This is a genomic window from Sphingomonas sp. CFBP 13714 (assembly GCF_014842205.1).
Lineage (GTDB): Bacteria > Pseudomonadota > Alphaproteobacteria > Sphingomonadales > Sphingomonadaceae > Sphingomonas > Sphingomonas aerolata.
In genome coordinates this window covers 1-50,671 of sequence record NZ_JACYVG010000012.1, presented here as the reverse complement: position 1 = coordinate 50,671, position 50,671 = coordinate 1, and the positions used below count along the sequence as shown (strand labels likewise).

Here is a 50,671-nt window from a genome sequence, read left to right as displayed (position 1 = left end):
CGGGTTCGCTCGACGCCCCGGGGATTACCGTAATGCCATTCCTATTGTCTCGCCTCGCGGTGGCGGGGGCTTTGCTGTCACCTGTTTTCGCAGCACCGCTCAACGCTCAGTCTTTGCCTGTCTCGGACAATGAGGACATTCTGGTTGTCGGCCAGCAGGCGCGCGACACGCTCACCACGCCGAACGCGACCGGCAGCCGCCTGGGCCTCACGCCGCTCGAGACCCCCGCGACGATCTCGGTCATCGATGGCGCCACGATCCGCGCGCGCGGCGACCTGTCGGTGATCGACGCGACGAGCCGCGCACCGGGCATCAGCAACGCTGGAAACCCCGGCAATGGCGGCACCGCGCTCGCCGCGCGCGGCTTCAGCGGCCAGGGATCCGTGCTTCAGCTGATCGACGGTATAAGGCTGTTCCCGGCTGCCGGCACGATAACCTTTCCGACCGATCCGTGGATGGTCGAGCGGATCGACATCCTGAGCGGCCCAGCCTCGGTGCTCTACGGCCAGGGCGCGCTGGGCGGTGCGGTGAATGTCGTGATGCGCAAACCCGATACGCAGCGGACGCACGTGGAGGGCGAGATCGGCTACGGCTCGCAGGACAGCTTCCATGTCGCGGCGGGCGCAGGCGGGCCGATCACCGAGCGCCTCTCCTATCGCATCGACGGCAGCTATCGCCGATCGGACGGCTATGTCGATCGTGGCCAGTCGCGCAGCCATGCCGTCTCGGGCACGCTGCGCTGGGCACCGACCGACACGCTCGTCGTCACCGCACGGGACGATTACGGCGACCAGAAGCCGATGCGCTATTTCGGCACGCCGCTGATCGAAGGACGGCTCGACGACCGCATCGGGGAGCGAAACTACAACACACGCGATGGCTTTATCCGCTACCGCGACAACCGTACCAGCCTGCAGGTCGACTGGACGCCGAGCGATGCGGTCACCGTCAGCAACCAGGCCTATCGTCTCACCTCCAAACGCTCCTGGCTCAATCTCGAAACCTATTGCTGGATCGCCGCGGACGGCGTCTGCGCCAACGGCAGCGGCAACACCGGCACACCGGGGCGCATCCTGCGCACCGACATGACCGGCATCGTCCACGATCAGACGCAATGGGGCGATCAGGGCAGCGTGACGCTCAGGACAGGCATCGCCGATGGCGTCAGCAACGACTTTGTCGTGGGCTTTGACGTCAACCTCATCAAACTCACCTACTCCCACAACTTCGGTTCGGACCCCCAGGTTTCGGAGGTCGATCCTTTAGCGTTCGATCCAGGTCCGATCGTCGACACGCAGGGGATCGCACCGCGCTACCGTACGCGCACCACCGAATATGCGGTCTTTGCCGAGGACCGGCTGAAACTCGGCACGCATGTCTCGATCGTCGGTGGCGTGCGCTACGAGCACGACAAGATCCGCCGCTGGTCGATCGACTATCCAGGCGGCGTCAGCACCGAGACGTTCGCGCTCGACAAGCGGCTGCATAACGTGACCTGGCGGGTCGGTAGCGTCTATCAGCCGATCCCGACGGTGTCGCTCTATGCGCAGTATGCCACCGGCGTGGATCCTCTGGGGACGCTGACCACCTATTCGACCGGGCAGGTTCAGTTCAGCAACGCGGTCGGCGACCAAGTTGAGGTCGGCGCCAAGGCGGTGTTCCTCGACGGTCGCGGCACCGCCACCCTCGCCGCCTATCGCATAGTCAAGAAACGCCTGCTGGCACAGTTGACCCCGACGAGCCCGGTCGAGCAGGTCGGCCAGCGATCGGCCAGGGGGATCGAGGCCGCGGTATCGCTCGATCTGCCCTACGGCGTCGGGATCGATGCAAACGGCAGCGTGCTCAACGCGACGTTCGACGACTTCGTCTCCGGCGGCTCGAGCTTCGACGGCAACACCCCGCCAGACGTCCCCGAGACGCTTGCCAATCTCTGGCTGCGTTTGAACGCAACGCGCTCGCTCCAGGCGCGCGCCGGGCTGCGCTACGTCGGGCGTCGTTATTCGGACAACGCCAACAGCTTCCGCGTCCCCAGCTACACCACGGTCGATGCCACGCTTTCCTTTGCGGTGACACCACGCCTGGCGGTCAATATCCACGGCTACAACCTGTTTGACCGGGCCTACGCGCTAAACACGTACAACAATCAGCAGTGGGTCCTTGGCCGTCCCCGCTCGGTCGACGTTTCGCTTCGTGCCAGCTTTTAACGCCCTCAGGCGGCCGGCGCTTGGCAAGACTGCCCGGCGCTGGCTGTACCTCGTTCATCGCTGGATCGGCATCGCCAGCTGCCTGTTCTTCGCCATGTGGTTTCTGTCCGGGCTGGTGATGGTCTACGTGCCTTATCCCTCCCTCTCGCCAGCCGATAAGCTGGCTGGGAGCGAGGCGATCGACTGGGCAGCAGTGAACGTGCCGCCCCCGCTGGACGGCGGACGGCTATCGCAGGAGCTGTTCCTCGAGATGCGCGACGGCGCGCCTGTCTGGCGCGTGACCGGGTGGGATGGAACGCACACCACTCTCGCCGCCAGTCGCGGTACCGTCCTGCGGCCAGTCGATGCTCGTTACGCCGGTCGGGTCGCTGGCCGCTTTGCCAACGCACCGACGAGGCACGTAGAACGGCTGACCCGGGATCAGTGGACGGTTGCTGGCGGCTTCGATCGACACCGTCCACTTTGGAAGGTTGCGCTTGCCGACGCGTCCGGCACGGAGGCCTATGTGTCGTCGAATACGGGCGCCGTCTTTCAAGTGACCACCCGTCGCGAGCGGTTCTGGAATTGGCTCGGCTCGGTGCCGCACTGGCTCTATCCGACGGTTCTAAGACAGGATCAAACGGCTTGGCGTCAGGTCGTGCTATGGGTGTCTGGTCCCTGCATCGCCGCGGCGGTCGCGGGGATGTGGATCGGCATCCTGCGGACCCGCATTGGCGCACGGCGCTTCAAAGGCGGGCGAATGACGCCCTACGACGGCTGGATGCTGTGGCATCATGTCGCGGGGCTGGTGGGTGGTATCTTCCTGATCGCCTGGATCTTCAGCGGATGGCTGTCGGTCGATCCCGGCCATCTGTTTCGCGGGACGAAGCCAGACGATGCGGCTGTGCGGATCTATCAGGCATCTGATCCGATGCCGGACCTAGCACTCGACCGGCTCCGCATAGCAGGCGAGGGTGCGGTGATAGCGCAGTTGACTCACCATGCGGGAACCCCCCTCGTCCTGCTGTCCTATCACGACGGGCGGCGAGTAGTGTTGAATGCGGTCACACTCGCGCCATCCCAAGCTACAGAGGTGGCCATCGTGAGGGCCGTACGTCATCTGGAGAGCTCCGCGCCGCTACTCTCGGTCGATTGCCTGACGGCGCCCGATGCATACTGGTATGCGGTCGGGATGCTACCGCGTCTACCAGTGTTGCGGCTGCGTTTTGCCGATCCGGCGCAGACTTGGTTCTATGTCGATCCCGCTACCGGGGAAGTTCTCCGGACGGTCGATGAACGACAGAGGGCGTACCGCTGGGTATTCGACCTCCTCCACAGATGGGATCTGAACACGCTGACATTGCACCGGCCGGCCTGGGATGGACTGATCTGGCTGTTCTCGATCGCCGGTGTGGTGACATCAATAAGCGGTATCTGGCTTGGGTGGAAAAGACTTATCCGATGACTGGGCGGACCCACAAGCAGACGTTCAGGCCTCTTCCCTCACTTCCCAACTTCGGACGCTGGTTCATATTTGCACGAAAGGCGGCAGCGGTCCTCAAAACAAGATTACACCGACATTCGCGCGGTCTTTCCCGCTTTCCTGCGTTGGCCATTCGTTTATTTGGTTGGACGTCAACTCGCTCCGCTTTCTGTACGGTCCACATGGAAGACAAACAGCCATGGCAGTCGTGAAGTGACATATTTGGGAACGCCGATTGCCCGACCATCCGTGGGTTGTCGTCCGGTCTCGATTCCGCCGATAAATAGTGTCAAGATTGCGATCGAATTCACATACTACCAAGCCTCGCGCGGTAGGAAGATCATGCCCCAACGAGATCGAGCTACTACGCGCATTGATCGAGCGCGCCTTTGGTTTGGACCCGCACGGCCACGCAACCTACCAAGATCCTCGACATGGCTGCGACACGAGCGCGGACCAAACGATCGAGGGGATGCACGTTATGACGACCATGAGCCCGACTGAGATGGCGCAGCGCCTTGGCGGCGGATTACTGTCGTTTCCCGTCACGCATTTCGATGCCGACGGCGCGTTCGTCGAGGACGGGTATCGAAAGCATTGCGCCTGGATGCTCGAGCACGAACTGTCCGGCCTGTTCGCGGCGGGCGGCACGGGCGAGTTCTTTTCGCTGACGCCAGCCGAAGTCGCGCAGGTCGTCGGCGCCGCGGTGGCCGAAGCCGGCGGACGTCTGCCGGTGATCTCGGGCTGTGGCTACGGCACCTCGATCGCCACCGGGATCGCACGCGATGCGGAGAAGGCCGGCGCGGACGGCCTGTTGCTGCTGCCCCCCTATCTGGTCGGATCGAAGCAGGAGGGGCTTGCCGCGCATGTCGAGGCGGTCTGCAAGGCGACCGGGCTAGGCGTGATCGTCTACAACCGCGACAATGCGATCCTCGACGACGATACGCTGGCCGGGCTGTGCGACCGCAATCCCAACCTCGTCGGCTTCAAGGACGGCGTCGGCGACATCGAGCTGATGACGCGCGTCTATGCGCGAATGGGCGACCGGCTGACCTATATCGGCGGCCTGCCGACCGCCGAAACGTTCGCGACGCCGTATCTAACGATGGGCGTCACGACCTATTCGTCGGCGATCTTCAACTTCCTGCCCGAATGGGCGCTGGCGTTCTACAAGGCCGTGCGCGCCGACGACCGGGTCGAGGTGCTGAACCAGCTGCGCGATTTCGTGCTGCCCTACATCACGCTGCGCAACCAGGGCCGCGGTTATGCGGTGTCAATCGTCAAGGCGGGCATGCGTGTCGTCGGCCGCGATGCCGGGCCGGTGCGCTCGCCGCTGACCGATTTGTCCGCAGCCGAGGACGAGCGGCTCCGCGTGCTGATCGAGAAGGTCGCCCCCACCGCTCTTGCCAAGGCGGCGTGACAGCGGGCGAAAACCGACGGATAGTGCGGCGATGATGTTCGAACTCAGCCAGCTTCGCTGCTTCGTCGCCGCCGCCGAGGAACTCCATTTCGGGCGCGCGGCACAGCGCCTGAACATGACGCAATCGCCGCTCAGCCGACAAATCCAGCTGCTCGAGCGGATCCTCGACGTGACGCTGCTCGAACGCACCAGCCGGCAGGTGAGCCTGACGCCCGCCGGTCGCGTGTTCCTGATCGAGGCGCGGCGGATCGTCCGGCTGTCGGAGAGTGCGGCGCTGTCGGCGCGGCGCGTGGCGAAGGGCGATGCGGGACGCGTAGCGATCGGCTTCACCGCGGTGTCGGGGTATAATCTGGTGCCGCAGATCGTCGCGCAAGCGAGAGCGAGCCTGCCCAATATCGACCTCGAACTGCGCGAGATGGTGACGACCGACCAAGTCGATGCGCTGCTGACCGGGCTGATCGACATCGGCTTCGTGCGGCCGCCGCTCGATCGTCACGAGTTCGACACCGTCTGCGTACAGGTCGAGCCGCTCGTCGTCGCGCTACCCGCGGGGGATCCGCGACAGGCGAAGGCGGTGCTCGAACTGGGTGATTTCGATGGCCTGCCGCTGATCATGTATGCGCGGCAGGGCGCGGGGTATTTCCACCAGATGCTTATCGGGCTGTTCGACGCGGCCGGCGTGTCGCCGCACTATGTCCAGCACGTGACGCAGATCCATTCGATGCTGGGGCTCGTCCATGCCGGCCTCGCCGCGGCAATCGTGCCGGAATCCGCATCGGGGCTGCACATGAACGACGTGCAATTCCGCCGGCTTGCGACCGAGCCCGAGAAGCCGGTCGAGCTGCACATGGCGTGGCGGCGCGACAACGGTAACCCGGCGCTGGAGCCGATGCGGCGACTGTGCGCCGAAACCGCGGCGTGATCGACCGGCGCGCGGTGCTCGCCGGGCTCGTAGCGACACCGGCGCTGGTTGCTGCGCGTACACCGGCGAGCCCCGTCGCGACGACGCGATACGGGCGGGTGCGCGGGACGGTCGACCGGGACGTGCTGGTCTTTCGCGGGGTGCGCTACGGCGCGGATACGCGGGCGCGACGGTTTGCACATGCGGTGCCGCCGACGCCGTGGAACGACATTGCCGACGCGACGCGCTACGGCGCAGCCTCGCCACAGACCAAGGCCACCGAGGCGACCAGCGAGGATTGCCTGTTCCTCAACGTCTGGACGCCTGCGCTCGACGCGTCGCGCCGGCCGGTCATGGTCTATATCCACGGCGGCGCGCATGCGCACGGGTCCGGGTCCGATCCGCTGTATGATGGCGGCAATCTTGTGCGGCGCGGCGACGTGGTGGTCGTTACCTTGAACCACCGGCTGGCGGCGCTCGGCTACGCGTATCTCGCGCAGCTTGGCGGGCCGGCGGAGTCGGGGAACGTCGGCAATCTCGACATCGTCCTCGCGCTGCAATGGGTGCGCGACAACATCACGGCGTTCGGCGGCGATCCGGGGCGAGTGATGCTGTTTGGCCAATCGGGTGGTGGCGCCAAGATCGTCACGCTGATGGCGATGGCGGAGGCGCGCCCGCTGTTTCACGCCGCCGCGACGATGAGCGGCCAGCACGTTACGGCGGCCGGGCCGAACCACGCGACGATCCGGTCGCGGGCGTTCATGGCGAAGGCGGGCGCGAGCGACTTTCCGACGCTGAAGGTGCTGCCGATCAATCGGCTGGTCGAGGCGATGGCGACGACCGATCCGATCGAAGGCAAGGGTGAGATCAGCTTTACCTCAACGCTCGATCATCATGTGCTGACGCGTCATCCGTTCTTTCCCGACGCCCCGCGCGAGGCGGCGCATATCCCGCTGATCGTCGGCAATACGCATGACGAGACCGGGTTGTGGATTGGGGAAATCCTGAAGCGCGGCGACACGAGTTGGGAGAACCTACCCGCGCGGTTGGTGCGGGAGATGACCAAGGACCTCGCCCCCGATCACGTCATCGCGCGCTACCGCGACCTCTATCCCGATCGGACGCCGGGGCAGATCCTGCTGGCGGCATCGACCGCGGGTCGGTCCTGGCCCGGGCATCTGATCCAGGCCGAGGAACGCGCGAAGATCGGTGCGCCGACCTGGATGTATCAGCTCGACTTTCCTTCGCCGGAGGCGGGCGGCGTGCTCGGCGCGTTCCATACGCTCGATATCGGCCTAGTGTTCGACAATACGCAGCAGCCGAGCGCGCGGACGGGTGATGGGCCGGAGGCGAGACGGCTGGCCGGGCGGATGGCGGATGCGTTCATCGCGATGGCGCGGACCGGCGATCCGAACTGTGCGAGCGTGCCGATCTGGCGTCACTATGATCTGGTGCGACGCTCGACGATGATCTTCGATCGGGCAGTGCGGATGGAAGACGATCCCCGGCGCGAGGAACGCCTGCTGTTCGCGGTTGCGCCGTATATCAAGCCGGGCGGCTAGCGGTCCCACGGAAAGGCGAGCGTCGGGCGGTTGGCGTAGCGGCGCATGCGCAGGCTCAAGCGCGCACCGGCGCCGGGCTCGAGCCGGATCGTGACCGCGGCGCCGGCGACGTCGGTCGTGCGGCCGTCGATCGTCACAGCGTCTATCCGGTGCTCGGCATAGGCGCCGCCTTGCACCACCACCGTCCGCGGCTGGCTGTTGCTCAGGTTTACCAGCGTCACATCGGTCGTCGTGTCGCCCAGCGTATGCACGAGCGCAGTGACGTCCTCCGGCACGCCGGCGCGTTTGCGATCCGCGTCGAAATAGCGGAGCCGGCAGTGGAGCGGGACGCCGCCTTGCGATGGCGAAGTCTTCGACCAGGACGGGCGGGCAATGTGCAGGCCGCCGGTCATCAGCTGGACTAGGCTGGTGACGTTGGCCGGGTTAATGTCGATCGGCCAGTCTGCGAGCCGGGTTTCCGGCGTCGTCGGATCGGACACGCGCGCAGCGACACGGTCGGCGACGGCCTTCAGGTCCGCGCGCAACGCGGTTACGGCGTAGCTCGGGTTCTTGCCTTCGAGGAAGCTCACCCACGGATGATCGCCGGCAGCCGCGCGATCGGCGGGCGCCTGCGACATGTACCATATCTCGAAGCCGTTGGTCTTGAACGGACCAGGTTGCCAGCCATACCAGCCGTCCGCACCGTGCATCGTCGGCGTAGACAGCACACCGCCGATCGTCTTGGCCTGTGCATTGATCCGCGCGGTCTGGCGGCGCCAGACGTCGATATAGCGCTGATCGCCGGTCAGCAGCGTGCCGGTCATGAACGCGGTGATCGAACGGGGTATGCGGTTGCGGTTCTCGCGCTTGCCGGTCTGCGGCACGATCGGCGAGAAGCCCCAGCCATAGACGCCACTCCACCAGTCGCGCGGGACGATGCCATCCAGACCGACGCGGCTGGGGATGATGTCGCCGTTCGCTTTTGCCCGGCCAACCCACGCGTCGAGATAGTCGAGCGCCCAGGTCCGGTATCGATCCCCTGCCCCCAGCGCATACGCGTTGAGCCCTATCGTCGTCGCCTGAAGGTTGAGCGGATTGTCGCCGACGACGTCGCCATAGTCGGCATAATGCGCGAGCGTCTGCGCGTACGTCGTCTCGCCGTGTTCCATGTGGAAGCGTTCGCCGGCGGCGAACGGATCGCCCGCCCAGTCGAGCTCGGTCGCGCGGCGCAGCATCGGCCCCCGACTTCCGTTCATCAGGCTGCGCATGATCCGCAGCTTGGGGTCGTAGTTGCGTGTGGTCGGATCGCGGCCGGTGTAGAAGTCGGCGTAGCGACGCGTGCGCTCGATCAGCTTCAGGTCGCGCGGGCCGGACAGCCCCATCATGTTGAAGGTCGTCAGCCCTTCCGCATTGTGCTGCCAGTCCATCTGGACAGGAAACTCGCGAAAATACATCCCCTTGCGTGCGATCGGCACGTCGACCGTGCGCGCGGCGGTGAACTGCTTGAGGTGCCCCTCCCACGCCCGTGCGTACAGGTCGCGGATACGATCGGGACCGCCCAGCGCGTGCAGGATCGCCCAGTCGTTCGTTGCTTCCGCCGCATCGTCGGGACCATCGTTCGCACCCCAGCGCTCGAACACGCGCAGCCAGCCGCGACTGTCGATATACTTTGCGTAGAACGCTTCGCAGGCTTCGGCATTGGCAGTGAGCAAGCGGCGTTGCAGGACGGCCCATTCCGGCGCTGCCATAGGCGTTGTAACCCGCAACGTCGCTGGCGCCGCACGAACGGCGGCAGGCAATGTGGCGAGCGCGGCCGCGGCACCCCCGAGCAGCGTACGTCGATCGACGGTCATGCGGCCAGCTCGACACGGCGGATCGGACCGACGATCACCAGGAACGAGAAGATCGTGAGCAGGCAATGCGCGCCAACGAACACCAGCGCCCAATCGAACGAGCCCGTAGCGCCGACGATAAAGCCGATGACGATCGGCGTGACGATCCCGGCGACGTTGCCGAACATGTTGAACACCCCGCTGGTCAGCCCGGCGAGCTGCTTTGGCGCGACGTCCGACATCACTGCCCAACCGAGCGACGCGACGCCCTTGCCGAAGAACGCAACCGCCATCAGCGTGACGACCAGCCATTCCCCCTCGACGAACACGCAGGCGATGATCAGCGTCGCCAGCAGCATCCCGAACACCAGCGGCACTTTGCGCGCGATGTCGATCGAGCCGGTGCGCTTGAGCAGCAGGTCGGACGTGTAGCCACCGACGAGCCCGCCGACGAAGCCGCACAGCGCTGGTGCGGCGGCGGCGAAGCCGGCTTCCATGATGTTCAGCCCGCGTTCCTTGACCAGGTAGATCGGGAACCAGGTGACGAAGAAATAGGTCAGCACGTTGATGCAATACTGGCCGAGATAGATGCCGAGCAGCATCCGGTTCGCGAGCAGCTGGCGCAGGTTCGTCCACGAGAAGGCCTGCGGGCGATTGGCAGCATCCTCCATCCGGATCAGCCCGCCGCCCGCCTCGATATGCGCGAGTTCGGCGGCGTTGATCTTCGGATGGCGGACCGGGCTGTGGATGTAGCGGACGAACAGTGCCGTCGCAGCCAGGCCGATCGCGCCCATCACCCAGAACACCGCGCGCCAGCCATAGCTGTGCACCAGCCAGCCCATCAGCGGGGCGAAGGCGACGAGCGAGAAATACTGCGCCGAATTGAAGATCGCCGACGCGGTGCCACGCTCGGCACCGGGAAACCAGGCGGCGACGAGGCGGGCGTTGCCAGGAAACGACGGCGCCTCGGCAAGGCCGACGAGAAACCGCAGCACAAACAGCATGGCAACTGCGGACACGCCCGCGATCACCCCGGTCAGCCCCTGTGTGGCCGTGAACAGCGACCAAGCGAGGATTGCACCAGCATAGACGCGCTTCGTACCGAACTTGTCGAGCAGCAGCCCGCCGGGGATCTGCGCGAGGACATAGGCCCAGGCGAAGGCGGACAGGATAAAGCCGGTCTGTACCGACGACAGCCCGAGTTCGGTCGATGCAGCAGACCCCGCGATCGAGAAGGTCGCACGGTCGGCATAGTTGATCGACGTGATCAGGAAGATGAGCGCGATCACGCGGTATCGCACCGCGGTCGGACGCCCGGTCACGCCTCCTGTGACCGCATCTTCGGCGGGGGATGATGCGGCGATCGTCATGCTTCGCTCTCCAGTCCAGCACTCGATCTGCGCGAGTGTTCGAGTTCGGTGTATCGACCAGAATGGGGTCGGTCCAAGTCCTAAAACGGGTTGATCGAGCCAACCCATGACTTGATCCGAGAACGAAGCGTTATGCGGGTCTTCGATCAGTGCATCGTTCGCATCGATCGATGTCGGAATGAGATTGGCTTAGGCGACCGCACCCGGCCTAACACAGATTGCGACAGACCGGCTCCAACGAAGCCGGCAGCGGGCACATCGTGCCGGAGTTAGGGGAGTGAGTATGACTGGGATCCGCAGCTTCAAATCCGTGTTGGCCATGTCGAGCGCGATCGTCGCCTGCTCTCTGGCGACGATGGGCCACGCCCAGAGCGTGCCGGAAACGACCGCGCAGAAGGAAGCGCGCGCCGCTGGCAACACCACCGATACCGACACTCCCCCCGCTTCCCCTGCCCTGCCGCCCGAGCAGAACGTGACCGGTGCGCCGCTCGCTGCGGATGCGCCGGATATCGTCGTGACCGGGTTCCGCGCGAGCCTGAACAGCGCGATCAACATCAAGCGCACGCAGACCGCGACCGTCGACGTCATCAAGGCGGAAGACATCGCCGAGTTTCCCGACCTCAACCTGGCGGAATCGTTGCAGCGCATCCCCGGCGTCTCGATCAGCCGCGTCAACGGCGAAGGCCGCAACATCTCAGTGCGGGGCCTCGGCCCCGACTATACGCGTGTCCGGATCAACGGCATGGAGGCGATCGGCACCACCGGCGGTACCGATAATTCGGGCGGCGTGAACCGTGGCCGCGGGTTCGATTTCAACATCTTCTCGTCCGACCTGTTCAACAGCATCGCGGTCCGCAAGACCGCCACCGCCGACGTCGAGGAGGGTTCGCTCGGCGGCACCGTCGACCTGCAGTCGTCGCGCCCGTTCGACTACAAGAAGGCCACCGCGGTCATCTCGGCGAGCGCCAGCTACAACGACCTGCGCGAGAAGGTGACGCCAAAGATTTCGGGACTGATCACCAAGACGTCGGATGACGGCCGGTTCGGCGTCCTGCTGTCGGTCGCGTATGAAGAGCGTGCGATCAAGGAGGAAGGCGCGAACATCACGCGCTGGACGTATGGCGGGTTCAACGCCGGGTTCAACGCCGCGTCGCGGTTGCCGGGCAAGACGCTCGCACAGATCAACGATCCGAACCCCGTAACCGGGCTGTACCATCCGCGTATTCCCGGCCTCGTCAGCTACGACATCTTCCAGAAGCGGCTGGGTGCGGCAGGATCGGTCCAGTTCCAGCCTACCCCCAAGACGCTGATCTCGCTCGACGCGCTCTATTCGCGGCTCGACGGCACGCGCAAGGAATCGCAGCTGCAGGCGATCAGCTTCAGCCGGTCGGGCACTGGCAAGCCACAGACGGTCATCCGCGACGGCGTGGTGGACGGCGACAACAACATCATCAGCGGCACGTTCGACAACGTCGATCTGCGCACGCAGTCGCGCTACGACAAGCTGGTCACCGATTTTTACCAGGTCACCGGTACGCTCGACCAGAAGTTCGGCGAGAATTTCAAGATCGGTGCGGTCGTCGGCTATGCGGATTCGGCGTTCAGCAACCCGATCCAGTCGACCGTGACGATCGATGCGGCCAACACGCCCAATTTCTTCTACGATTTCCGCATGCGGTTTCCGACGATCAAGCCCGGCGTGGACCTGACCAACCCGAACAGCTTCGCCTTCGTCAACGGCACGTCGGAAGTCCGCATCCGTCCGCAGACCGTCAACAACAGCTTCACCAACGCCAAGACGTTTGCCGAGTGGACGGTCAATCCTTTGCTAAAGCTGAAGGTCGGCGTCGACTGGCGCCGGTTCGACTACAGCTCGACCGAGCAGCGGCGTCTGTCGGGCGAGTCGGTCGTGCAGACGCTGACGCCCGCACAGCTCGCCGCGGCGACGACGCTCTTCTCAGGCTTCGGCAAGGGGCTCGACACACCAGCCGGTACGCCGACGGCATGGGTCGTCCCCGATCTCGCCAAGTTCGCCGAGCTCTACGGGATCTACTCGAACCCACTCTACGCGACCGGTGGGGTGAACAATGCCAGCGCACGCGGATCGTTCATCACGGTGCGTGAGGACGATATCGGCGGCTGGGGCATGGCGGAGTTCAACTTCGCCGATCGCGGGCTGCCGATCCGCGGCGATGTCGGCGTGCGCTACGCCAACACCGACCAGCGCTCGACCGGCTACGCAGGACAGGGCGTCGCGACCAACCTCGTCGTCGCGGACCGGAGCTATCATCGCTGGTTGCCGTCAGGGAACCTGGTGATGGACGTCACCGATACGTTGCTGGTGCGCCTCGCAGCGGCAAAGACGCTCGCGCGCGCCGGAATCTCGGCGATCGCACCGGGTGGCAACCTCAGCGTTTCGGGCGGCAACCGTACGTTCAGCAGCGGCAACCCCGATTTGACGCCGACGGAATCGGACAATCTCGACGTTTCGGTCGAATGGTATCCGACGCGCGGCGCGATCTATGCGGTGTCGGCGTTCCAGAAGGACATCGGCACCTTCGTACAGTCGCTGAGCACCACCGTTCCGTTCAGCAGCCTGGGCCTGCCGGACTCGCTCCTGGCCGGTACGAGCGCATCACCGACCGATCTGTTTATCGTCAGCCAGCCGGTCAACTCGAGCGGTGGCCGGCTCAAGGGCTTCGAGGTCAACGTGCAACAGCCCTTCAGCTTCCTGCCGGGCTTCCTGTCCAACTTCGGCGTGCTGGCGAACTACACGCACGTGACGTCGAACATCCAATACCTGACGTCGGCGACCGGTGGTGCATCGGTGATCGCGCCGTTGATCGGGCTTTCGAGGCATGCCGCTAACGGCACGCTGTATTTCGAAACCGCAAAATTCCAGATCCGCGGCTCGATCGCCTATCGATCGCGCTATCTGACTGCGGTGCCTGGCACCGAGGGCAACGCGTATAACGGCACGAGCGGCACGACCAACGTCGACGCGCAAATGTCGTACAACCTGACCGACAACCTCAAGTTCAGCATCGAGGCGATCAACCTCACCGATCAGGTCAACGATCAGTTCGTCGACGAGACCAACCGCCTGAATGTGCTGACGCATAGCGGCCGTCAGTTCACGGCGGGAATGCGTTTCTCGTTCTGATGGTTCGGTGCTGTCCGGCTGGATGGTGACAACCATCGACCTGGGCAGCATCATGCTGGAACGACCGGTCTCGACATTCAGGTCACGACGCCAAATCAGAACAGGACGAGCGCATGACCTATAATCGCCGCGAGACGTTTGGACTGGCATTGGCGGGCGGTACGGCTGCGCTCGTTCCGACTACGCCCGCCGTTGCGGAACTGCCCAAGCAGGGCGCGTGCGTGTCGCGCTTCGACGACGGTTGGCGGCGCGGTTTCGAAGGCCAGCGCGTAGCCGACCTCGGGGATGGCCGCTTCCTCAATCCGTTGATCGCCGGCGACCATCCCGATCCCGCCATCCTGAAAGATGGCGCGGATTATTACATGACCTTCTCCAGCTTCGATTCCTATCCGGGGCTGACGATCTGGCACAGCCGCGACCTGGTGAACTGGCAACCGCGAAAGGCCGCGCTGACGAAGAACATCGGCTCGGTCTGGGCGGTCAGTCTCGAGAAGCATGACGGTCAGTATTTCCTGTATATCCCGGTCAAGGCCAAGCCGAACGCGATCCACGTCATCTGGGCCGATCATATCGACGGCCCCTGGTCCGACCCGATAGACCTCGGGCTGCCCGACCATATCGATCCCTGCCACGCGGTCGGCGAGGACGGATCGCGTTGGTTGTTCCTTTCCGGGGGCGACCGCATCCGGCTCGCCGACGACGGTCTGTCGACGGTCGGCAAGGTCGAGCATGTCTATGATCCGTGGCGGTATCCGGACACATGGGACGTCGAGGGCTTCAGTCCCGAGGGGCCGAAGATCGTCCGTCACGGCGGCTGGTTCTACATGATCACCGCGGTCGGCGGCACCGCCGGACCACCGACCGGGCACATGGTGATCGTCGCACGTTCGCGCTCGATTCACGGGCCCTGGACCAACGACCCCGCCAACCCGGTCGTGCGAACCGTCAGCACAGACGAGAAATGGTGGTCGCGCGGTCATGCCAGCCTCGTCGAGGCGCCCGACGGCAGCTGGTGGTCGATCTATCACGGTTTCGAAAACGGCTATTGGACGCTCGGCCGGCAGGCGCTGCTCGATCCGATCCGCTGGACCGCCAATGGCTGGTTCGCGATGACCGGCGGGGATCTGTCAAAGCCTCTGGCCAAGCCGAAGGGGGGCGCAGCGGTGCCCCACGGCCAACCGCTTTCGGACGATTTTCGCAGGCTGCAAGTCGGCAGTAAATGGAATTTCTTCCGGCCCGGCCCGGCCGAACGCAGTCGAGCCCGTGTCGAGGGCGGTGCGCTGATTCTCCAGGCCACCGGCACGGCGCCAGTCGATTCATCGCCTTTGATGCTGATCGCAGGAGATCAGGCGTATCGGTTCGAATGCGACGTCGAGACCGCGCCCGGTGGCACGGCGGGGCTCGTGCTGTTCTACGACGATAGGCTGTATTGCGGGCTTGGCTTCGACGAACGGCGGTTCGTCACGCATCAATATGGCAACGAGCGTGGGCGGCCAGCCAATCCGCACGGACGCCGCATGCGGATCCGCATCACGAATACTCGTCACATCGTCGCAATCCATACCAGCGGCGATGCGGGCAAGAGCTGGCACCGGTTCGATCGCGGCATGGAGGTGTCGGGTTATCACCATAATGTCCGTGGCGGGTTCCTGATGCTGCGCCCCGGGCTGTATTCGGCCGGCAGCGGCGAGGCGCGCTTTCGCGACTTCCGGTACGAGGCGCTCTGACCTCGGCGCGCTTCGCTCACCCAAGGCCTTGCGCGCGCGCCCATTCCTCGAACAGCGTCGGCCATAGCGCGACTGGCTTGCCGACCGCCCTGCTCAAGCCGAAGCCATGCCCCCCGGTCGCGAACAGGTGTGTTTCGACCGCCACGCCGGCCTTGATCGCAGCCGCTCGAAACGCCAACGTATTCTCGACCACGACACTCCGGTCGTCTTCGGCGTGGACTAGTAAGCAGGGCGGCGTCGCCGACGTCACGTTCGAGGCGGTCGAATGCGCGTTCTCCAGGGCCGGCGTGGGTGAGGCTCCGAGCAACAGCGCGCGCGATCCGGGATGCGCGAGCGGCAGCGTCATCGATTGCACCGCATACATGAGCGCCGCGACATCGGGCCGTGCGCTGCTTCGATCCGCAGCGTCGATGGGCGTGTAGGTTGGCTGCGCGAACCTCGTCGCCAAGTCACCGCAGACATGGCCTCCCGCCGAGAACCCCATCGCTGCGACACGATCTGATTTGATCCCGTATGTGCTGGCGCGTGCGCGGATCAGCCGCATCGCCCGTTGCGCATCGGACAAGGCAACGTCCGGCCCAGCCGCCCAGCCATCGCCGGGTAACCGATAGAACAGTACGAACACAGTCCAGCCACGATCCGCCAGCCGGCGTGCGATCTCGTATCCCTCGCGGTCGACGACGATCCGGACATAACCGCCGCCCGGCATCACCAGCACCGCCGATCCGTTCGGCTTGGCGGGCCGGAACACGACCATGCGCGGGCGGGCGATACCGTGGACGGCGCGATCGGTAGCCGCGGCACCGGTCGCCCGGTCCTCGACGATCTCGACCGGCAAGTTCCGCGGCGCACCCGGCGCTCCGGCTGGCCAGAGGTCGATCGTTTCTGTCGGGTCCGGCTGCCGCGGCCACCGGCCACCGACTTGGGCGGGCGGCGGAGTCTGCGCATCGCCGCTGGCCGACAGACCGACGGCCAGCGAACCCAGGATTGCACTCCGACGATCGATCATACGCTTCGGCCCATTAAAAAAGGGCGCACTCCGTGAGGAATGCGCCCGAGGAGAGAAGAGACCATGCCCGGCGCGGCTTACATTTTGAAGCGTGCGCCGACGAGGAAGGTACGGCCGAAGTGATTGTTCTCGTAATTCCGGTTTGCGTCGAGATCAGTATACCGGCTGCGAAAATTGTCGGTCAGGTTGGTGCCCTCGACCGACAGCTCCAACGCCGGGGTCAGCTTGTAGCGCATCGACGCATCGACGTTCAGCGACGAATTATACCCCTCGAACAGGTTCCCAGTCGCCGATGCCCCATCGATATATGGGCTACGATAGCTGATCGATCCGCGCGCGCTGAACTTGGCATCCTCGTAATACAGCGTGCCGTTATAGGCGCGCTTGGAAAGGCCATAGAGCGTCGCGGTGCGGGTCGTATTTGGCAATGAGCCGAGCGCGCCGCCCGGCTGCGTGATCGTCGTCGCCGGACCGCCCTGGGAGTAGCTGGCACTCGAATCCACGAACGTCGCATTCGCCAGCACGCCGAAATTCTTTAGGAACCCGGGCAGGAAGCGGAACGTCGACTGAAGGGCAATCTCCATGCCCTTGAGCGATGCGCCCGTGCCGTTGACGGGCGAGTTGATCTGCCATTCCTGGAATTCGGGCTGCTGCGCGGCTGGCGAGCTTGCCGGGATCACCGAAAGCGGCAGGCCCGTCGACGCGAACGTCCCGCTCCGCGTCTGCGTGACGGGGAAGCTCTCGACATTCTTCTTGAACAACGCGACCGAGAAGATCGACTGCGGCGCGAAATACCATTCGGCCGAGATGTCGAACGCGGTCGCGCGGAACGGATCAAGCTGCGGATTGCCGAAGGTCACGCGGTAATTGAAGCCGTCGACCGACCCACCCGGGGTCAGGCTGCCCAGGCTCGGCCGCGTCAGCACCTTGGAGATCGCCCCGCGGATGATCACGTCTTCCGTTGGGAACAGCGCCACGTTGATCGCGGGCAGCCAATCGTCATAGCTCCGCCCGACCGTCACCGGCGTGTTCACGGTGACGCCGGCGGCGGTCGCCGACGACAGCCCGGTCGAGCGCTGCTTGGTGCGGACATAGCGCACGCCCGCATTTGCGGCGTAGCGCAGGCCGAACATGTCGCCCTTTACGTTGAACTCGGTGTAGCCGCCGGTCACCTGCTCGGACACGCTGCGCGTATCGCCGACGAGCACGGTCGGAGTCCGCCCGTACAGACCAGTAAACGCCGCTGCCTTATCGATATCGGGGATCAGGAAGCTGGTCGTAGTGCCCGCGGGCTGGCCAGAATTGCCGATGTTGAACAGCTCGCCGAGATTCCCCGCCGGAAAGCCGTACACCGCGGTAGGCCCGAACTGCGTGGAGGGCGAGCAGGTCAGCGTTCCCAGCACCAGATCGCGTCCGCCGGCATTCGGGCAGACGACCGTGTCCCGCGAGAAGCCCTCCGTATCGAAGGTGAATTTGCGGTACAGCCCACCCGCCTTGATCTGGAACCCCTCGGTCACGTCCCATTCGGTCCGCAACTGCGCGGTGCGGAACTTGTTGATCGTCTGCGATGGACGATCGCGGATCTCGGCGAGCTGGAAATTGGCCGGATCGGTGACGCTGGTGCCGAAGGTGAGCGTCGGCCGCTTCATGTCGGTATAGTCGTAGCTATAGCCCTGCGCGTCGCGGTCGTCGAAGACGAACGTCGTCTCGACGGGGATCGTCGCATCCGACTTCGAAACGCCGCCCATCAGCGTGAAGCGGAAAGTGTCGCTGACATCCTGATCCCAGCTGCCGCCGATCTGGTAGAATTCTGTCTTGGAATCGCGCACATAATGCTCGGTGCGGACCCAAGCGTCGTTGAGCGTCGCCTTGATCAGGTTGTTGTTCGCATCAATCGCGTAGTTGCTGATGTCGATCGAGCGCTCGTTGGAGCGCAGCAGGACTTCGCCCCACTTCTCCTCGCGGGTTTCCTTGAACCGCGAATAGAGGCCGTCGATCGAGATCTTGGTGGCATCGGTCGGCGACCATTGCACGCTGCCGGTGATCCCCAGCCGCTCGCGCTCGTGGCGGATCGTCCCGTAGCGTGGGATGCGCGGATGGAAGGCGAGCGCGGCGCTCGTGCAGGCGGCGCTCGGAACATAGACGCCGCCGCGGTTCGGTGTGGTGAAGCAGCGCGTTCCGTCGACCGAGTCGAACACGCCCTGCGCCCAGCGCACGCTGTTGTTACCGAGCTGAAAATTGTTTGTCTTCGAATACGCTGCCGACGCCGAAACGCCGAACGTCCCGTCAGCCGACTTCCACGACAGCAACCCAGCGAGGCGCGGTCCGAAATTCTTGCTGAGATCATTGTAGCTCGCCTGCGCGGAGCCGACCGCGGTGAAGCCGATCTTGCCGCCGAGCGGGTTGCCCGTGTTCAGATCGACCACCGCGCCGAGTGAGCCTTCGTCGAGCGAGGCCTCGGCGGTCTTGTGCACCACGATCGAATTGAACAGCTCGGACGCGAAAACGTTGAAATCGAACGCACGATCGCGATTCGAACTCGCGCCGTCGGTCGAGGTGGCGACCGTCTCCATGCCGTTGACCCGAACGCGAGTGAACTGAGCGCCCAGGCCGCGAACGGTGATCGCGCGCCCCTCGCCCGCGTCACGCTGGATCGAGATGCCGGGAATGCGCTGCAGTGATTCAGCGAGGTTCTGGTCGGGAAACTTGGCAATGTCCTCGGCGACGATTGCGTCGACCGCCGAAACCGATTGGCGCTTCACGTTGAGCGCCGCGTCGAGCGATTTGCGAAAGCCCGTGACGACAATCTCGGCGGTCTGGCCTTCGGCGGGCACCGTTTCAGGTCCGGTCTGCGGTGCAGTCGTTGCTGCGGGATCGGCTACGTCGCCCTGTGGCACGACCGCGGTCTGCGCGGGCGACGGATCGACCTGTGCAGGCGTTCCTGGCGTCACGCTGTTGGGAATCTGTGCGGCCTGCGCCGATGCGATCGAAGGCAGTACGAGCGCGAGGACCAAACTGCCGGCGGACACGCCGCCAAGCCAGCCCATTCGCCGAATCGCTGCCGATGCTTGAACTTCCATTGCTTCCACTCCCCATTCGGCCGTTGCCGATGACACCGGTTGCGCGGTCGACGTGTCGTCATTGCGCCGCCGACCTGACTGTTTTGGAGAGTTGGACCCGTATCGTGCGACGGGGACACCCGATCCTCTCCCGAAAGGCCAGCTCTTGCAGGTCCTTCCCCCGTCCCTTGCGTGCCTAGGTAACCGGTGTCAGAACAATGTCGCATGAATTTTGACGTGTCAACATGCCGCGTCCCACATCGTACGAAACAGGAGATGCATGGATGTCACGGGCAGCAATCACAGCCATCGCGATCAGCGCTTTCCTCTGCGCGGCGAGTGCTGCCCAGAAACCTGCGTCCCGCGCGATGGTCATCGTCGACGAGGCGGCAACGATGCGCGAGGAGCCCACGCCACACGGTGCAATCGGATCCAGCACCGCCTACCGGATCAGCGACGGAGTGACCGGCCGGACGATGGAGTTCCGCAAACGCATCCTGCACTCAGGCAGCGCGATCGGACTGCACCGGATCGCGCACGACGAGGTCTACTATGTCGTATCTGGCACCGGCGCGGTCTCTTCCGGCGGGGCTACGCAAGACCTGCGGACTGGCATGACGGCCTATCTGTTCGATGGCGAGACGGTCGGCATCCGCCAAACCGGCGCCGGTCCGCTCGTCCTGATCATCGCCTATCCGATCCCCCGCAAATAGCGTCAGGTCCCCGGCTGTATGTACGGCACGCGCGCAAACAGCTCGCGTTCCCAACAGCGTGGATCGGCCTCGACCCGAGACCGCGCGTCGAAGATCATCGTCGATCGCGCTGCACGATCGTAGATCGGCCATTTCGGCGCACCCGCATGGTTGGGATTCCCGGTGACCGCAAACGCGACGAAGCTGTCCTGCATTGCCTTCGATGCCGCGCGCGCATCCGCTGCCGTGCCCGTCTGCGATCCCTCTGCACCCAGCGTGCCGAACACCAGGGGGATGTCCATCGTGTGCATCGCCCCGCGTCGAGGCTCGGTCCGCGATGCGAAATCCACTTGGTAGACCCAGGCCGGCGCCTTCGCGTCGGCGCGAGCCTCGGCTTCGATGACCTGGCCGCGCCAGCTGCGGCCGGCGGTCGTCGCTCCGTAGAAGACGTCGGTCGGCGACCAATCCGGATACTGCGCGCGGTACTGAGCCACCACCCATTCGGGCAGGATGTCGATCCGTAGCTCGGGTGCCATTCGCGTCGCGACGTTGCTCCAGTCGAGCCCACGAACCTTTGGCGAATCGATGCCGATGAACGCACGTGTCTCGTCATGCGTATTGCCGAGCAGCATAGGAATGCGGTTGCCGAGCGGGTTCGCGTCGGGCCAGAATGGGTGGCGGGTCAGCCAGGTCATGTCCAGCACCGGGCCGAAATACACCCCTCCGCCCATGATCGGATCGGTAGCGCCCAGCGCCTCCACCACCTTCTCGACCGGCAGTGTCAGCAATGGCGACAGATCGGTCTCGGCTACGCCCAGCTTCGCCAGATATGCGCGCGCACGGGCCGTCGCGTTCAGCGGACCCGATACGGTCACCTGCTGGCCGCTCATCGTTGCCGCGCGGTGGAACAGGCCGGCAGCGGCGGGCATGCCCATCATCGTCGCGATCTTCGCGCCCCCGCCCGACTGACCGAACACCATCACCCGGCTTGGATCGCCGCCGAATGCCGCGATGTTGTCGCGCACCCATTTGAGCGCGAGGATCAGATCGAGCTGCCCCGCATTGCCGCTATCAGGAAACCGGGAATCGAGCCGCGCGAGATACAGATAGCCGAGCGCGTTAAGGCGGTGGTTGACCGTCACCACGACCACGTCGCCTCGTGCCGCCAGCGCCTGCCCGTCGTTCTGCGGATCGGTGACGCTACCGTTAGAATAGGCACCGCCGTGGATATAGACCATCACCGGGTTCTTCGCGCGCGGGTCGGCGGCGGCGGTCCAGATGTTGAGGAAGAGGCAGTCCTCGGATTGCGGCCCGTACGGTCCTGACTGCGGACATACCGCACCGAACGCAAAGGAGGATACCGGCTCGCTGGCGCGCGGGATCGGTTCGGGCGCGCGGAACCGCTTGGCGCGACCGTAGCGAATGCCCTTGAACGCCGTGACGCCGTCGCTCCCCGGCCCGAGTGGCATCCCGACGAACGCGCCGGCAGCGCATCGTACCTCGACGGGCGCAAGCGGCACCGTGGCTTGCACGGCGCCCGCGATCAAAGTCGCCGCGCCCGCACCAAGCGCCGAGCGCCGCGTCCAGCCGTCAACGGCGGACATCGAGGCCACCAGCGAGATACGCATCGATATCCGCCTGCCGGAACAGGCTGGCGTCCCCAGGTAGCGAATGCTTCAGCGCCGCGAGCGCAAGGCCGATCCGCGCAACCTCGCCGATGTCCGCGCCGGTGCGCAGCCCGTGCAGCACGCCCGCCGCGAACGCGTCGCCGCCACCGATCCGGTCGACGATGCCGGCCAGCACGACCTCGTCAGTCTGGACATGCTCTGCACGCGTATCGATGCGGGCAGACAACCGGTGGAGGTCGACATGCTCGACATGCCGCGCGGTCGACGCGATCGTCTGCAACCGCGGAAAGGCGTCGAATGCCGCCACCGCCGCCTCGCGTCGCCGATCCTCCGCGTCGCCCGAAAAATCGCGTCCGAGCAGCAGCGCGATGTCGCGGTGATTGCCGAACATCAGGTCGGCATGCTCGACAAGCTTGGTCAGGATCGCGCGCGGATCGGAATCCCACCGCTCCCACAATTTCCCACGCCAATTTCCGTCGAACGACACCGGAATGCCGCGTTCGGTCGCGGCCTCGACGGCAGCGAGTGCGCTTTCCGCAGGGACGGGGCCAAGCGCCGGCGTGATACCGGACAAGTGGAAGCGATCGACGCCGGCCAGCAGCGTGTTCCAGGCCCAGGCGCTCACCGGTGCTTCGGCAAATGACGACCAGGCACGGTCGTAGATCACTTCGGTCGCGCGCAACCCTGCGCCCGAGGTCACGAAATACAGCCCCATCCGTTCGCCGCCGAGCGTCACCGTCGACGTGTCGACCCCGTGTCCCCGCAGCGTGGTGATCGCAGCACGCCCAAGGTCGTTGTCGGGAACCATCGTCGCCATGCCGACATCGTGGTCGAGCCGCGCTAGCTGCGTGACGATATTGGCCTCGGCGCCGGCAACCCACACGTCAAGCTTGGGCGTCTGGAGCAGCAGTTCGCGCCCCGGTGGCGACAACCGCAGCATGATCTCGCCGAACGCCAGAAACTTGCTCATATCACCCCTTCACCTAATCCTCCCAGTACCGGGGAGGATCTTCAGCGCGCCAGCCAGCCGCCATCGACCGCCAGGATATGACCCTGGACATACTTCGCCGCGGCCGATGAAAGGAACACCGCCGCCCCGCCGAGGTCGGACGCGTCGCCCCATTTGCCCGCCGGGATGCGCCCCAGGATCGACGCGTTGCGCTCCTCGTCGGCCTGCAAAGCGGCCGTGTTGTTCGTGGCGATGTAGCCCGGCGCGATCGCGTTGACGTTGATGCCCTTGCTCGCCCATTCGTTCGCCAACAGCTTGGTAAGACCGCCGATGCCCGACTTGGAGGCGGTATAGCTCGGTACGCGGATGCCGCCCTGGAACGTCAGCATCGACGCAATGTTGACGATCTTGCCCCCGCCATTCGCGACCATGTGTCGCCCCGCCGCCTGACAGAGGAAGAACACCGATTTCAGGTTGGTGTCGATCACCGCGTCCCAGTCCGCCTCGGTGAAATCGACTGCGTCAGCGCGACGGATGATCCCGGCGTTGTTGATGAGGATGTCGAGCCTGCCAAGCTTGCTCACCGTCTCGTCGACGACGCGTTGGACAGGCTCGATCGTCGAAAGGTCCGCGGACACGATCTCGGCCTTGCGCCCCAGCGCGCGGATCTGCGCGACGGTATCCTCGGCAGGCGTGCGTCCGACACACGCCACGTCGGCGCCTGCGGCTGCAAGGGCAACCGCGATGGCCTGGCCGATGCCGGTGTTCGCACCGGTGACGACGGCGACCGTGCCGGTCAGATCGAAGGGATTCGTCATGCTCTTCTCCTCCCCCCGCTTACAGGGGGGCCGGGGTGGGCTCGCGCTTTCCTTAAGCGGATCGATGGTGGTGAGTGGGCACCCACCCCCAGCCCCCTCCCGCACGCAGGAGGGGGAATTCATCACGCCAGCTGGCAGATATCCAGCACGTTCATGTCGGTATAATCCTGGTTCTCGCCCGCCATCGCCCAGATGAACGCATAGGCCTTGGTGCCCGAGCCCATGTGGATCGACCAGGGCGGGCTGATCACCGCTTCCTCGTTCGCCATCACGATGTGCCGGGTCGCCTCGCCCTCGCCCATGTAATGGAACACGCGGTCCTTCTCGAGATCGTCGAGCTCGAAGTAGAAATAGATCTCGCTGCGACGCTCGTGGATGTGCGGCGGCATCGTGTTCCAAACCGAGCCGGGCTTCAGGACCGTCAGCCCCATGACGAGCTGCGCGCTGTCGCAGATCCCGGGGATGACCATCTGATAGATCGTCCGCTCATTCGAGTCCTCGAGGCTGCCCCGCTCCAGCGTGGTGGCATCGCCAACCGAGATCACACGCGTCGTGAATGCCTTGTGCGCCGGGCACGACGCCAGATAGAAGCGCGCGCCGTCGCCCGAGAACTGGACGTCCTTCGCGCCCATCGTCACGTACAGGCAGTCCTTGTTGCCGAGCGTAAACGTCTCGCCGTCGACCGTGACGGTGCCGCCGACCTTGCCGACGTTGACGACGGCGAGTTCGCGCCGCTCGAGGAACGGGTGTCCTGCCGCAGACGCCGGCTCGGCCTGGTCGGGCAGCTTCACGCTACCGCTCGCAACGGCGACGCCGCCGATCACGAAGCGCTCGGCATGCGTGTAGTTCAGTACGCACTCGCCATCGCGGAACAGGTCCTGGATCAGGTAGCGGTCGCGCAGTTCGTCGTTGGAGACGCACTCCATCATGTCGGGATGCGTGGCGTAGTAGGTGCGGTCGTACATAAGGGACTCCGGTCAGGCCGCTTGCGCAGCGAAAAGAGGTTCGTCGAGACGGTAGGCACGACGCACGAGGCCGCTGGTCAACTCATGCGCGAGTTCTGCGGCTTCCCAGTCGGCAAGGCGGTGCTCGGCGACCAGTCGCGCTAGGAACCCGCAATCGATCCGCCGCGCGACATCGTGCCGCGCCGGGATCGAAAGGAACGCCCGCGTGTCATCGTTGAACCCGACGGTGTTGTAGAACCCGGCGGTCTCGGTCGTCATCTCGCGGAACCGACGCATCCCCTCAGGACTGTCGTGAAACCACCACGACGGCCCGAGCTTGAGGCACGGATAATGCCCGGCAAGCGGCGCCAGCTCTCGTGCATACGTACTTTCGTCGAGCGTGAAGAGGATGATCGACAGCCGCGTGCTGGTGCCGAAACGGTCTAGCAACGGCTTCAACGCATGGACGTAATCTGTCCGCGTCGGGATGTCGGCGCCCTTGTCGCGGCCATGGCTCGCGAACAGCCCGGCATTATGGTTGCGCGATGATCCGGGATGGATCTGCATCACCATGCCGTCCTCGACCGACATCGCCGCCATCTCGGTCAGCATCTGTGCGCGGAAGAGTTCAGCGTCGGCCGACGTCCAATCGCCGCGCGTCACTTTGGCGAACAGTGCCTCCGCCCCGCTGTTCGATAGGTTCGCGGTCGCGGCGGTCGGATGCCCGTGATCGGTGGCAGTGGCACCCGCTGCACGGAAGTCGGCCCGGCGCTTGCGGTGCGCAGCGAGATAGCCCTTCCAGTCGTACACGTCCTCGCCGGTCAGTTCTGCGAACCGCGCCATCGCCGGCTTGAACGCCTCATGCTCGACGTCGATCACGCCGTCGGGGCGATAGGTCGTGACCACCCGCCCGTCCCAGCCCGACTGCCGGATCCGGCGATGCGCGGCGAGATCGTCATGCGCGCCCTCGGTGGTAGCGAGGAACTCGATCCCGAACCGGTCGAACAGCTCGCGAGGACGGAAAGCGTCGGACGCAAGCTTCTCGCTGATGATGTCGAAATACCGGTCCGCGGTCGACGCTTCGAGCGCGACGTCGATCCCGAACACGTCTGCGAACACGTGATCGAGCCACAACCGCGACGGCGTGCCGCGAAACAGCGCATAATGCTGGGCGAACAGCTTCCACGCCGCACGCGGATCGGTCGCGGGCGTGCCGTTCAACCGCGGGATCGCCAGCGCATCCAGTTCGACGCCCTGACTGTAGAGCATCCGGTAGAGATAATGATCGGGCGCGAGCAGCAGCGAGGTCGCGTCGGTCCAGTTGACGTTGTCCGCGAACCACGTCGGATCGGTATGGCCGTGCGGACTGATGATCGGCAACGTCGCCACTTCGGCGTACAACGCCCGCGCAATCGCACGCATCGCAGGCTCCACCGGAAAAAGGCGGTCCGGATGCAGTTCCAGAGCCCTTGTCATCGTCCATCCTCCCTGCCGCTTCGCGCGATCCTCACCCGACTTGGTAACCGGTGTCAGCAGATTGCGCAACATTCAATCCCGTCAGTTCATCGGGTCTCGGTGCCGGCCGGCGGTGAAACCGAGGCGCGCCGGATCAGTGTCGAGAGGAACAGCGACGGCTCTTCGACCAGATCGCTGCCGTCACCGACCCCTGCGATCAACTTCAAAGCGGCCGAGCGTGCCATCGATGCTATCGGCCAACGCACGGTGGTCAGGGGCGGCCAGACGTGCGCGGCGATCGGCGTATCATCGAAGCCGATGATCGACAGGTCGCCTGGAATGTCGAGCCCACGTTGCCGCGCAGCGTGAATGATCCCCGCCGCCATCTCGTCGTTGGACGAGAAGATCGCAGTCGGTCGGGGCATCACGTCAAGCAACCGCTCCGCCGCGACCAGTCCCGACTCGAACGTGTAGTTGCCGTCCGCGATCATGCTGCGCGGCAGGGAGATCCCCGCTGCAGCCAAGGCGTCCTCGAACCCCAGGCGTCGTTCGCGCGCCGAGCGAAATCCATGCGGTCCGGCGACCAGACCAATCCGGCGATGCCCTTGTTCGATCAGATACTCGGTCGCGATGCGCACCGCCTCACGGTCGTTCGACGCGACCATGTGATCGGTATCGTCGATCACCGCAGAGCCCATCCGGACATACCGACAGCCGATCGAGTCGCAGAGCTTGGCGACGGAATCATTCTCGCTGACCGGTGGCATCAACAGCACCCCGAAAAGTCGCTGCCGTTCGAGGAAGTGGCGGAGGTCGTCGAGCATCGTCGCCGATCCGCGATCGAGCGGTCGTACAACCATCTCGAACTCGGTCCCCTGCAACGCCTCGAGCATCCCCTGCTGCACGTTCAGCACGGTCTGAGCGTTTGGGTTGTCGTGAACGAGTCCGATCAGGAAATTTCGCCGAAGCGCCAGCGCCCGTGCCTGCGGGTTGGGAATGTAGCCCAACTCGCCGATCACGTCCTCTACCCGCTTGCGCGTATCGTCGTTGAGCAGCGGCGATCGGTTGATCACCCGGCTCACCGTCTTCTTGGAAACCCCGGCGATCCGGGCAACGTCGTTGATCGTCGGCTGGCCGGTTTTCTGCATCAAGACGACATAGCCCGACCCGACCCAGCCGTCTTGCGGAAAAGCCTGGGCCGTCGCATAATGCTGACACCGGTTACCGATAGAAGAGGATGCGATGGCGACTGCTCTGAGGGTCGATCCGCGCGACGGCGTCGCGACACTGCTTGACGATGCCTTGGCGGGCGAGATCGTGACGGTCGGCGAGGGCGTCGACGCCGCTAGCCTGATCCTGACCGCCGACATCGGGCGTGGCCACAAAGTTGCGCTCGCTCCGATCGCAGTGGGCGATCCGGTGGTCAAGTACGGCTTTCCGATCGGCACCGCGACGCAGCCGATAGCCCCCGGCGCGTGCGTCCACTCGCACAATCTCAAGACCGGGCTCGAAGGCACGCTCGCCTACCGGTTCGATCCGGTCGACTCTGCATCGCCGCCGGTCGCATCTACTGCGACATTCGAAGGCTATGTCCGCGCCGACGGCGTTGTCGGCACGCGTAACGAAATCTGGATCCTGTCGACCGTCGGTTGCGTCGCGCGCACCGCGGAGCGTATCGCCGCGAAGGCCGCAGCACTGGTCGGTAATACGGTCGACGGCGTCCACGCCTTCACGCATCCGCACGGCTGCTCGCAGCTCGGTCAGGACCTGGAAGGCACGCGGACCATCATGGCAAGCCTCGCCTGTCATCCCAATGCCGGCGGCGTGCTGATCGTCGGGCTGGGCTGCGAGGAGAACCAGATCAGGGCGCTGCTCGCGACGATCCCGGAGGCCCGCCGCGGCATGATCCGAACGCTGACGACGCAGGCCAGTGGCGACGAGATCGCGGAGGGCTGCGCGCTGGTCGCCGAACTCGCTGCGCTGGCGAAGGCATCGCGCCAGACCGTGGGTGTCGACAAGCTCGTCCTCGGCGTCAAATGCGGGGGGTCGGATGGCCTGTCGGGCCTCACCGCGAACCCATTGGTCGGTCGAATGAGCGACCGTGTCACCTCGGCAGGCGGCCGCGTCCTCGTGACTGAAATCCCCGAGATCTTCGGCGCGGAACAGATGCTGATGAACCGCGCTGCCAGCGAGCCCGTGTTCGACCGGATCGTCGCAGTCGTCAACGATTTCAAACGCTACTTCCTCGATCACGGCGAGACGGTGTCGGAGAATCCCTCGCCCGGCAACGTCGTCGGCGGCATCACCACGCTCGAGGAAAAGTCCCTCGGCGCCGTCCAGAAAGCCGGGCGCGCTGCGGTCTCGGACGTGATCGACTATGGCGGGCGCATCCGGGTCGATGGGCTCACGCTGCTGGAGGCGCCGGGCAATGACGCCGTCTCCTCGACCGCGCTGGCGGCGGCGGGGGCGACAGCGATCCTGTTCACGACCGGCCGAGGCACGCCGCTCGGCTTCCCCGTGCCGACGATCAAGATCGCGTCCAATACCGATCTCGCCACGCGCAAGCCGGGCTGGATAGACTTCGATGCGGGCGCCGTCCTGGAGGATGGCTTTCCGGCGACCGAAGAAGCGCTGCTCGCGCGCATCGTGGACGTCGCGTCGGGCGCCGAGACCGCCGCCGAACGCAACGGCGAACGCGAGATCGCGATCTGGAAACGAGGCGTGACGCTGTGAACCGGTTGTCGTTTGCAAACCTCTCCACCCTGCCCGCATCCATACAAAGCCCAGAGGCACGGTCAGCGGGCGGCGTCGGCATCGTCCATTTCGGCCCCGGCGCATTTCACCGCGCGCATCAGGCGGCCTATGTCGACGACCTGCTTACGCACGATCCTCGCTGGGGGATCGCGGCGGTATCGATGCGGACGCGCGGTACGATCGACGCACTGGCGGAGCAGGACGGGCTCTATACGCTTGCGATCCGCGACGCCGATCCGTCGATGCGCGTGATCGGCGCGCACCGCCGCTTCCTCGGGCCTGAGGACGCGGCGGAGACCCACTCGCTGCTTGCCGACCCGGCGGTCGCGCTGGTGACGACCACCGTGACCGAAAAGGGCTATTGTCTCGGGGGCGATGGCACGCTCGACATGGGCCATCCCGATATCGTCCACGACCTGGCCGGAACCACGGTTCCGCGCAGCGTCGTCGGCTGGATCGTCGCCGGCCTCGCCGCGCGCCGGGCCGCCGGGACCGTCCCGTTCGTGCCGATGCCGTGCGATAATCTGGCGAGCAACGGCGCCAAGCTGCACGCAGCACTTCTGGCTTTCGCGACCCGAACCGACCCCTCGCTGGCGGACTGGATCGCGGGCGAGGTGCGAATACCCTCGACGATGGTCGATTCGATCACCCCAGCGAGCGACGCCGCGCTCTACAGCGACATTGCCTCGACGCTCGGCGTCGAGGATCGCGCCGCGGTCCAGCGTGAATCGTTCACACAATGGGTCATCGAAGACATCGGGTGCCAGCTCGGCCCCGACCTCGCCAGCGTCGGCGCGGCCGTCACCACCGATGTCGGCGGCTATGAAAAGGCCAAGTTGCGAATCCTTAACGGCGCGCATTCCACGCTCGCCTATGCCGGCCTGTTGCGCGGATCGAGCAGCGTCGTCGACGCGATGCGTGACCCGGAACTCGCCGCGTTCCTCGACGCGATGATCGTCCGCGACATCATCCCGATGCTGCCCCCCGTCCACGGGCTCGACATCCAGGACTATCGCGCAGCCGTCCTGCAGCGCTTCCGCAACCCGGTAATCGTCCACCGGCTCGACCAGATCGCACAGGACGGTTCGCAGAAGCTGCCCTATCGCCTCGGCGACACGCTGATCGCCAACCGCCGCGCCGGACGCATGCCGACGCACGTCGTCGCGGCATTCGGCGCCTGGACCGCGTTCCTGATCCGCCGATCGCGCAGTGGACAGCCGATCGTCGACCCCGCCGGCAACAGGCTGGCCATACTCGCATTCGAGGGCAGCCCGGCGGAAATCGTCGCGCGCTTGACGGACGAAGGCCTTGGCATCCCTCGCGAAGTGCTTGAGGACGCTGCGCTTATGGCCGCGCTCGGCCGCGCCGCGAACGACGCTCACAACGAAGACTGGACGTCGTTGTTCGCGGGCTGAGCAAGTCGACTTGTCAATGACACCGGTTTCCCATACGCTTCGAAAAAATAGAACGACATTACAGGAGGGGTTCTTGGCGGCACAGCCGAACACGACCAACACGACACGGATCGCCCAGACCTTCGTGGACGCGCGCCGCGACGGCGGCGTCGTTTTCGAGTTTCCCGGCGACGTGCCGGTCACGCTCGATGAGGGCTATGCCGTGCAGGACGCGGCACTGCTGCTCGCGGACGGCGTCGTGGCGGGCTGGAAGGTCGGACGGATCAACCCGCCGCTCGACGGGATCGACCGCCTGACCGGCCCAATCTTCGCCGATCAAATCGTCATGGCCAGCGCCGATCCGGTCGCTATGCCGGTGTTCGCGCAAGGGTTTGCCGCGGCAGAAGCCGAATTCCTGCTCAGGATCGGCACCGCATCCCACCCTGCCAAGTCGACCTACACGATCGACGAAGCCCGCGCGATGGTCGACGCGGTGCATGTCGGGATCGAGATCGCGAGTTCGCCTTTCCCCGGCATCAACGCGCTCGGGCCGACCGTCACCGTGTCCGATTTCGGCAACAATAACGGGCTGGTCGTCGGCGCCGATGCCGAGGGGTGGCGCGAGGGCGACGTCAACGCATGGCCGGTCGAGCTGTGGATCAACGACGCCTTGATCGGTGCCGCGACGAGTGCGACGATGCTAGACGGGCCGTTCGGCGCGGTCCGCTATCTGCTCGAACACTTGGCCGCCCGCGGAATCGCATTGTCGCCGGGACAATGGGTCTCGACCGGCGCGGTCACCGGCGTCCATCCGGTCGCGATCGGCGACCGGGTCGAGGCGCGCTTCGACGGACGGTTCGCCGTCCACTGCACCATCAAGGCCCGCTAGAGGCTGTCTTTAGGAGAGAAGCCAATGGCGAGCATGAACATGCCGGAGGTGGGCGCGCCCGACGCGAACGGCGCGATCGGTGACGCAGGAGTAGGCGGCAAGATCGGCCGCTATCGCTGGCTGATCTGCAGCCTGTTGTTCGCTGCGACCGCGATCAACTATGTCGACCGACAGATGATCGGCGTGCTGAAGCCGACCATCTCCGCCGAACTCGGCTGGAACGAGACGACCTATGCCGACGTCATCTTCTGGTTCCAGGCCGCGTATGCGATCGGATATCTTAGTTTTGGACGGATCGTCGACGTGCTCGGCGCGCGGATCGGCTATTCAGTCGCCTTCGTGATCTGGACGCTCGGCCACACGCTGTGTGGATTCGCCGGCAACGCGTTCCAGTTCTCGGCCGCCCGCGTCGTGCTTGGTCTAGGGGAGGCAGGCAATTTTCCGGCAGGCATCAAGGCCGTGTCGGAGTGGTTTCCCGCCAAGGAGCGAGCCTTCGCGACCGGCGTCTTCAACGCAGGCGCGAACATCGGCGCAGTGATCACGCCGCTGATCGTGCCCATCATCACGATCGCGTTCGGCTGGCGGATGGCGTTCATCATCACCGGCGCGATCAGCCTGGTCTGGCTCGTCGCCTGGATCGCGATCTACCGCCGCCCCCGCGAAGTGGCCAAGCTGTCGCCGGCGGAACTGGCGCATATCGAGAGCGATCCGGCTGACCCGGCGAAGAAGATCGGCTGGATCAAGCTGCTCGGCTACCGTGAGACGTGGGCGTACGCACTCGGCAAGTTCCTGATCGATCCGATCTGGTGGCTGTTCCTGTTCTGGACGCCGGACTTTCTCGCCAAGACCTATAATCTCGATCTCAAGAGCTTCGGACCGCCGCTAGTCGCGATCTACCTGCTCTCCGACCTCGGCAGCGTGGCCGGCGGGTGGTCTTCGTCGAAGCTGATGAAACGCGGTTATTCCGCCAACTTCGCGCGGAAGATCACGATGCTGGCCTGCGCGTTCCTGGTGATGCCTATCTTCTTCGCCCAATATGTCGACAATCTCTGGCTCGCGGTCGGGATCGTCGGTCTGGCGACGGCGGCGCACCAGGCGTTCTCAGCCAACCTCTATACGATTCCTTCGGACATGTTCCCGCGTGGCGCAGTCGGGTCGGTGGTCGGGATCGGGGGCACGGTCGGCGCGATCGGGGGCATGATGATGGCCAAGTTCACGGGGTACGTCCTCCAGACCACAGGCAGTTACACGCTGATCTTCGCCGTCGCGGGCAGCACGTATCTGATCGCGATCACCGTCGTGCACCTGCTCTCGCCGCGCTTGGCGAGAGTGAACGCCGACTGAGGGTTGTCCCGCCCTCCTGTTCTTACGCAAGGACGGGACCGAGCATGGGTCCTCGCGTTCGCGGGGGCGCATTTGCGACGCAGTGAGATTTAGCCAGATCGCTCAATGCCGATTGGCTGCAAGGAGAGAGCAGTGAAGCGTTCCACCACGGCGTCCGTCCTCGCACTAGCTGTCGCCAGCGTCACGACTGCGGCTGCACAGGACGCAACCGGCCTCCTCTTCCGCGCGTCCGCCGACAAGAGCCTCACCGCCGACTACGCGACCGGTGATCCCGTCCCCAATTTCCGCAGCGGCGTCGACGTCACCCCGGATGGCGCGATCGGCGGCGCCGCGCGATGGGCGGACGACGGTTACGTCGCGTGGAAGGCACCCGGCAACATCCGCGCCGACCGCGGCACGCTCGCGTTCTTCTGGCGCGCCCGCACCCCCGTGGGCGAAGCCCCATTCGTGATCTTCCGCGCCGGGTTCGCGGACCATTCAAGCTGGGACATGGCGTTCTTGCGGATCGACTGGAACGGCCACGGATTCGACGCCTTCGTCACCGACGCCAACCTTTCACAAGTCCGGGTCGCTTGGACGATACCGCAAGCGCTCGCCGCCGACGCCTGGTCGCATGTCTCGTTCGCCTGGGACGAGACGGTCGGCGTGCAGCTCTTCGTCGATGGCAAGCTCGTCGCGCGGAAGGACCAGAAGGCCGACCTCGACAGCGGCCTCGACCAGTTCGGTCTCGCCGGTCGGGTAATGTCGCCGCACCAAGTGCAGAGCCGCTACAATTTCATGCGCGGTTCCGACCTCGACGAGATCCGCGTCTACGACCACATGCTCACAGCCTCCGACGTCGCCGCGCTCGCCGACAAGCGCGAACCGTCCCCCGCCCCGGCGACCGGCCCCGCCGCCAGACGCACGGCTTGGCTTCACCGCTACGGCTGGGACAAGACCACACCGCCCGTTCTCGATGCCGACGTAACGCGCGTCCGAAAGGTCGAGTTCGTCGACGCGAAGGACCTGAAGCAATGGATGTGGAAGGGCGTAGACGGCATCGCCGAGACGACCTGGCCCGGCGTCTACAACCGATCCCGCCTGCCCGGCCGCGACGATTATTTCGAGCTGCCCGACTGGAACACCTATGTCGAAGGCGGCAAGCGCTACGATCTGACGATCCCCCCTGGCGAGCGCGTCAACCGCGTCGAGATCCGCGGATCCGCGTACGGCCGACTCGACTGGGGCGACGGAACCAAGACTGCCCTGATCGGCGCCCGTGCTCCAGGCACGGTCCGCAGCGTAAACCAGTTCGCCCCCCGCACCGGCGGCACGCTCAGCTTCACCAACACGATGCAGGAGCAACCGATCCAGGAGTTCTGGGCCTACGACATCGGCGCGGGCGCAGAACCCGCAGGTAGCTTCAAGCTCTCCTACACCGTCGACGCAACCGCCTCTCCCAACCTTGCCGCCCTCGCGCCCCTCAACGCCTACATCGCGGGCCGCTTCGCTTCGGACGAGCGCAGCACCGTCGTCGCGATGCCCTCCGTCGGCCTCAAAGCCGCGGTCGGCGCAGGCACCGGCGGCGCATCCGGCGCCCCCGTACGCCGCAAGGACGCCGCGCCGATCGTCCACATCCTCATCCCGGCGAGCTTCGGCGACGCGCTTCCCGACCGCCCGCTGGCACGCGCGTTCGACTATGGCTGGCAGAACCTCAACGACGGCCTCGACGGCCTCGCGATCGACATCCCCGCGCTGAAAGCCGAGCCCAACGCCGCCGGCCTGATCGCGCTCAACGTCCGCGTGAAGGACCCGATCTGGCCGGGCCGCGACGTGATCGACCTCTCCGTCTCGGTCCGCCCGAACGAAGCACGTACGCTCTGGCTCGACCTGCGCGACCGCATCCTGCCCAACGACAGCATGTATCTGACGATAGCCAGCGCTGAGCCGGGCTTCGATGCCGCCGCGCTGAACGGCGCGAAGATCCGCCTCGTCTTCAAAACTCGCGCCGCCGCCCTTATCGAACACGTTGCCGACCGGATGACGCAAGTGAAGGACAATTGGGGTTTTCTCGTCGAGGAACACACCGCGTCGAAGCGCGCCGGCCTCTACCAGCGCCTCTTCGCCGACATCTCCGACCTGCTTCGCGTCGACCCTGATAACGCGCGCGCCCGCACCTATTGGGCGGACATCAATTATCGGCCAGAAAACCTTCCCGCCTTCGTTCAGCCAGTGGCCCCCGCAGGTGTACCCCTATGGGCCTTCCGACAGCTCGAAGACCTCAAGCGTGTCCGCGAGTTCGTCATGTGGTGGATCGACGAACGGCAAGTCCCCTACGGTGATTTCGGCGGCGGCCTCTCTGACGACACCGACCTGACGCAGCAATGGCCCGGCCTTGCGTTGATGGGTGTCGAGCCCGACAAGATCAACGCCTCGCTCCGCGCGCTGTCGGATGCGGTCTACAAGAACGGCATGATCGTTAACGGCCTCGGCTACATCACAGCCGACGAACTCCACGCGTACGAGGAGGGCCTGAACAGCAACGCCGAACGCCTCTATCTGAACTGGGGCGAACCCAAGGCGATCGAGCGGCTGATGGACACCACGCGTGCCCTCCAGACGGTGATACTCAAGAACCCCGCCGGGCACATGCACTTCGCCAGCAACTGGTATGGCGGGCGGAAGATGTACCGCGAAGGCGCATGGGAATGGCAGAAGCCCTATGCCTTCACCGTTATGCACGGCCCGATGCTGGTCGGCCTCTACAACGCCAATCCGCTCGCACGCGGGCTCGTCACCGGCGTGATCGACGGCTGGATGGCGCATGGCAAACAGGGTCCGGACAGCAGCTGGAGCTATCCCAACGAGATCAACTGGCGCACCGACGCCGAGCGCACCGGCGACGGCGGCGGCATCACCACCTCGCTCCAGGCGACCTGGGCCGCATGGCGCTACACCGGCGATGCGAAATACCTGCGTCCGATCGAAGCACGCCTCGCCAAGGCGGGTGCGGGGGCACTCGCCGAGTTCAACGAGAACGCGTTCGACGCACTTCCCGGTGGCGCCGCGGCCCGTGCCAAGTTAGCCGCCACCAAATCGCAAGACCCGTTCGCCCGCTACACTGCCTGGGCCGCGACCGGCGACACCGCCCCCCTGGAAGCACTCCACGCAGATGCGATCGCCGACAAGTCGCAGCACATGGACATGTACACCGAAGGCCATTGGTGGAGCGACCGCGTCGACCAGCCAAGCGAGATCCTCCAACGCGAGCGCCTCGGAGGCATCGCGCTGCGCCGCAACCAGAGCTGGCCAGGCAACACCGTAAGCTGGCGCTTCGCCGAGCTAGGCGCCGCAACACGCGTTGCGCTCCTGCTCCCGGACGCGACACCGACCAGGTTCCGGGTGATCGGCTACAACACCACCGATCACGCCCAGCGCGCGACGATGTCGACTTGGACCGTCACCGCCGGCCGCTGGTCGATGCAGGCGTCGACCAGCGGCGACGGCGGCAAGACGCTCACACCGATCGGCGCTGCGCAGACCATGACGCTCGAACGCAGCGCCAGCACTGACGTGACGTTCGCGCCCGGCACCACGGTGTTCGACTTCGCGCTGATCGAGCCGGGCACTCCAGTAGACGAGCGCGGGGACCTCGGCATCGGCACGGACGACGTGGTCATGAGGGGTCGGAGCGCAGCGATCACCGTCCACAGCCTTGGCGCGAAGGACACAAAAGGCGGCCATGCGGAATTGATCGACGCGACGGGCAAGGTCGTCGCCACCACGCGCATCCCCCCGCTAGCCGCACCGCTCGATCTCAAGCCCAAAACCGCGACTGTGAAACTTGCGGTCCCGTCCCGCCTCGATCCCGCGACGCTGGCCATCCGCGTCGCGCTTACCGGAGACGAGCCCGAGATCACCCAAGCCAACAACAGCGTGGCATTGACCCGATGATGCGCACTCCATGACGCTTCGCCAATTTCCCGACGCCTGCTCCGTCGGTAGCGTGACCGCTCCCACCCCGTTCGCGCTGAGCGAAGTCGAAGCACACCTCCCTTGGGTCACGCCATTCGACTTGGCTCACGGCGAACGCGAGTATGTGGGATGACGCCAAACCGCAGGAATATGCTCGCTGGGCTGGCGTCATCAGTGTTCTTCCCTTTTAACGTGCACGCCCAGACCGCCTCGTCTCTACGCCAAGCGCTCGACGCGGCCGCGGCGACCGATCCAGACGAAGCACTCCGTCTTCTCGCCCCCTTCGACCCACACGCCTTGCAGCCCGGTGGCCGCCTTGATCTGATCACAACGCGAGCCGGTTTGGCGGTCGACGCCGCCATCGCGCGGTCCACGTTCGGCCGCACCGGACGCAGCCCTTACCGCGTCACCCCTACGACCGGCGCCTGGAAGGCGGCACGTCCGGTTCAAGCCAGGATTGACGCAGACACCACCGCAATCCTCGCCGACGCCAAAGCAGGCATCGTCGCTCCCCGCCTGTCTCTCGATCGCACGGTCGACGCTCTCCGGGCGGCGCTCCCAGATCCCGCGATCGAACGACAGATCGCCGCGCTCGAAAGTCTCCGCGACATCGCACCATCCGCTCCCGGGGTCGGACGGTTCAAGGGCGGCGCGGACTGGTACGCGCTACAACTGCAACGCTCGCTCGGCACCATGACGCCAGCCTATGCGGAACGTCGACTCTTTGTCGAGCTGAACCGCCTCCACGCCCGTGCCACGTACCTGTTCGATCGGATTGGCGCGCCCAAAGGGACGGTCGCGGCGCGCTATGCCAAACTCTGGCAGAACGAGCGCTTTCTCTATCCGGACACTAACGCTGGCCGTGCCGACGCAATTGGCGACATGAACAGCATGCTCGCCACCGCGCGAGCAAAAATCCCGACGGCGTTCGGCGAGCTCCCTCCCTGGTGCCTGAACGCCAGCGCCCGCGCGTTATCCACAGAGGAGATCGCCGCTGGCCGCGGCGGCTATCGAGAGGTCCCAACTCCGACTCGCGCCGGCGCATATGTCGTCGATCTAAAGGATATTTGCCGTCGCCCGCGCTGGACGTTCCCCAGCGTCGTGGCACACGAATTGCTGCCGGGCCATATGATCCAACTGGGTCTGGAAGGTATCACCCCGCCCCACCCGCTCCGCATCGAATACGCGTCATCCTTTGTCGAAGGCTGGGGCATCTACGCTGAGCAACTCGCGGAGAAAGCCGGCACATACGGCGATCCTCACGATGCGCTCGGGCACACCCACTGGCTCCTTTTCCGCGTCGCCCGCGCGCTCGTCGATCTTGGTATCCACCTTTACGGTTGGTCGATCGAGCAAGCAAGGCACCGCCTTACCGAATGGCAAGGTCAACCCGCCTATTTTGCACCGTTCGACATTGAGTTGGCGCGGATTCCCCTCGAGCCGGGCACTCGCGTTGCTGAGGCGATGGCTTGGCTCGCAATTGCCGACGACGGCCGCCGTAAACGGGCTACCGCCTATCATCGCAGCCTACTGCTATCGGGACGGAAGCGAGTTAACTTAACTATCGTAAGTTGAAATTTGCGATCTTCAGATTAGAAAATACACATCCGCTCTGCTGTAGGTCCCAACTGAGAACGTTATTCCGCTCTCTACCAGGAAGCCGCCGTTCGCGCCCCTGCCCGGCCGCCTGAACGAATGGCAGCTTACCGCAACGGGCCGCTCGAAAGCGGGCAGGCCGCTATCCACCAAGCGTTAGCGTTGCTGGCGAGGCGCCAGGCCCCATTCCGAATCATTCAGGGCCTACTTGTGCGGCCCAAAACAGACATTCGTTCAAGGTAGTGATTTGGGCGCCGCAAACTCCTGCAATCGATTCAGCGGGTTTCGTTCGCTGATTAACGGATGCGCAAAGCGTCCTCTACGCTGAGTTCGGATCGAGCGACGTCTTGGAAAATTCATCGCCAGCCTCACACGTAGGCAGTAGGCGCGCACTTACGAGCTTGCGCGCAAATTTGCCAAGTTCGGGCGCGTCGCCACAAATCACTCCGCGATTGTTTTTATTCAAAATTTCAGACCAGAGTGGCAAAACCCGCCGTCCTGATGACTATAACTCCAGCGGACAAGTGCCTCACCTATAGCAGCGTCGCGCCTACAGGATTCTCGAGAGCGGAACGCGTTGCAAACGTCGCCTTCCGCCGCTTGCCGAGCTCGATTCTGAAATTATCGAGCACCGTAAGGTCGGCCTCCATCTCGTCCGGGGACGGCTGCGGGATGTCGCGGCCGGCTGACATGTCGTGGCCTGAACGTTCCGAGGCCCGCTTCATCGCGAAGAAGATCGTCCGGTAGTCTTCGTCAGTGACGGTCACCTCCTTAAGCCTACCCGTCATCACGTCCGGCACGAACCTTACAACCGTCTTCGCGAAGACCACCTCCTCGACCGCCCGTTCCCAAGATTCGCGCAGATCAGAGTAGAAGTCCTTCGCCTGCCGCCGGTATTCGTCCGTGTCAAAGTCAGTCAGGGATTTAAGCTTCTTCGCGCGTAGCCTCAGCGTCTCGATCCGCGCGCCGAGGTCGGCAACCCAGGGCTCGCGGTTCTCCCGGATCACGCCGAAGCCCTCGGATTGGGTCTTAGCGACGACTGACTTAACCAGCGGTGCGCCGTCTCCTGCTCTGGCGGCCTCCGATATCACCTCGTTAAAGAACACCAGGTTGTGCGTGGAGATGATCACCTGCCGTCCCTTCTTCGCTTCGGTCACGAGACGGTGCGCGACTTTGCGAATACGCAGATGGTCAAGCGAAGAGACGGGATCATCTACAAGAATTCCGTAGCGCGCGTCGTCGCCTCCGATCTCGGCTAAGAAGCACGCGAGCGCCAGCGCCCGCTGCTCGCCTTCTGACAGCACCTGGTTGTTCTTCACCGCGCCGGCGCCGTGCAGGCCAACTGAGAAGAGGCTCTTCCCACCGGAGCTGGAGTCGCTAACCTTGAACGGGAGGTGGGTCAGGCCGAGCGCGGCGATCTCCTCTGCGATCCTTCGTTCGAGCTCCTCGGTCACGAGCTGCTTGCGTAGGGCGGTGATCTGCGTCGAGATCGACCGCGTGGCTACCCGCGCCTGACAAACCGTCAGCAACTTCTGCTCCGAGACGTCACGCAGTCGCTGGAGCACCGTCTCGAGGTCATTCCCGAGCTTGGCCCGATCTTGGAGTTCGGCCAGCCGTGTCCGCATGGCGTCAAGCGCCTCGGTGTGCGAAGCGCTCCGCTGGAGCGACGCAGCCTCGGCCTCGAGGCGTGTGAGTTCCGCCGCGACTGTATCTACGAGGCCAGTAACATCCGGCGTAGGTGCCGGCGTCGCCGTCTCGTTCAGAAGTGCAGCGCGCCTTGCCTCAAATCCGGCCAGCCCCTTGAGGAGGTCGACCACGGCCGCAGCCCTGGTCGCGTCGAGCTGTCCGTATCCAGACAGGGTCTCTTCGACGACGGTTGCCTCAGGCACCTTGACCTGCTCGACCTGCGCCAAGAGCTTCTTCAGGGTATCGCGCGCGACGTCGGCGCGCTTCGTAGCTTCGCCGCTCACGAAGTCATTGAACCGGGCGAGCCGCGCAGCGCCCGGCGGGGTTAGCGGCTCGAGACACAGGAGGCACAGGTCGCCGGTCGTCTCGGGCAGGCGCTCTGGCGGTATCTCCACGCCAGCCGCAGCGAACTCGCGGGCTGCCTCAAACAGGATGCGCCAAGACTCGCCGCCGACATTCGCGACAGGTTCGTCCCCAAAACTAACAGTCGCTGCGATCCTCTCTGCCTCCACCGCTTGGCCCAGCTCGCGCCGGGCCGACGCGAGCGTCTCGCCCACCGTCTCCGAGAGTCCGTCTTGGAGGGTCGCCAGCACCTGGCCTACGCGCGTTAGCACAGTGACGGCGCGGCGACGCGTCGCCGCCAGCGCCACCGGATCTGCGGCGAGCTCGGCTTCGAGGCGGGCAAGCTCAGCGAGGTCCGGCTGGCTCAACTCGGACAGTCTGCGGATCTCGTCCTCGGTGGGCAGCGAGGGGGCCCTGGAGTCCAGCTTGGCGAGGGTTAATGCGACTACGCTACCCGGGGTGTATCCGGCCGGCAGCCCGACGCGCAGCCGCGGCGTGAGCACCTTCTCGTCCGCCAAAAATTTCGCGGCCATCCGCTGGCACAGCTCGCCGTGGTGTTCGAGGATTGCGAGCTCGCGGGGCAGATAGGCGATCCTGTTGCCGCTATCGACGTAGAGCCGGGCGTTATGACTGTCGAACACAGAGATCTGGCGGAGTTGTGATGGAGGCGGTGTCGCGGGATCCCACTCGAGCTCGGTCACCGCATCGTCGCCGACCTGGTAGCGCACATGCACCCGCATAGGTCCGCCGCCGGCGTCGAAGACATTCCCCCTCAGCTGATCCGACGTTAGGCTCCGGCACAGCCGCTTGGCTATGCGGGTGTAGCCGCTTTTCCCGCTCCCGTTTTCCCCATACACTAGAGTGATGCCCACACCGGCCATGCGCAACTTCTGACCACCGGCTAGGCGGTCTATGTTCTGCACGGGACCTAGCTGCGCAAGCACCGTCCGCCGCGTCTCGCCCGAGGGGCCACCGAGTTGCGAGGCGTCGATTGCAGTCATGGGGTGGGGTGAAGAGCTGGCACCGGCCGCAGCACGCACGTTGTCGAGGATGCAGTCGGCATCCGTCTGCGCAATAGAATGATCTGCCGCCGCAGCGATCCGACGAAGGCTGTCATTTACCCAGTCAGGCTGCTCCGCAGCCCAACTCATCAGATCCTTGGCCATTTCTCCTCCCCTGTACGGCCAGAATGATTGCGTCCCGTGGCCGAAGCAAGTGAGGTTTCAACTAAATCGATCCGATGGACTGGCGCCTCGAGCAAAGGAGTTTGAGCAAACCACCGAGTGTGCCGGTTCGTGCTCAAAAGCAGTCGTTGCCATCTACCATTAGCGCTCGAAAATGTAACGGTGGCCCCGTCTGAACAGACGTCCGCTTAGCACGATCGCTGCCGGAAAGCGGACGCTTCAATCTCTACCACCGGGCTTCCAGTCGTCGTTTTCACCGAGCTCCGATTAGGTTTACCCTGTTTCCAAGATGTCGGAACGCGCGGTCACGGCAGGTCAGCAGAATCACCTGCATTCGCGACGCCGCGTCGGTCAGGATCTCGGTCATCAGATCGAGGCGGGCATCGTCCGAATAGACGAGCGGGTCGTCGAGGATCAGCGACACTGGTAAACCCTGCTCCAGCAGCATGTCCGCGAAGGCCAGCCGAGTGAGCACCGAAAGCTGCTCCTGGGTGCCACGGGAAAGGTCACCGCAATTTTCACCTAGCCCGCTACGCATGATTGATGTCAGGCCTAGATCATCCCCAAAGCTAGGATCGCAGCCGGGCAGGAGCCGCTCGATGTGCCGACGCGCCCGCCGGGCGACGGGCCCGACGAACGTCCGTGAGGTCTCTGCACGTGCACCTTCCAGCGTGTCGCGAAGCAGCTTCAGCGTTTCCGCCTCCTGCGTCACGCGCGCCAGGTTGGCGGCCGCAGCATCCGCTTCTTCTCGCGCAGCAGCAGCGCGGTCCGCCAGTCCCTTGCCGCCTTCCGCCTCAATCCGGGCCTCGAGCCCGGCGACCACCTTCTCCAGATCGATCCGCTGCGTCCGGGCGACCTCGATACGTTTGTCCAACACCCCGATCTGGCGTTCGATCACCGCTACATCATGCGCTGTCGCAGCACGTTCGGCATCCTGCAGACGAACCAGCGCAGCAGCTTCTCGCTGACGTGCCTCCAGCATAGCCTCATCCAGACGATCTACCTCAGGCTTGCCTTCCAAAGCAGCCAGCTGCGCTACGGCGTTGGCAGCATCACGCTCTGCGCTAGCCGCCTGAACCATCAGCGGCGCATTGCGCGCTTCCAGCTCGCGCAGTTGCGCAGACGCCGCCTCATCGACGCCCTCCGCCCTTGCGAGCGCGCAATCCGCCTCCGCCGCGATCACGCTCAACTCGTCGACGTCCGGTCCTTTCTCACTGCCCTCCCCTTCAGTGCTTTCCGGCAATCCTGCCATGAAGGTCTTCAGGGCCGAAGCACCGGCGTCGAGACCGAGCAGCGCCACGGGCGGCGTGATTCCAGATATCTGCGCTTCAAGCGTCCGCACGTTGGCGACAGCATCACGTGCAACCTCATTACGTGACCGCGCGTCAGCGACACTTGTCACCCCGTAGTCGGCCAACGCGGCGCCCAGGTCATCGCGGGCGTTGGCGAGCGCCGTTTCGGCGCTTTGCAGCCCAGCTGGCGGTCGGATGATTAACTCAGCCTCGCCAAGCTGGATGCGCGTCTCACGCGATAGCGTCTGGTCACCGCGCTCGACCGGCCTTCCGTCGATCCGAACACCGCTGACATCGCCCGCGAACTCGATCCGGGTCGCGCCCGCCTCGACTGCCGCGCGCGCCTTGTCGACGGCACGTTCGCGTTCCTCCAGCGTCTTGATGACGCTGGAGGGGATCACGGTCGTACCGAGTTCGCGCGCTGCCTCCAGTTCGGCTTCGAGGGGCAGCAGCTCAGCATGCCGCTGGCGTACCTGCGTGATCTCAATTTGACGTGCTCGCGCCGCAACGCATTTGTTGCCAGCATCAAGTGCGGCATGCGCCTTGCGCCTATCGTCGCGGGCCGTCGCCAGCCTATCACGCGCCGTACCCGCTTGCTCACGCGTGCTGGTCAATTCCTCTTCCAGGCCGGATCGTTTCTCACGCGCCTTGCCAAGTGCTGCGGCCGTGTCACTGACAGCCTTCCGAGCATCAGCGAGACGCGCGGTGAGGTCCTCCAGTCCCCTAACCTGATCAGCAAGGCGGCCTCGCTCGGCCAGCCTAGTATCGCGCAACTGCGCAGCAGACCGCGCCACGTCGATCTGACCAACGAGAGCCTTTCGCCGATCTGCGTCCGTCGTATCGGCAAGATCACGGTCCAACACTTTCAGCCTAGCCCAAGCGGCCTCGAGATCGGAGAACCCTTGTTCAAGGGCGGCGAGCCGGGCGGCCGCCTCGGTCGCAACGCTCTCGGCAGCGTCATGCTCGGTACGTGCCGTCGTCTGGCGACCGCTAGGCCGGCCGGTGTTAGTCCAATAGTCTGCGAACTGGCTGTCGATCCGGGGCCGGACACGCTGGTAGGCTGCGCCGCCCATGATCGTGCCAACCTCAGCCTCTAGCGTCGCACGCACGCTATCGCGGACGATATCGCCCGGGGCCGTGACTTCGAGCGCCTGCGCCTGCCCTACCCAAAGCAGCCCCAGCGCACCGTGAGCGGCCGCGTCGCCGGCTTGGCTCGTGTCACGGCGCGCGCCGAGCAATGCCTGCAGCTGAGCTTCAGCATCTTCGCCTTGTGCACGGCCGTTTGGTCCACGCACCTCGACCGACGCACCTTTCAGGAAGCGCTTATTAACCTGCCAGTCCTCGCCTCGCGCCTCGAAGCCGACCTCGATCTGCGGGGCGACGGCCTCGCCGTGCGGCGCATAGCTCCGCGCCAGCCGGTTGGCTGTGTTGTGCCGAATGAAGAAGGCCGCGCGCATGGCTTCCAGCAGTGTCGACTTGCCGGTCTCGTTGGGCTCGATGATGACGTTCAAGCCGTCAGTGAGCCCGTCGAGGACGAACGGCTCACGGAACTTACGGAAGTTGGCCAGCGCGATGCGCCGGATCTTGAGGCTCATGCTGCGTCCTGTCCGCGCTGATATTCCACGAAGAGGCGCTCGAGCGCCCGCTTGGCCGTGACCCCGTCGGTACCGCCGGCCTCGATCATGCGCATCAGCTTTGCGGCAGCCGTTCCGATCATCCCCTCTACCTGCAGATCCGCCAGGTCCTGCTCGCTTGGCCGACCCACCAGGTCGTCTGCCGCAACCGCCAGATGCCGAAGGCGATGGCGTAGGTCATTGTCCAGCTTGCCAAGGATCGTGATCCGGTCGGACAGGCTGACGATGCCGGCAAGCGACAGCTGCAGGAGCGTTGCCGACGGTTCGATCGGGCCAAGCAGCCGATCGCACTCGGCGGCAAAGCCGTCCGCGTCAGGGATCGTCCAATCCCGCATCAGCCATTGGAACTTGCCCGTGCGGATCGGTGACACGATCGGCTCCACGCCTTGCTCCAGCGCCACGAGCAAGGCATATCCCGGTTCGTCTCGCTGGAACCGATCTTTCTCCGGTGTGCCGGAATACCAGGTTCGTGAATCGACCCGCAGCGCTCCGTGCCAGTCACCGAGCGCCAGATAGTCTAGGCTGGAGCGCTGTGCGCGATCGGGAGCGATCTGGTTTTGCGCCTCACCGCGCGACGAAAAATCACGGATCGAACCATGGGCCAAGCCAATGCGCAGTGTCGCGCCCGGCGTCTCCATCGTGTCGAACAAGGCCGTCGGGTCATCAAGATTGTGCCGGTGCGTGAGTGGTGCCGGCAAAAGCCAGTGTCCAGGTTCCAGCTCGCATGGCACGGGCTCGGTGATGACGCGGATGTTCGCCGCCCCTTTGGCGCGGACACGGTCCCAAAGACCGCTGTTGCGGGCGAAGTCGTGATTGCCGGGGAGCAGCCACCACGTGCAGGCATATCGCTGCATCCGTGACACTGCCTGCACAATGACGCGATCTTCTGGACCCTCGGTATCGAAGACGTCGCCAGCGACCAAGACATGCGCAGCGTCATGCTCGGCCGCGGCCTTGCCGATCGCATCGATCGCATCGAAGCGCGCTTCGCTAAGTGCTGCGCGGACATCACTATCAAAGCGACCGTACGGCTTACCTAGCTGCCAGTCTGCGGTGTGGATTAGGCGTAGCATAGGGCTCTTTCGGTAACTTCTGGCCTACGTGCCGAACGCTGCCGCCACTTGGCCGTTCTGCTGGCAAACATCATCGTCATTGCGTTCTTGTTCAGGACGCTACGCCCGCTGAACGAGTTGCTCGATGGTCTCTGGTTCGGCTTTGATCAGCGACAATAGGACTCGCGCCGGCGCATCTGGCTGGCTGCGGCTTTGCTCCCAGTCCCGCACTGTACCCAGCGGGAGATGGTATGCGCGGGCAAACTGATCCTGTGTCTTACCCGTACGTTTGCGGATCGCCGCCACATCGATGGGTGCCGCTACCCTTGCGTGACCCGTTTCCCCGTTGGCATGAGCGATAGCGTCACTGAGGCCGGCTGCGATCTTGTCGAAGGCACTCTTCATTTTTTCCTCCTAAGGCTGTCGGTCAGCGTCTTGGTAAAAGTGGCAAGAGCATTACGCTCGCCCTTGGTCAGGTTAGCTTTTTCGTTCTTCCCGAAGACGGTCAGCAGGAACGTCGGTACATTCATGCCCGCATAGTAGGTGATCACCCGATACCCGCCAGATTTACCGCCGCCCGGTCGCGCTACCCTTAACTTCCGAGCCCCGCCGCACCCCGGCATGATCTCACCGGCTTCCGGATTGGCAGCGATCAGATCGACCACCATCTGCTGCTCCTCGGCACTCATGCCAACGTCCTTCGCGGCCGCAAGGTAGGCACTGGTTTCGATGACGGACTGCATACGATAGCATGTACGGGATACCCGTAGTTAGTCAAGTGGGTAGCATTTGGTTGGGAGGCACCAGAACGCGGGCGGTAGCCCCCTGCCCCACAGTCTGAACGAACGTCTGTTTACCGCAATCGCCGCCCGAAAACGGCCGGGCCGCTATCCACCAGTTTTACCGTAAATGCGGACGGTCCGCATGCACCGTGATGGCGCCGTTCACTCTTTGAAGCTGTGCGTTCCTGCCGCTTTGGGATCTGTTGCCAGAACGCGGTGCGGTTCTCCATTAGTGAAGCTTCTTCCGCCTGCAGATAGCGGGCATTTTGGCCGAATGACTTCAGCCAACCGGCCGTAGATGCCCCTGCCGCCCCCGCGACGTTTATGATAAAAGGCGGCATGCTCAAGACAAGAATGAAGCGGGTCGCCGATCGCGGCGATCACGCGGTGCGCCAGCTTGCCGAGATCGAAGCCTCGATCGCGGACCTTTCCAACGAGGATCTGCTCGATTTGGCCGACATCTTCAAAGCCGAGCCCCACTCACCAATCGGGGATATGGCATTCGTTGAAATGGCGCGGCGGAATATCAGTCTTTAGAGACCGGTCGGGAACGAATTAGCAGTATCGGGGACTACCAAGGAGCATCGGCTGCCCCAAGGATCTCCCACAATTTTGCATGATCATCAACGGAGCGACGACATAGCGATGGTAGCGATTGGTACCAGGATCAATGAGATAGGCACCTTGGTCCGCGATGGCGGAGCCTTCTATCTTCGCCGCGATGTCGGTGGCCGCTACGAGTTGGAGCTGCATCGAACCCCCGTAGATCTGGTAGAGAAGCGCGTCCGGCTCATCGGCACATTGGTTGGCCCGGATCTGGTGAACGCTGACGGCGTTGCGCCAGCTTAGTTGGCTGGACCTTTGTCCCGTTCAGTCGTCAGCCACTGGCCGCGATTCTGAATCAATCTGACTCATTGGCGTTGCGCGCAAACTGCTAGCGAGCATCATCCATGCCATGGAACATCGGATCATTCATGCCTGCGGTCATGAGCAGGCTCATCATCTCTCCGGCTTTGAAAGCCAGCAGGAACGTAAGGCCAAGTGGCTGAAGACGACTACCTGTCGTGACTGCTTCGTTGCGGAGAAGCGGGCTGAGGAGGTCGCCGCGGCAGCGTTAAGCAGCGCCGCTGTCTCACACCTTGTTCTTCCGCCGCTGACTGGGACTGATCGGCAAATCAGCTGGGCGTCGACGGTCAGGAACAAGCGGCTCGCAGCGCTAACCAACCCAAACAGCGACGCCGACTGTAACGCTTGCCTTCGGGTCACTGACGCCAAATGGTGGATCGATTGCCGCGATCTAGATGACGTTGATCTGATGGCAGCCGCGAACCGAACGTCAAACAGGCAATGCGTGCCGACGCTCATTCCATCGACTACAAATCCGACGATCGCCCTCTGAAGGCATAGGCCGGCCTCGCGATCCACGCCGGTAAGCCAGACGCCTATGTGTGCGAGCAGGGTCTAGACCTCCTGAATAAGGTGTTCAATTTCGCTGTTACCGACCCTGTGTGAACGGGATTTGTGTTCAAACCACATGCTTACTCAGGGTATACCCAGAATAAACAAGCTAACGTGAGAGGGGCAGCCCAATGCTACAGCTGGCATTGTGTCATATTGCGTGAAGTGGCATAGGATCCGCAGAGGCATTAGGGAGAAGCGCCGCCATGGCCACGCAGTCCATAGACGTTAAAGTAGCCAGTAACGGTCGGATGGTTCTGCCCGCATCGGTTCGCAAAGCGATGGGCCTCCATGGAGATGCGAAGGTTATCTTGACGGTTGAGGACGATCAGGTCCGCCTGTCCCCGATTGGTCACGGGGTTTCTCGAGCTCAGGCCCTTTATCGAGAGCATGCCAAGCAGACCCGAACAGTCGACGACTTTCTGTCTGATCGTAAGGCAGAGGCCGTCGCGGAGGCAGGCGAGCCTTCCCATTCGGACCTGCAGGAAAATCCCGCATGACATCTGTTGTAATGGATGCATCTGCGGTGCTGGCACTGGTTCGGGATGAGCCAGGCGCTGACAAGGTCACACCGCACGTCGGACGATCAGCGATCTCGGCCGTGAATCTACAGGAGGTCATCAAGGAGCTCCTGCTTAGCGGTTTGGACGCGGCCACCATCCGCGAGCTCTTAGACGAGCTTCGTCTCGATGTACGTTCGCACGATGTGGAGGCAGCGTACGCGGCCGCTGGCCTGCACATTCAAACGAAGGAGTTTGGGCGCGGCCTCGGTGATCGTTCCTGTCTAGCGCTCGCGATGCAGCTTGGTGTTCCCGCGCTTACTGCCGACCGGGAGTGGAAAAAAGTAAAGGTTAGAGGACTTAAGGTGGAGCATATCCGCTAGCCGCCTATCCTGCCCCGCCGTGCCTCCCGGCATTTATCTCTAAACTAAGCGTCGCAAAATGTGTCTTGAAACTGGTTCGTTCTGCAACCGAGTTATGCGACGATCGAGCATCTGAAGGCCGGTAGTTGCTTCAACTGTTGCAAAACTTAGCACTTATGCGACGAGCCTATGTCCGCTCCCGCCCAATGCCGGACGTCCAGCCACCCCATGTCTGTTCTCGATAGCGGACATACGGATTGATGCATAAGCTGCCACCATGGAAACCGCTTACGTCTTGCACTACGTTCGCTCTGACGATGAGCACGCCGAGGACGCCAAGCTGATCGGCGTCTACAGTTCTCCGTCGCGAGCCGAGGCGGCGGCAAAGAGGCTGCGGCAAGCGCCTGGGTTTTGTAACCATCCGGATGGCTTCACCATCGATCCTTACCCGGTAGACGAGGATCATTGGCGCGAAGGCTTCGGCGGCTAACGCCCAATACATACCAGTTTATTGGGTCTTTGAATTGCTCGAAACAAACCGGTTGTTAATTTAGCTAGGATGTCGACCTAACATATGCGTTATCGTGCAATGAGGTGGGCGAGGGCTTTAGTGGCTGCTACTTTACTTGCGAGCTGCTCTCAGCCGCGGATCGATGTTGAACCCTGCCTCCTTGGCAAACGGCTCGCTTTCCAGATCAAACCAGCAAAACGATTTTGGTGGACGGTGACCCCTCATATTTCCAGCATCCAAGTGATTGAGAGATGGAAAGATCCGGTGTGGGAGACATACGTTCCCTATCACACCATCGAACACAAACGCGAGGCCCAAGTAGCAGGGCGTCTCATAGCTTACGGTGAGGTGTTTGATGGATGGATAATTAAAGCGAGGGCCAAAGCATTGGCGAAGGGCCACAATTATTTTTTTCGTTTTGGGTCTGACCCTGGCGAAGGCATATTCGAGATGATAGTCGGAGGTAGACTAAACCCGTGCCTCACAGTTATCTGACGTTAGGCCAAAGAGGTAACTATTAAATCGCGGCATATTGCTTGTAATGTAATTTATACAAATATAGTCAAACACTGAAAACCATAAAGGTCTGCCTTTACGCTTGAAAATTGGGGGCAGAGACTGTCGCAATGATTGGCATGTTGGCACTTGCGGCAGCTACGGTAGTTGCCTGCCCCGTTGAGCAGGCACACTATGTTTTGCGCCACGATCCACGCGTAACTGCCTACTTTCACCCAGTCGACAGCGGTCCAGATTGGCCAAGCCATGTTGCGATAGCAGTCCAGCATAAAGAATTAAGGAAGACCTTTTGGTGGCTGCCGTGGAACGGTGGTTCGAACGGGCTTCAAAATGTTGCGTCTACGGAAGACGTTACCGCCAAAGGCTGGCAGCCGCCAAGTCCGGATGGGGGGCCTCGTCCATACGGAGACAGGCAATATATCGGAACCGATATCATGTATAATCTGATCAATCACGTTCCGAAGCGGGGAGAACCTGCTCCGGCTCATATGCTTTTCCGGGACGCGGCGGGTTCCAAAGACACCGCCTTCCTCGACAGGCAATTTTTTGATCTTGTTGGTTGCGAGAAGGAAGGCAGTTAAAACAACGTCACTTTCCTATTTGCCCCCGAAAGCGGACGGTCCGCTCACCACCATCTTAGGCCGCTCCGATCGTCGCGACTTGGTGGAAAGCAGACTGGGTGCTTTCGCGTCCACACCCCAGGAAACTGGTTATGAAACGGGTGTATTGGGTGCATCGATCTTCAGCATCGGCGGAACCCAAGGTGCCCTGCCGTTCTTTCGTTGATGCAAAACCCGTGAATTTTGCATCAAGCTGGCGATCGGCATGCCAGCTCGCTCTTTGCCGGTACAGTCGTAAGCTACGCGGGTCAGGGATTAGCAGATGAAGAACAAGGCATCGGTATGTACCCGCGCAATTTCGGGAATCACGATAGCAGCCGCTGCGATCAGCGCTCATGCGCAGCTCGTCCCGCCCGCTGGCTACAGTGGCGGGGGGTTACGACCAGGTGTCGCGGTGCCCTCAGACCCCAGTGCGCCGCCATTAACCCGCATCCCTGATACGGCGTTATGGAGCCTGATCCACGTCGATCCACTCTACCTGCGTGGCTCGGCCGTGGGCCATGCCAAGGTTGTTGGCGCATTTGCGATAGCCGAAACGAGCAAAGCACATGTCGTTGCGGCATGGTCGTCCGGTTTTTTGCCAGTCACCCTCTCATTGAGCGACGGCCGCTGCTACGTGCTCCAAGC

The 50,671-nt window shown here is 64.0% G+C and carries 37 protein-coding genes; 22 read left to right on the top strand and 15 right to left on the bottom strand.

Features of this window, described 5'->3' with window-relative positions; translation table 11 throughout:
• From IFT54_RS18895 to IFT54_RS18875, 5 genes are all read left to right on the top strand, one after another.
• Positions 1-2,204: TonB-dependent receptor (locus IFT54_RS18895; protein WP_342354873.1), on the top strand; the 2,204-nt coding region annotated here is incomplete at its 5' end.
• On the top strand, positions 2,191-3,648 hold the full coding sequence (locus IFT54_RS18890; protein WP_192071772.1) for a PepSY domain-containing protein: 1,458 nt from the start codon (positions 2,191-2,193) through the stop codon (positions 3,646-3,648). The genes IFT54_RS18895 and IFT54_RS18890, both read left to right, overlap by 14 nt.
• 499 nt (positions 3,649-4,147) lie before the next feature.
• Complete coding sequence (kdgD, locus tag IFT54_RS18885) at positions 4,148-5,086, top strand: 5-dehydro-4-deoxyglucarate dehydratase (RefSeq protein WP_192071771.1); 939 nt, start codon at positions 4,148-4,150, stop codon at positions 5,084-5,086.
• A 31-nt stretch (positions 5,087-5,117) separates the two neighbouring features.
• The gene (locus tag IFT54_RS18880; protein ID WP_234387677.1) at positions 5,118-6,008 is read left to right on the top strand and encodes a LysR substrate-binding domain-containing protein; all 891 of its coding nucleotides are present in this window, start codon (positions 5,118-5,120) and stop codon (positions 6,006-6,008) included.
• Positions 6,005-7,549: a carboxylesterase/lipase family protein gene (locus IFT54_RS18875; protein ID WP_342354872.1), complete on the top strand. Its 1,545-nt coding sequence runs from the start codon at positions 6,005-6,007 to the stop codon at positions 7,547-7,549. The genes IFT54_RS18880 and IFT54_RS18875 overlap by 4 nt, the downstream gene beginning before the upstream one ends.
• On the opposite strand, the gene IFT54_RS18870 is transcribed toward IFT54_RS18875, so the two are convergent.
• A complete protein-coding gene (locus IFT54_RS18870; RefSeq protein WP_031396689.1) occupies positions 7,546-9,381 on the bottom strand; it encodes a hypothetical protein in 1,836 nt (611 codons plus the stop codon). The two genes, IFT54_RS18875 and IFT54_RS18870, sit on opposite strands and share 4 nt — an antisense overlap.
• Positions 9,378-10,730 carry an MFS transporter gene (locus IFT54_RS18865; RefSeq protein ID WP_192071769.1) on the bottom strand — a complete coding sequence of 451 codons (1,353 nt, stop codon included), beginning with the start codon at positions 10,728-10,730 and terminating at the stop codon, positions 9,378-9,380. The genes IFT54_RS18870 and IFT54_RS18865 overlap by 4 nt, the downstream gene beginning before the upstream one ends.
• A gap of 283 nt (positions 10,731-11,013) precedes the next feature.
• On the opposite strand from IFT54_RS18865, the gene IFT54_RS18860 reads away from it, so the two are divergent.
• Together IFT54_RS18860 and IFT54_RS18855 are read left to right on the top strand one after the other, a co-directional pair.
• The gene (locus tag IFT54_RS18860) at positions 11,014-13,893 is read left to right on the top strand and encodes a TonB-dependent receptor (protein WP_192071768.1); all 2,880 of its coding nucleotides are present in this window, start codon (positions 11,014-11,016) and stop codon (positions 13,891-13,893) included.
• A gap of 113 nt (positions 13,894-14,006) precedes the next feature.
• Entirely contained in the window at positions 14,007-15,620 is a 1,614-nt protein-coding gene (locus IFT54_RS18855; RefSeq protein ID WP_192071767.1) for a family 43 glycosylhydrolase, read from the top strand.
• A gap of 16 nt (positions 15,621-15,636) precedes the next feature.
• Here the strand turns inward: IFT54_RS18855 and IFT54_RS18850 are convergent, their stop codons facing one another.
• Together IFT54_RS18850 and IFT54_RS18845 are read right to left on the bottom strand one after the other, a co-directional pair.
• Positions 15,637-16,629, bottom strand: a complete 993-nt coding sequence (locus IFT54_RS18850) for an alpha/beta hydrolase (protein WP_192071766.1) — start codon at positions 16,627-16,629, stop codon at positions 15,637-15,639.
• Between the two features lie 77 nt (positions 16,630-16,706).
• Positions 16,707-19,709 (bottom strand): TonB-dependent receptor, encoded by a 3,003-nt coding sequence (locus tag IFT54_RS18845; protein WP_244649266.1) that lies wholly within the window; start codon positions 19,707-19,709, stop codon positions 16,707-16,709.
• Positions 19,710-19,972: 263 nt separating this feature from the next.
• Between IFT54_RS18845 and IFT54_RS18840 the strand changes: the two genes are divergently transcribed.
• Complete coding sequence (locus IFT54_RS18840) at positions 19,973-20,401, top strand: cupin domain-containing protein (protein ID WP_446740688.1); 429 nt, start codon at positions 19,973-19,975, stop codon at positions 20,399-20,401.
• 2 nt (positions 20,402-20,403) lie between these two features.
• On the opposite strand, the gene IFT54_RS18835 is transcribed toward IFT54_RS18840, so the two are convergent.
• The 6 genes from IFT54_RS18835 to IFT54_RS18810 form a co-directional block, all read right to left on the bottom strand.
• On the bottom strand, positions 20,404-21,984 hold the full coding sequence (locus IFT54_RS18835; RefSeq protein WP_192071774.1) for a carboxylesterase/lipase family protein: 1,581 nt from the start codon (positions 21,982-21,984) through the stop codon (positions 20,404-20,406).
• On the bottom strand, positions 21,971-22,978 hold the full coding sequence (locus tag IFT54_RS18830) for a sugar kinase (RefSeq protein WP_192071765.1): 1,008 nt from the start codon (positions 22,976-22,978) through the stop codon (positions 21,971-21,973). Before IFT54_RS18830 ends, IFT54_RS18835 begins: the two co-directional genes overlap by 14 nt.
• Before the next feature lie 41 nt (positions 22,979-23,019).
• Positions 23,020-23,775, bottom strand: a complete 756-nt coding sequence (gene kduD, locus IFT54_RS18825; RefSeq protein WP_031393792.1) for a 2-dehydro-3-deoxy-D-gluconate 5-dehydrogenase KduD — start codon at positions 23,773-23,775, stop codon at positions 23,020-23,022.
• A 122-nt stretch (positions 23,776-23,897) separates the two neighbouring features.
• Entirely contained in the window at positions 23,898-24,740 is an 843-nt protein-coding gene (kduI, locus tag IFT54_RS18820) for a 5-dehydro-4-deoxy-D-glucuronate isomerase (protein ID WP_031393791.1), read from the bottom strand.
• 12 nt (positions 24,741-24,752) lie between these two features.
• Positions 24,753-26,195 carry a glucuronate isomerase gene (uxaC, locus tag IFT54_RS18815; protein ID WP_192071764.1) on the bottom strand — a complete coding sequence of 481 codons (1,443 nt, stop codon included), beginning with the start codon at positions 26,193-26,195 and terminating at the stop codon, positions 24,753-24,755.
• A gap of 86 nt (positions 26,196-26,281) precedes the next feature.
• Positions 26,282-27,322 (bottom strand): LacI family DNA-binding transcriptional regulator, encoded by a 1,041-nt coding sequence (locus IFT54_RS18810; protein ID WP_031393789.1) that lies wholly within the window; start codon positions 27,320-27,322, stop codon positions 26,282-26,284.
• A gap of 94 nt (positions 27,323-27,416) precedes the next feature.
• Here IFT54_RS18810 and IFT54_RS18805 point away from each other — a divergent pair, with 94 nt between their 5' ends.
• The 6 genes from IFT54_RS18805 (at position 27,417) to IFT54_RS18780 (ending at position 38,084) form a co-directional block, all read left to right on the top strand.
• Positions 27,417-28,907, top strand: coding sequence for a UxaA family hydrolase (locus IFT54_RS18805; protein WP_192003751.1), 1,491 nt, complete (start codon positions 27,417-27,419; stop codon positions 28,905-28,907).
• Positions 28,904-30,343: a mannitol dehydrogenase family protein gene (locus IFT54_RS18800; RefSeq protein ID WP_192071763.1), complete on the top strand. Its 1,440-nt coding sequence runs from the start codon at positions 28,904-28,906 to the stop codon at positions 30,341-30,343. The genes IFT54_RS18805 and IFT54_RS18800 overlap by 4 nt, the downstream gene beginning before the upstream one ends.
• Positions 30,344-30,416: 73 nt before the next feature.
• Positions 30,417-31,211: a 2-keto-4-pentenoate hydratase gene (locus IFT54_RS18795; protein ID WP_244649264.1), complete on the top strand. Its 795-nt coding sequence runs from the start codon at positions 30,417-30,419 to the stop codon at positions 31,209-31,211.
• A 24-nt stretch (positions 31,212-31,235) separates the two neighbouring features.
• Positions 31,236-32,555 carry an MFS transporter gene (locus IFT54_RS18790; RefSeq protein WP_031393785.1) on the top strand — a complete coding sequence of 440 codons (1,320 nt, stop codon included), beginning with the start codon at positions 31,236-31,238 and terminating at the stop codon, positions 32,553-32,555.
• Positions 32,556-32,660: 105 nt separating this feature from the next.
• On the top strand, positions 32,661-36,488 hold the full coding sequence (locus tag IFT54_RS18785; RefSeq protein WP_192071762.1) for a LamG-like jellyroll fold domain-containing protein: 3,828 nt from the start codon (positions 32,661-32,663) through the stop codon (positions 36,486-36,488).
• Positions 36,489-36,659: 171 nt separating this feature from the next.
• The gene (locus IFT54_RS18780) at positions 36,660-38,084 is read left to right on the top strand and encodes a DUF885 family protein (RefSeq protein ID WP_192071761.1); all 1,425 of its coding nucleotides are present in this window, start codon (positions 36,660-36,662) and stop codon (positions 38,082-38,084) included.
• A 554-nt stretch (positions 38,085-38,638) separates the two neighbouring features.
• Here the strand turns inward: IFT54_RS18780 and IFT54_RS18775 are convergent.
• The 5 genes from IFT54_RS18775 to IFT54_RS18755 all read right to left on the bottom strand — a co-directional run bounded on the left by IFT54_RS18775 (position 38,639) and on the right by IFT54_RS18755 (position 46,038).
• Positions 38,639-41,299, bottom strand: coding sequence for an AAA family ATPase (locus IFT54_RS18775; RefSeq protein WP_192071760.1), 2,661 nt, complete (start codon positions 41,297-41,299; stop codon positions 38,639-38,641).
• Between the two features lie 271 nt (positions 41,300-41,570).
• A complete protein-coding gene (locus IFT54_RS18770) occupies positions 41,571-44,204 on the bottom strand; it encodes an AAA family ATPase (RefSeq protein WP_192071759.1) in 2,634 nt (877 codons plus the stop codon).
• Entirely contained in the window at positions 44,201-45,316 is a 1,116-nt protein-coding gene (locus IFT54_RS18765) for a metallophosphoesterase family protein (protein WP_192071758.1), read from the bottom strand. Before IFT54_RS18765 ends, IFT54_RS18770 begins: the two co-directional genes overlap by 4 nt.
• A gap of 99 nt (positions 45,317-45,415) precedes the next feature.
• Positions 45,416-45,700, bottom strand: a complete 285-nt coding sequence (locus IFT54_RS18760) for a helix-turn-helix domain-containing protein (protein ID WP_031393558.1) — start codon at positions 45,698-45,700, stop codon at positions 45,416-45,418.
• Complete coding sequence (locus IFT54_RS18755; protein WP_031393557.1) at positions 45,697-46,038, bottom strand: type II toxin-antitoxin system RelE/ParE family toxin; 342 nt, start codon at positions 46,036-46,038, stop codon at positions 45,697-45,699. Before IFT54_RS18755 ends, IFT54_RS18760 begins: the two co-directional genes overlap by 4 nt.
• Positions 46,039-46,416: 378 nt before the next feature.
• Between IFT54_RS18755 and IFT54_RS18750 the strand changes: the two genes are divergently transcribed.
• The 8 genes from IFT54_RS18750 to IFT54_RS18720 form a co-directional block, all read left to right on the top strand.
• Positions 46,417-46,614: a hypothetical protein gene (locus IFT54_RS18750; protein WP_192071757.1), complete on the top strand. Its 198-nt coding sequence runs from the start codon at positions 46,417-46,419 to the stop codon at positions 46,612-46,614.
• A 108-nt stretch (positions 46,615-46,722) separates the two neighbouring features.
• Positions 46,723-46,926, top strand: coding sequence for a DUF5818 domain-containing protein (locus tag IFT54_RS20640; RefSeq protein ID WP_132833749.1), 204 nt, complete (start codon positions 46,723-46,725; stop codon positions 46,924-46,926).
• A gap of 106 nt (positions 46,927-47,032) precedes the next feature.
• Positions 47,033-47,476 (top strand): hypothetical protein, encoded by a 444-nt coding sequence (locus IFT54_RS18745; protein ID WP_192071756.1) that lies wholly within the window; start codon positions 47,033-47,035, stop codon positions 47,474-47,476.
• A 265-nt stretch (positions 47,477-47,741) separates the two neighbouring features.
• Positions 47,742-48,035 carry an AbrB/MazE/SpoVT family DNA-binding domain-containing protein gene (locus tag IFT54_RS18740; RefSeq protein WP_192071755.1) on the top strand — a complete coding sequence of 98 codons (294 nt, stop codon included), beginning with the start codon at positions 47,742-47,744 and terminating at the stop codon, positions 48,033-48,035.
• On the top strand, positions 48,032-48,418 hold the full coding sequence (locus IFT54_RS18735) for a type II toxin-antitoxin system VapC family toxin (RefSeq protein WP_192071754.1): 387 nt from the start codon (positions 48,032-48,034) through the stop codon (positions 48,416-48,418). Before IFT54_RS18740 ends, IFT54_RS18735 begins: the two co-directional genes overlap by 4 nt.
• 256 nt (positions 48,419-48,674) lie before the next feature.
• Positions 48,675-48,887, top strand: a complete 213-nt coding sequence (locus tag IFT54_RS18730) for a DUF7336 domain-containing protein (protein ID WP_192071753.1) — start codon at positions 48,675-48,677, stop codon at positions 48,885-48,887.
• A gap of 656 nt (positions 48,888-49,543) precedes the next feature.
• Positions 49,544-50,005, top strand: coding sequence for a hypothetical protein (locus tag IFT54_RS18725; protein WP_192071752.1), 462 nt, complete (start codon positions 49,544-49,546; stop codon positions 50,003-50,005).
• Positions 50,006-50,306: 301 nt separating this feature from the next.
• Positions 50,307-50,671 (top strand): hypothetical protein (locus IFT54_RS18720; protein WP_192071751.1); only part of this gene is annotated, 365 nt, incomplete at its 3' end.

Coding starts and splice junctions, on each gene's coding strand:
- kdgD (WP_192071771.1), top strand. CDS start 4,148: ATGACGACCATGAGCCCGACTGAGATGGCGCAGCGCCTTGGCGGCGGA.
- IFT54_RS18880 (WP_234387677.1), top strand. CDS start 5,118: ATGATGTTCGAACTCAGCCAGCTTCGCTGCTTCGTCGCCGCCGCCGAG.
- IFT54_RS18870 (WP_031396689.1), bottom strand. CDS start 9,381: ATGACCGTCGATCGACGTACGCTGCTCGGGGGTGCCGCGGCCGCGCTC.
- IFT54_RS18865 (WP_192071769.1), bottom strand. CDS start 10,730: ATGACGATCGCCGCATCATCCCCCGCCGAAGATGCGGTCACAGGAGGC.
- IFT54_RS18860 (WP_192071768.1), top strand. CDS start 11,014: ATGACTGGGATCCGCAGCTTCAAATCCGTGTTGGCCATGTCGAGCGCG.
- IFT54_RS18855 (WP_192071767.1), top strand. CDS start 14,007: ATGACCTATAATCGCCGCGAGACGTTTGGACTGGCATTGGCGGGCGGT.
- IFT54_RS18850 (WP_192071766.1), bottom strand. CDS start 16,629: ATGATCGATCGTCGGAGTGCAATCCTGGGTTCGCTGGCCGTCGGTCTG.
- IFT54_RS18845 (WP_244649266.1), bottom strand. CDS start 19,709: ATGGAAGTTCAAGCATCGGCAGCGATTCGGCGAATGGGCTGGCTTGGC.
- IFT54_RS18840 (WP_446740688.1), top strand. CDS start 19,973: ATGTCACGGGCAGCAATCACAGCCATCGCGATCAGCGCTTTCCTCTGC.
- IFT54_RS18835 (WP_192071774.1), bottom strand. CDS start 21,984: ATGTCCGCCGTTGACGGCTGGACGCGGCGCTCGGCGCTTGGTGCGGGC.
- IFT54_RS18830 (WP_192071765.1), bottom strand. CDS start 22,978: ATGAGCAAGTTTCTGGCGTTCGGCGAGATCATGCTGCGGTTGTCGCCA.
- kduD (WP_031393792.1), bottom strand. CDS start 23,775: ATGACGAATCCCTTCGATCTGACCGGCACGGTCGCCGTCGTCACCGGT.
- kduI (WP_031393791.1), bottom strand. CDS start 24,740: ATGTACGACCGCACCTACTACGCCACGCATCCCGACATGATGGAGTGC.
- uxaC (WP_192071764.1), bottom strand. CDS start 26,195: ATGACAAGGGCTCTGGAACTGCATCCGGACCGCCTTTTTCCGGTGGAG.
- IFT54_RS18810 (WP_031393789.1), bottom strand. CDS start 27,322: ATGCAGAAAACCGGCCAGCCGACGATCAACGACGTTGCCCGGATCGCC.
- IFT54_RS18805 (WP_192003751.1), top strand. CDS start 27,417: ATGGCGACTGCTCTGAGGGTCGATCCGCGCGACGGCGTCGCGACACTG.
- IFT54_RS18790 (WP_031393785.1), top strand. CDS start 31,236: ATGGCGAGCATGAACATGCCGGAGGTGGGCGCGCCCGACGCGAACGGC.
- IFT54_RS18785 (WP_192071762.1), top strand. CDS start 32,661: ATGCCGATTGGCTGCAAGGAGAGAGCAGTGAAGCGTTCCACCACGGCG.
- IFT54_RS18780 (WP_192071761.1), top strand. CDS start 36,660: ATGCTCGCTGGGCTGGCGTCATCAGTGTTCTTCCCTTTTAACGTGCAC.
- IFT54_RS18775 (WP_192071760.1), bottom strand. CDS start 41,299: ATGGCCAAGGATCTGATGAGTTGGGCTGCGGAGCAGCCTGACTGGGTA.
- IFT54_RS18770 (WP_192071759.1), bottom strand. CDS start 44,204: ATGAGCCTCAAGATCCGGCGCATCGCGCTGGCCAACTTCCGTAAGTTC.
- IFT54_RS18765 (WP_192071758.1), bottom strand. CDS start 45,316: ATGCTACGCCTAATCCACACCGCAGACTGGCAGCTAGGTAAGCCGTAC.
- IFT54_RS18760 (WP_031393558.1), bottom strand. CDS start 45,700: ATGAAGAGTGCCTTCGACAAGATCGCAGCCGGCCTCAGTGACGCTATC.
- IFT54_RS18755 (WP_031393557.1), bottom strand. CDS start 46,038: ATGCAGTCCGTCATCGAAACCAGTGCCTACCTTGCGGCCGCGAAGGAC.
- IFT54_RS18750 (WP_192071757.1), top strand. CDS start 46,417: ATGCTCAAGACAAGAATGAAGCGGGTCGCCGATCGCGGCGATCACGCG.
- IFT54_RS20640 (WP_132833749.1), top strand. CDS start 46,723: ATGGTAGCGATTGGTACCAGGATCAATGAGATAGGCACCTTGGTCCGC.
- IFT54_RS18745 (WP_192071756.1), top strand. CDS start 47,033: ATGGAACATCGGATCATTCATGCCTGCGGTCATGAGCAGGCTCATCAT.
- IFT54_RS18740 (WP_192071755.1), top strand. CDS start 47,742: ATGGCCACGCAGTCCATAGACGTTAAAGTAGCCAGTAACGGTCGGATG.
- IFT54_RS18735 (WP_192071754.1), top strand. CDS start 48,032: ATGACATCTGTTGTAATGGATGCATCTGCGGTGCTGGCACTGGTTCGG.
- IFT54_RS18730 (WP_192071753.1), top strand. CDS start 48,675: ATGGAAACCGCTTACGTCTTGCACTACGTTCGCTCTGACGATGAGCAC.
- IFT54_RS18725 (WP_192071752.1), top strand. CDS start 49,544: ATGTTGGCACTTGCGGCAGCTACGGTAGTTGCCTGCCCCGTTGAGCAG.